The following is a 57671-nucleotide window of genomic DNA, read 5'->3' as shown; positions in this document are numbered from 1 at the left end:
CACCTACGATAGGCGTGATGATGGCCTCAACGCGGCGCGCAATGCTGTTTTGCATGCTTTCCACATACGCCATCTGCTCTGGGTCCAAACCGTTCTGCTTGATCTTATTGGCATTGTCAGACAGTAGATTGCCGTTCTGGTCTACCACGGTGACATGGTCGGCAGACAGATTAGGCACACTGCTGGCAACCAGGTGTACCACGGCGGCGACTTGCTGTGCATCCAGGCGGCGGGCATTATGCAAGTTAAGCAAGACTGAAGCGGTTGGGTATTGTTGTTCACGCACAAATACACTAGGTTTGGGAATCGCCAGGTGGATGCGCGCAGCCTGTACAGCTGAAATAGACTGGATACTGCGCTCCAGTTCACCTTCGAGGCCACGCTGGAAGTTCACCTGCTCGACGAACTGCGAGACCCCAAACTTTTGGTTTTCAAGCAATTCAAAACCGATATTGCCGCCTTTGGGCAATCCTTGAGCAGCCAACTTCAGGCGCGCCTGATGTACTTGGTCGGCAGGGACCAGAATGGCGTTGCCGCCTTCAGCAAACTGGTAGGGAATATTCAGCTTCTCGAGTTCAGCGACAATGGCTCCGCCATCTTTATCGGCAAAATTCGAAAACAATACGCGGTAATCCGGTTTCTGGCTCCACAACCAGAAGACGATCATGACGGCCACGATCGCAGCAATCCCTGCGACCAGCAACAGCTTCTGCCCCAGTTGACCGAACATATTCGGTGTACTGTTGGACTCATCATTTGTCGTAAGTAAGGCAGCATCAGCAGCCATCTAAACCTCCATGTTTACTACTATTGGTATTCTGGCCTTCATCCACTGCGGGATTGCCAGGCCAGAAACACTTTCCGGAACTTGAGCACCTGTTAAGGACAACTCACATGGATCACATTATGCGCTGACTCACTATTTTCAAATTGCCAAATAAGACGGATTAATGTTGCCTATTTTTCAGAGCAGTCCCGATAGTGGAATGCTAAAGTGTATACCATGATGATTAAGGGCCATGTCTGGCCTGATAATGAAAGGAGACCACCATGAACGCAGGCGGTATTGATGCACAACGCATCACGTCCATGCTGGCACAATTACGTGCAGCAGCACAAAAACCTGAAGGCCTGGGTAACAGCGCAATTGCCACCCCTGTCCAGAAAACCAATGTAGCCAGCCCGACCAGTCAGGTCAGCTTCAGTGATGCCCTCAAGGCCTCACTGGACCAGGTCAACAATATGCAACTGCAATCCGAAAAACTGGGCAAAGATTTTGCCATGGGTGATGACAGCGTCAGCCTGTCTGATGTCATGATTTCAGGCCAGAAAGCCAATATTGCTTTTCAGGCAACCGTTCAGGTGCGTAATAAACTGGTTTCAGCCTATCAAGACATGATGAATATGCAGGTGTAAACCTACTTCACTTATGCTTCATCTATGCAATTGGATCCAGATCTCAATTTGGCTCACTCAAACCGCAGGTGGCTCCCGCATTTCTCCTTGTTCCAGTTGATACAACCAGGCCAGTATTTCAGCGATTGCCTGGTATAACTGTGGCGGGATATGGGTATCCAGTTCCACCTGCATCAACAGGCTTAACAAGGCTTGCGACTCATGCACATAAACCTCATGCTCTTTGGCAATGGCAATAATCCGTTCAGCCAGTAAACCGTTCCCTTTTGCCACCACACGTGGCGCCAGGTCACCAGCTTCATAAGCCAGGGCCACTGCAGACTGGGTATAGGCTTTATCCCGCTGCATATCGCCGCCTTTGTGCTTTTGTCTCATCCCCAAGAATCTGCAATGCCTCCAGTTTTAAACCGGCAGACTGTAAATTCATGGCTAACTGGCTGCGACTGGCCTGCATGGTGCCAAGTGCCTGCGAATCACTAGGCTGCACACGTATATTGAAACGTCCGTTGACCATGGCAATATTAACAGTCACTTCTCCCAGGTTGGGCAAATGCAAGGTCAGGTCGCTTTGCAGGCTATTCAATACAGGCTCATCTGAAGATTGCGGAGAACTTTCCTGCTCGTTGACTTGCCATTTCATGGTTTGGCCAGGCCACACCTCTCCATGCCAGATCACGCGTTGCTGCTCGAGGACTTGCAGTTGCTGCGCCACCATTTCCGGTGGGGCGAAATGCGGTTTGTTTTGTGGCTCTTGCAGCAATTGGTGCCAGGGACGGCTACCTAAAGTCGCTTCTTTTAAATGGGACTCATAAAACAGGCCGGAATGATCCATGGCGTGCTTGAGATCCTGTGCCAACACCTGTGGCTTCTGCGGGCTATGACTAACCACGGTTTGCGCTTGCAGCGCTGAGGTTTGATGATCAAACGCCGACGAATTTAGCCAGCGCTGTAAATACTTGGCCGGACTGCTCAGCTCCACCAGACTGGCTTGCCCGGCAGCGTTTTTTGCCATGTCCTGCAAATGCTCGCCATGATCGGCCTGCGACATATCAGTTAACAGCGCTGTTTGACCCAGGTTTACTGGGCCGCTGTGGGGATGATTAGGCTGCAACCCCCACTTTACCTGTGGTAATGCCTCTTTACCTGCGTTTTGCTGTGCCAGGCCCAGAAACTGCATTTGCAAGGTCTGCTGTTGTACCAGATGTGCGGGCAACTGCATTTGCACCAGCGCAGGCGGTTGATTGGGAAGCTGGATTTGAACTTTGAATTGTGCCAGTTCAGCGGCCTTGCCTGCACCGGCCTCTTTTTGTACGATCAGTCCGGTAAATTGCATGCCGGGGCGCATGCGCTCCCACAAAGGCGCTTCGGATTGGGTACCTTCTACCGGCAGAATCGAAGAAACAGCACGCAAGTTCTCTGCTTCATTGGTAATGAAACGTTGAGTGATCACTTGCGGGATGGGTAGCATCTAGGTCACATCCGGTGGGATACGCGCGTGCAACTGCGCGTCAAAGATCATATCGGTAATCCGGTGCATCACTGGATACAGTAGATTGCGGATTTCTGCATCATCCGCCAGGATCTTCTGTACCAGCACTTGCTTACGGGCATGATATTCCGGTGCAAGACTTTCAGACGCCAGACGCATGTTCTGCTCCAGTGTCTTCACTACCTCAATCTTAAGCATGTAAGATTGTTCCAGTTCAGTCACCTTTTCCCAGGCATTTTGTCTGGCCGCAATGAGCATCTGCTCCATCAGTTTCGCAGCGGATTCATACGTATTAATCAGTGCCTGTGACATCTTAAGCTCCGGCAGTGGCCAGACGGCTGGCTTGCCCCATATGTTTTAATTCGTGTGTTTTCTGGGCAACCATCTGGCTTAACGCCATGTCTGCCTGGGCTGGTCTGGTAATGGCTGTTTTCTCCAGCGCTTCCCAGGCCCCTTTTAATTCCATGAGCAATTGCTGGATTTCCTGTACTTTTTTCACGTCCTGGCGCACGCTGGCTTCCATCAGGCTACGTGTCATATATTGGTAAAGCTCATCCAGTTTTTGAGCAATATCACCGCCTGCACGCTTGTCCAGGCAGGCACGTAAACCGCTGTCTACAATGGTTACCGCCTGGGTCAGGTATTGGCCTTTTTTCGCAATATCATGCTGCGCCATGGCTTGTTTAGCATGAATACAGGCAGTAATCGCGCCATCATATAACATCACAATCAACTTCAATGGGCTGGCATCCACCACACCGGTTTCCAACCCTACGCTGGCATAAGCATTGACACCTGATTTTTTCATCCCAAACATTTTTTACTCCGTATTCTGCTTAAAAGCGCATGGTTAATATCAATTGCCAATCGCTCCCTGCAGACAACTACCGAGCTGACTAACTGTTGGCGCCGATGGCAGCCAGTTGTGAAGTCAGGTTAGTACTTGTGGTTTGCAAACTACTGAGCAGGGCATCCAGCTTTGCATACTGGGCGCGGTAACGTGCTTCAATAGAAGGCAGCTTGGCATTAATATCATCGGCCTTTTTATTCAAATCTTTAATCGAAGAGTTCAATCCGTCTGTTTTTGTGGTCAATGGACCATCAGATTTCAGCCACTCTCCCAATACGCTGCTGAGCTCACCTGCCAGGCCTTTGCTGAACGTAATTGTGCCGCGGCTACCTGTCGCTGTGCCTGTCACACTGATTTGCAAGCCATAGCTGGCATTTCCGCCCGCGCCTGTCAGCACCGACCCAGTGGTATTCGCCGTCACACCATTAATGGTACCGATCGCGTTGACGCCATTTCCACCTAGCTGTGTGATGTTGACCGCATAGGTGCCTGACTGCGTAGCGGCTTTACTGCCCATAAACGTGACCTGTGGGTCAGTCGTCGTAGCAGACGGTGAAAACAGCTTGGCCACGTCACTCACATTATTGGTGATAGCTTTTTGTAATTTGGTACTGTCTAGCGATAATGAGCCATCCGAGCCCATACTCACCCCGATATCCGACAAGGTTTTATAAGTCGTCGCTGTGGGCGAGGAGGCAGATAGCATGGACTTAAGCTTCACCATCATATTGCGTGCGGTAGAGTCGCCGAGTAACACGCCATTGGCGCTCGAACCTGCCGACACAAACTTGGTGAGGTTACGCATGCTGGTATTCAGCGAATTATAGGCATCTACGAAACTCTGTACCGAACTCTGTATCGTCGTCGTATCTGTATCGACGCTCAGTGCATTAGCCGTGGATGTGACACCTTTCAAGGTCAGAGTCACGCCCTGGATGACATCAGAAATGGTATTGCTTGACTTGCTGATGTTCAAGCCGTCTACAGTAAGCAATGCATTCTTTGCCGCGACCAGCTGGGTCATGTTATTGCTGGTGGCAAGCGGATCATAGGCCAAAGCAGACAGGCCGTTGCTATCGGTATTATTACCATCATTATCCGTCACCGAAATCTTCAGGCTATTGACCTCCCCGGTATCCTTGGAGGTAATCACCAGGCGGTTGCCACTGCCATCATTGACGATGGAAGCGGTGACAGAAGCATTTTTGGCATTAATCGCATCGCGTATCCCTGCCAGCGTATTGTTGCTGGAAGTGATGTCAATCTCGATATCGGATTTGCTGCCATTGGCTGTGAATGAGGCTGGCGTACCGCCGTCTGCGGCGGTGTAGGTGCCAAAAGAGATCGTCAGCTTTCCTGTACCGATAATGTCTGTGGTGCTACTGTAAGCGGCAGATGCAAGCTTCTGCGAGGTCGCCAATTGCGTGACGCTCACATTATAGCTGCCCTTGACTGCAGTCCCATCAGCAGTCGCACTGATGGTATTGCTATCAGAGGCAGTCACTGTCTGGGCATTGAATTTAGCTGCTGTGGCTAACTTGTCTACCGCAGTCTGAAAAGTACTTAATCCGCTTTTAAGCGTACTGTAAGCGGAGAGTTTGGTGTTGTAAGAGGATATCTTGGTTTTAATAGCGGTGAGAGGCTGCTGCTCAATCTGCATTTGAGCTGTGACCAACGAATCAATCGGCAGGCCAGATGCGCCTGTAGAGGATACAATTGATGCCATTTTTAATCTCCCAACCTTTTATTTAAACGCGATATCAGGCTGTTTGTCTCACCACCAGCCCACGTAATTTATCCAGCGTTTTACTGATAGCCAACACTTCTTCATTGGGAATCTGGCGCAATACCTGTTGTGTTTCGGTATCCACCACTTTCACAATGATACGGTCGGTATCCTCATCGATAGAAAACTCTATCGTTTGTAACGCCGGGGCTACATACTCATTTAACTTCTTCACTGCACCACTCAGTGCAGCTTTATCATTCACATCTACGGCAGCGCCTTCAGAGGAAGCCTCAGCATATTTAACCAGCTTCAAACTGCTGGTTGCCCGGATTCCCTGTAAACCACCACCGACACCACTGACTGTTGAATCACTCATGATGCTGCTCCTTTTACCTAGGCCAAATCCACAGGAGCTAGGCCTGTGGATTTAGCATTACCATCGGATGAATTAACCTCTCAGTAATGACATCACGTTGTTAGGTAACTGGTTCGCTTGTGCCAACATCGCAGTACCAGCTTGTTGCAGAATCTGTGCACGTGTCATCTTGGCGGTTTCTGCAGCAAAGTCAGCGTCAGTGATACGGGACTTGGCAGCTGCCATGTTCTCACCAGCCACACCCAGGTTGTTCACTACGGAAGCGAAACGGTTCTGGTAAGCACCCAAAGTCGCACGGTTAGTGTTCAAAGTTGTCAACTGTGCGTCAATCGCAGTAATTGCGGCTGAAGCTGCTGATGCTGTAGACAAGGAACCACTGAGGGAAGCCGCTGCAACAGAAGCCACGCTGATGGTATCCCCGCTGTCAGCACCAATCTGGAAGCTATAACCTGTACCAAAGGCTGCCTGGCCGTTAAATTTGGTTGCTGTACCCAAACGAGTCAGTTCTGACTTCAGTTGTGAGAATTCTGTATTCAGGTTTGCACGGTCACCTGAACTGTAGGAACCGTTAGCAGCCTGTACAGCCAGTTCACGCATACGTTGCAATGCATCGGTTGCACTTGCCAAACCACCTTCTGCAGTTTGCAGGAAAGAAATCGCGTCGTTTGCGTTACGTGTTGCAACTTCCATACCGCGAACTTGTGAGTCCATACGGGTTGCAATCGCCATACCAGCCGCGTCGTCTTTAGCGCTGTTAATACGCAGACCAGAAGACAAGCGTTGAATAGAAGTATTCAGGCTTGACTGGTTAGCAGTCAGGTTACGTTGTGCGTTCAATGAAGCCAGGTTGGTGTTAATTACTGAAGCCATGTTAAATCTCCTTTAGAGTCGTATATCCAGTTAAGTGTCAAATCGTCATGTTACTTTCAACGTTGATCGCTATTTACCACTTAATGTTTGCTATCTAGCGTTGTTAGTTGTGTTATCGACCGCTTGCGAAATTTCTTTAATACTTGTTGCAAATTTCTTTTTCGATCAATCATGCACTTGAAACTATTTACGACCCCTCCACCAAAATCTTTAGCCTTTAATCAAAAACTGCACAAAATTGTTAATACCAATGCATTCTATAAAAAGAAACGCCATCACTATTAACCGAGCTAAACAGAGAATCAGTCTTAATTCGGCTTTTAAAGACACCCTTAGCCAACAAGCATTCATGCCACCCATCTCTCATAAGATTTAAGGCCCCTTTTCCGCGCTTATCTACAAATCATTCCACAACAAAGCCATCCATAATCAGGCTATCCATTTCGCATACCTTATATATGCCTTTATATTTAGGTAGCAAAGATTATGAAGGAGTTTTGCATGGCATCCGTTTATGTAGGTATGACCGTAGATATTCTGCACCATGGCCATATCAATATTATTGAGCAGGCGAGGAAGTATGGCGACGTGACCATTGGCCTATTGTCAGACGCAGCGGTGGCAGATCATAAACGCCTGCCCTACCTGACCTACGAACAGCGCAAACAGATCGTCAGCAATATCCGCGGTGTGGTGAATGTCGTGCCACAGGAAGAATGGGATTACGCCCCCAACCTGCTTAAATACAAACCTGACATCATGGTGCATGGCGACGACTGGCTGGAAGGGCCATTAGTCCCCTACCGTGACCGCGCCCGTGCAGCGCTGGCGGAATACGGCGGCCACCTGATTGAGATTCCTTATACACGCGGTGTGTCTTCCAATGAAATGCTGAGCCAGATCCAGGCCCTCGGTACCACACCGGATATCCGCCGCCGCACCTTGAAACGTTTGCTGACGGTTAAACCGCTTTCACGCTTTATTGAAGCGCATAACCCGATCTCGGCATTGATTGCCGAACACGTCACCGCACAACGCAATGGCAAAACCTGCCAGTTTGACGGGTTCTGGTCCAGTTCACTCACAGACTCTACCGCGCGTGGCAAACCTGATATTGAAGCGGTCGAGATCAATAGCCGCTTATCCAATATCAATGACATCTTTGATGTCACCACCAAACCTTTAATTATGGACGCCGATACCGGCGGCAAACTGGAGCATTTTGAACTCAATGTGCGCAGCATGGAACGCCTGGGTATTTCTGCCACCATCATCGAAGACAAGATCGGCCTCAAAAAGAATTCATTGTTTGGTAATGAAGTACCGCAATTGCAGGACGAGATCGAGCCTTTCTGCGAAAAAATCGCTGCTGGGCGCGCTGCACGCGTCAGCGATGATTTTATGGTGATTGCGCGTATCGAGAGCCTGATTCTGGAAAAAGGCATTGCCGATGCCGTGCAACGCGCACAAGCCTACGTCGGTGCGGGTGTAGACGGCATCATGATTCACAGCCGCCAGAAAACGCCAGACGAAGTCTTTGAATTCGCCAAGATTTTCAAATCAGAGTTCCCAACGACACCTTTAGTGTGTGTGCCCACCAGTTACAACACCGTGACGGAAGAAGAACTGGCCTTGCGCGGTTTCAATCTGGTCATTTATGCCAACCACATGATGCGTGCGGCCTATCCGGCCATGCAAAATGCGGCCATGGAAATCCTTAAAAACGGCAGGACCGCAGAAATTGAGTCCAGCCTGATGTCGATTAACGATGTACTGGAACTGATCCCAGGCACTAAATAGGCGTCACCAAATAAGCGGAGACCAACATGATACATGCCGAGGACTTTTTAAGCGCGTTGCAAGCCGAACAGGTGCAGTTCTTTGCAGGCGTCCCTGACTCGTTACTCAAAGAGCTATGCGCCTGCTTTTCAGACAAACTGGCCGCAGGCCAGCATGTGATCGCAGCCAATGAAGGTGGCGCCATCGGGTTAGCCATCGGTCAATACCTCGCAACCAGACAACCAGCCTTGGTCTATATGCAAAATTCCGGCCTCGGCAATATCGTTAATCCGATTGCGTCATTGGCAGATCCACAAGTCTACGGTATTCCTATGTTACTGGTCATCGGCTGGCGTGGCGAACTCGATGAGCATGGCCAGCAGATCCACGACGAACCCCAGCATGTCAAACAAGGCCAGATCACGCTGTCTCAGCTGGACGTCATGGATATTCCATACCAGGTCATGACCAGCGATATCCAGACTGCCCATGCACAAATTCAGGCATTATTGAATCAGGCGATTGAGCGTCAAGGCCCGGTTGCCCTGGTGGTACGCAAACAGAGCTTTGCGCCCTACAAAAAAGCAGAAACAAAACCTGAAACGGTCGCCACACTGGCTGACAAATTGCCTACACTGGAAAGCCGCGAACACATGATCCAGCAGATTGTGTCGGCATTACCAGCAGAGGCGGCAGTGGTAGCCACCACCGGCATGGCCTCACGTGAGCTATTTGAATACCGTAAATCCCAGCAGGCCGGACATAGCCGTGACTTCCTCACGGTAGGCGGCATGGGGCATGCTTCACAGATTGCCTGCGGCATTGCCCTGGCGCAGCCAGACCGACAAGTCATTTGTATTGATGGCGATGGCGCTATGCTCATGCATATGGGCAGCCTGACCATCAGTGCACAGCAATCTAATCTGCTGCATATCGTATTAAACAATGGTGCCCATGATTCCGTCGGTGGACAGCCTACCATCGCCGCACAATTACCATTGGCTGAGATTGCCAGTGCTGCGGGTTATGCACAGGTTTTCAGTGTTTCTAGGACAGAAGATCTAAAAACTGTCTTGCAACAGGCAGTGCACAGTGGAAAAAGCAGCTTTATAGAAGTGCTGTGCCGTAAAGGCGCACGTGCAGATTTGGGCCGTCCAACGCGCACCCCAACACAAAACAAACAAGACTTCATGCAGTTTTTAAACGAGGTGGAATATGCCTGAAGTCACCATTCATAGCCATGTCTATTCGCAAAATGCACGCAAAGCGCTGTTCACAGCGGGGCCAGCCAGTTTGCTGGAGGAAAACCTGCTCGGTCTGCGGCCCTGTTTTGGCCGTGGTGACCAGGATTACAGCCAGGTAGATGAGGCTGTGCTCTCAGCATTGAAAACCATGACCGGCCACGCCCAAATTGCGCGTTTGCAAGGTTCTGCCAGCCTGGCGCTTGAAATTGCCAGCCTTAACTTTCTGTATGGCAAGGTATTGGTTGTAGACAGCGGCTATTACGCACAGCGCCTGGTCAGCTTTGCACAAATGGCACAGCGTCATGTCGGCCAGGTGTCATCTGTAACGGTCTGTGACTGGCAAGAAATCACCACCATCAGTGGCAACTACGACTGGGTAGTGGCTTGCTATACAGAAACCAGTGCCGGATTATTGTTACCCATAGGCGATTTGCGCGCCCTGGCAGACCGTGTGAGGGCCCAGTTAATGCTGGACGCGACTGCCTCTATCGGTCTGGAATCTGATCACGGGTTGGCAGAGGTCATTGCCTACAGTTCTTGCAAAGGGCTATTTGGCCTGACAGGCGCCTCATTTATTGCTTTTAACCAATTACCTAAAAACGAAATCGATTCGTTTTACCTCAGCCTGGCCACACACCTCGATCGGCGCATGACGGGTCCCTACCACGCCATCGCCTCTTTATATGAGGTGCTACCTAAACATGCTGATTTACGCGAGGCTGTGTTTATCAACAAGGCCAGGATGCTGAAAAAGATTGTATCTTATGCCACGCATCCAATGCACTACCAACCCACCTTATGTACCTGGGTCGATGCCAAGGTAACCAGCCAGGATGCACGTGCAGTGCTATACCAACCTCGCGGCATCAGCCGTGGTAGCGTGGTCTGTCATTTGGGAGAGGCACACCTGGGCAGCCAGGCACGCGGCGAAATTCTTGATTTACTGGAGTTACAGCCATGACGTCACCACAAAAACGCATTATGGTCGATATGTCAGCCACACTGATCCACCATGGCCATGTGCGCCTCTTAAAAGCCGCCAAGAAATTGGGTCATGTGGTGGTCGCCCTGACCACCGATGAAGAGATTCGTAGTAAAAAGGGATACGAGCCCGAACTCAATTATGCTGCGCGCGCAGAAGTACTGTTGGCCATGCGTGATGTGGACGAAGTGGTGCCCAGCCCATGGCTGCTAGACGATGCTTTTTTAGCGTTGCACCAGATTGATTTACTGGTACACGGTCACGATAACAGCAACCCGATTGCAGCCGACAAATTACATATCCTGCCGAGAACCGAGGGCATCAGCAGCACGCAGCTGCGTGCCCGCGTGCTCAAGGCAGTCAGTCAAAAAATGGAAGCGAACTCATGAGTAACCTTTGGCAAAACATTTGGGAAAAACGCAGCTTGCAACCGCAACATGCCATCACGCTGGATACGCTGATTGCACTGGACGGCTTTGATAGCGGTGCAGGCAAAATCGCCCTGCCTGACTGGCAGGAATACACCCGCCGCATCAGCGAAAAACTGGGCATGCAGTCCGGTGATTCTGTCTTTGAGGTCGGTTGCGGTGCCGGTGCATTTTTATATGCTTTGCGTCAGCAATATCCCCTTAAAGTAGGCGGGCTGGATTATGCAGCCGGATTGATTGAAGCGGCTCAACAAGCCATGCCGGATGGCGACTTCAGTGCACAATCGGCACAAACCATGGCCATCGATCCTAAATACGATTTTGTCATCGCCAATAGCGTATTTCATTATTTTGACGAAGCGATGGCCGCCGAAGTGTTCCATGCCATGTGGCAAAAAGCCAAGGTTGGCGTTGCCATACTGGATATCCCACATGCCGCGACTAAAGAAGAATGTGAACGTGCCCGCCGCGATGCACTGAGCGAGGCGGAATATGAAGAAAAATACCGCGGCTTGCACCATACCTATTACAGCCCTGACTGGTTTGCCAATCAATTGCCTGGCAAACCTCACCAAGTATTTGAAAGCTGCGTGCCTAATTATGCACAAAGCCAATATCGTTTCAGTGTCATTTTCTCAAAACGCTTGCATGGATAAACCATCATGACGAATACAAATTCACGTCGTCCCGTGTTCACCTTCTTTTATACCGACAATTGTGAGCGCCAGGCATTAGCGCCTGTGGCCGATGAAATAGCCAACCGCGGTTACCCGGTACAATGGAGCATGGACTCCAAGCAATATGCCGAAGTCGGTGTGTATTGCGAGCACGCCTGTAAACCCAACGCCGGTTTCTCAGTCGTGTTACTGCATGACCTGGCGCAGCGTCACGATATCTGGCCACACTTCTGGCATTACGAACCCTGGACCGCCTTTGACATGGGTATCTTGCCAGGACCAGCCTGGGTAGAGCGTTGGCAAACACAAGCCAACTTCAACCAAGCACGTCCCAAGCTGGGGATGTTTGATCTGGGCTGGCCCAAAGCAGACCTGGTGTACCGTAACCAGGAGACATTCAAGCAGGAAGCACAGAAATTGCGCGAACAACTGGGGCTCAAATACGAGCATTCCATCCTCTATGCCCCTTCATGGGAAAACCACGGCAAGCAGGACGAGTTTGTGCAAAGCCTGAAGGACCTACCGGTCAACCTATTGCTAAAACAGGCCCCCTGGTCAGAAAAATACCGCTGGGTATTAAACAATATTGACGAGATGGATGCCTTGCACAGAAACTGCGCAGACAACGTGTATGTGATAGACCGTGAAATCAGCATCATGTACTGCTTGGGCCTGGCCGATGTGATGGTCTCGGATGAGTCCAGCGTACTGACCGAAGCCTTGCTACTGGATGTGCCGGGCATTGCCGTGACCGACTGGCTGATCCCGGATACCAACCCACCGCGCCACGCCAGTGTGCCCTATGATTACGTGATTAAAACAGTGAGAGCAGACTTGCGCAAAACCGTAGAACACGTGCTGCAGCACTCTGCGGAGTACCAGCAGCAAATCGCCTTCAATAAACAGCACCAGTTTGCCCATTTAGGACAAAGTGCCACCTTGATTGCAGATAATATCGAAGCAGCCTTGTCTGGTGAAACTGAATTACCGACGCCAGCTATCAAGGCGCAAGTCGATATCGACCGCATCACCTACCAGCATGCCGAAAAATTGGCTGCAGAAGGTGATTTGAAGTTATCGACCCAGTTGATGCTGGAATTGATCAAGAAAGATAGCTGCTGCTGGGAACCATATAACGACCTGGGCACCCTGCTGGTAAATCAAGGGCAACTGGAAGATGCTGAACTGCTACTCGAAAAAGCGGTATTACTGGCACAAGAGAATCCTGCTATTCCCTTAAGCAACCTGACCGAAGTCTACTGCCTGCAACAAAAGGCAGACAAAGCATTAGCTACCCTGGCCAAGCTCAGTAAATATACGCCTAATCCGGGCGGCTCTATCCCGCATATCCGCCGTTGCATGGAAACCATGTTTTAGGCTGACATCACTCATTAAAAAATCCGGCCTCGTGCCGGATTTTTTATGGTCTTGCGTTCTGATTTCTATACAAAAAAAGCATGCACATCACTGCGCATGCTTTTTATCAATGTTGGTCAGGATTAAGTAAACAATTGACGTACAGGCAACTCTGCACGCGTAAACTCGGCGGTTAAACCATTCACCTGATGCTCAGGGGCACCTTGCGTCATATTTTGCAGGCGGTTAAACACGCTGATAAAGGCCTGCAACTGGTCATCCCTATAGTGGTAGCCATTGAGTTCCAGCACCGCCAGCGTCAGGCTGCCAATATTGCTTGGCGTGCTGGCATGTGGTTTGGCACAACTGCGAACGCGATGCAAGGTGAGGAACAAACCACGCAATGCCACAAATGCCACAGGCAAAGGAATCGCAAAATCCCACTCCAGGTCAAAGAAATGTCCCTGCCCGCTCTTGTCCATGACAAAGTTAGTCGGTGTGGCATCAAAATACTGCGAAGGCAATAACGCTGAATACCCCGCAAACTCAGGCAAGGTTTTGCCAGCAGTGAGGGTGGCAGCTTCCAGGCCTTTCAGCCAAGGCGAAGCCCAAGCGGCCAGGTCTTCTACACGCCAGCCAGGACGATTCATGAGCTGTGTCAATTTATCCATCCACAGCTGTCCACCATGATAAGGCGCCTGCTCCCAGGCGGCCTGCAACAGTTGTGCAGTGTCGCCGGTATTACGTGTGCGTGTCACCACACCCTGCCCATCATGCACAAACTGGGTTTCCTTGCTAAACACTGCCTGGCGCTGGCTGCCGTAATGGGCTGCCAAAATATCAGGGTGTAATTTGCCACTCTGGCGTTGCGGGTAAGCCACAAACATAAATGAGTTGGCCACATCTTCCACCAGATTATTTCGCGCAATCACCTGCCAGGCATTTTCCAGTGAAAACGTAGGATGGCGTGGGGATTGCCTGTCATGCACCACAGAGCCTGCTGCCAAAGCACCGACATCCCAGCCAGCCTCACGGTGTGCCTGGTTAAAACCTTCAGGGTAAATCACGCTGACCGGGGTTTTGTAGTCAGGCAACGGCACATACAATTCAGTGGTTTCAAAACCGGCACTGCGGATCAATGCATCCAGCTCCACGCGGCCAAAGGTAATCGGGCTGGTGGTGCTGTAAGAATCATTGATACCATACATGGCCTGCCCCATATGGTCTTCTGGTGCGCCGCAGAAATACTTCAGGCCCAGCTGGTTCTCAATCGCGACAATCAGCATGCCGTCTTCCTTCAGGAAAGACTTTGCTGTTTGAAGCAGGAAGCGCAAAGGATCTGCCTCTTTGACATACACCTGGGCATATTCAAGCACGCCGATCAACGTCACCACATCAAATTTCTCGTCGGTTTCAAATGACTGGATCAGGTCAGAATAAATGGTCACATTGTTGAGATCTGCACAACGCTGACCAATGACACGGGCACGATTCGGGCTTCCTTCCAGCGCAACCACCTCTCCACCCAGCTCCCCCAGGAAGCGCGTAATCGCACCGCAACCGGCACCCAGTTCGAGCACCTTTCCGTTGGCAATCTTGTCAGCAAACGGGCGTAACAGGTTGGCACGCTGTGACGTCAAATGATAGTAACTCGGCCAATCCGTCGCTTTGGCTGACAATTCAGTAGAGAATACGCTCTTGTCGCGAGACTGGCGGATCATGTCATACAGGCGCTGTTCGGCATTGCCTACATCCTGGTAACCAAACGACTCTGTCTGCGCACGTTGGTAGAAATTATCTTCTGCACGGTAAATATAAGGGCCTTTGCGGACCGCCGTTGCCGCTTCAGCTTGCTGGCTATACTGTTGTTGCAAGGCATCAGCTTCGGCGGCAGCCAGGCCATTCTGGCGGGCAAAAGTGATCACATCCAGCACTTCATTGTTAGGGGCGGTCAGCGATAACACTTCAACATAAGCACGCCAGTAAGCAGGCTGTTGTGGCGCCAGGATCACGGCCTGTTCAAGCAAAGGCAGGGTTTCCTCTGCCTTGCCTGACTGCTGCGCCAGCAGGCCCAGCTGGAAATAGGTCGCCGCATGCTTGGCATCAATGCGCAAAATTTCCTGATACAAGCCCATCGCCTGTGCAAACTCGCCTTTCTCCTGCATTTGAACTGCCAGTGTAAATACCTCTGCAATAGAATCCTGTAGTGCGTTTGCTGGAGGCGCTTGGTTGAGTGTTGTGTTCATAGAATGACCTTTATCAGGGGTTTCAGTCACTGTTGTGACAGGAGAGTTCAAAGAAATTGCAAATGGGGTAGCCGCTTGGCCTTGGCACCAGGCTTGCCACATATGGCGTAGCGCTTGTGATAATGCGCGCGCCAACGGGCCAGGTTTTGCCACCGGCGAATCGGCAAAGCGTGTGCGTAGCGCTGCACGCAAGGCTGCCAACGCCTGTAAATCAGAAAGTACATGGTGTGCTTGTTGCAGCAGTTGCTGCGGCTGGTCGGCCACCCAGTCCTTTAAACCCAGATGCTGCATCAGGGCCATGGCACCCCGGCTGGCCAGACGGTCACCCGCCACGCATAGGGTTGGTACGCCCATCCATAAGGCATGCGCGGTTGTAGTCACGCCATTGGAAGGGAATGTATCCAGGCAGACATCCACAAGGTGGTATTGCTGCAGATAACTCACCATGTCTGTGCGTGGGTAAAACGACAAGCGGTCTGACGTAATCCCTGCCTGCGCAAACCAGTCTTGCAGATGTAGATAACTGTCCGCTTCCCCCATGCCGCCCAGCACCATGCGGCTACCAGGATAAGCTTGCATCAATGTGGCCCAATGCTGAACCGCGCTGCGGGTAATTTTGTTCGGACGGTTAAAGCAACCAAAGGTTAAATATCCATTAGTTAATGCAGGCAAGTCATTCACTGCCGGTGCTTGCGGATGCGGCTCAAAGGGCGCATTCACTGGCAGCTGTACCAGCTTCTCGCTGAACTGCTGATCAAACTGACCAGGCGGCAACAAGGCGCTATCGGCCAGGTAATAATCGATAGCGGTCAGGCCTGTACTATTGAGGTAACCCAGCCAGCTGGCCTGTACAGGTGCCGGTTTTCTGGCAAAAGTAAGTAAACGGTTGCCTGACGTATGGCCAGACAAATCAATCAGGATATCAATGCCATCTGCACGGATGCAGTCTGCCAGCGCTTCATCAGATAAATCTGCAACGACGCGCCACTGTTTAAAATAAGGCCGCATCTCGGCTGTGAATTCATCTTCGAGCGTGTAATTGGCGTAAGCAAACAATACCAGTGTGTTATCTTGTGCCAGTGTCGGCAGTAAAGGCAGCAGGAAATGCGCCACTGAGTGTGCCCGTAAATCTGCAGAGACAAATCCTACACGCAATGGACGTTGCGCATCCCGCGAATTGGCGTGTGGCTGCCAATGTGCTTTCAAAGGGGCTTCGTATAACTCGGCATAGGCGGCATGTGCTTGCTGCAAGGCGGCAATATCTACGCTTTCAGCATGGGTCATGCAAAATAGCAGGTTACTGAAACAGTCCGCATACTCAGGCTTCATCAACAAAGCCTGCTTGAATTGCCGCATCGCTTGTTCGACTTCACCAAGATCTTTGAGCACAATACCCAAATTGTTATAGGCCGCTGCATAGTCAGGCTTAAGCTGGATGGCATTTCTGAAAGCTTCAGCTGCAGCTGCAAGATCATTCTGCGCTTTGAGCACCAGGCCATAATAGCAATGCTCCTCTGCATCCCCGGCATTCAGCAACAGTGCTTGTGCCGCGGCGTCACGCGCATCCTTTTTCTGGATCATCAGCACATCAGCCAGCATTTTCCAGCCACCAAGCCATGCAGGATACTCTTGCAGCAAAGCCTGCAAGACTTGCTCCATCTGTGCGTAATCCTGTTGTTCAAACAGCTTGAGCACCGCCTCTTGTTGCTGGTTTGAAGGTTGTGTGTTTGTTGCAGCTTCCGGCAGAGCGATCTGCCACTCCTGCATCAGGGCTTGCAATGCTTGCACATGCTGGCCATTCCGCATGGCTTGTACCACGACTTGCTGCAGCGCATGCTGTTCATGAGTAGCGTGTAAGGCTGTGAGATAGCTGCTCAACAATTGCCATTGTGCAGGCGCCAGAGCATATGCTTGGGCAAAGTGTGCAATAGCTTGTGTCTGCTGGCCTGTATGCCATTCAATCAGGCCCAGGTTATGCATCGCTAGCGCATGCTGGGCATCCACCGCCAGAATTTCCTGGTAAAGCTGTCTGGCTGTATTTAAATCCCCCTGTTGCTGTGCGGCTGAGGCCAAGTCGAACACTTCTGCCATGGAGTCTTGCAAGGCGCTAGAAGCCGGTTGCTCAACCTGTACAGGCTCCCATTTTTGACGATAGCTCAGGTAAGTTTCACGCCAGCGTGCGCTACCAAACGCGCCGCCACTTTGGTGGGTCATACGCACAGGCCACACACCGAGCTTCAAACCGGCACGGGTAGCCGTACGGCAAAAATCCAGATCATAGAAATGAAATTCGAATTGGGGATCAAACCGTACGCCACTTTCTAATAGTGTTTTCTTGTGCGCCGCAAGGAACACACCGTCCATGAGCTGACATTCCCCAGCAGCATCGCCATAACTGGAAGACGGCCCAAACGCGTGCATGCCATGGCTGACTGCACCGCGCAGGTATTTGGCATCGTCCCAGGTAAACTGCAAATCAATAAAGCACCAGCCAGGCTGGCCAGGTTGTATGCGTGCGTTACCAGCCACACCGATCACATCATAGTGTGTGAGCCCACGTTGTATGGTGTGTACAAAAGTATTTTCATCAAGCCAGACATCGTCGTGGATCAAGACCAGCAGTGCATTCTCTGGCGCAGCTGCGATGGCTTCATTAAACACTTCGGATAAGCCGCGGGTATTTTCATAGGCAACCACTGGCACCAGGCGCTTATCCTGCTGCATATGGCGCTTGAGTGAACGGCCCAAGGCAGAATCACACCAGAAATCGGCTTCTGTCATGCGTGTGGCACTGACCACCCAGACGAGCTCACTGCCGGAAAAAGCTTCATGCACTGGTGCCTTTGCCAACAATTGCTGTGGCTTTAAGGTAGGCAGCACCTGTTGCCACAGGTCAAACAGTAATTGCTCAAAATCCTGCGCAAACTGTTGTGCATTCATTAATGGTGAGGCCAACACCTGTGCGCGCAACTGTGCCCGTAGTAAGGACAAGGCATCCAGATCACTGGCGAAAGTAATCGCCTTGTGCACATATTCTTCACGTGTGTTGGCAATCCAATCCGGCAAACCGGCACAATGCATGAAACTGGCGCCTTGGCGGGCAATCAAGGTATCACCTGATAAAGTCACGGTAGGCACACCCATCCACAACGCTTCGCAGGTGGTCGTACCGCCCGTAAACGGGAATGTATCCAGGATCACATCAATTTGGTGATGATTACGCAAGTATTCTTCCCTTGCCACCATCCCGTACAAGGTGCAGCGTGTGGCTGCAATGCCATATTTTGCCAATCTTGCCAGGGCCTGTTCGCAGATCAATTGATCGCTGAAAGCCTTGGTTTGCCAAAACAATCGGGCGTTGGGCAGTGCTTGCAGGATTTCGCCCCAGCAGGCCAATACCTCATCGCTGACTTTGCTGTAGTTCTGAAAACAACCAAAGCTGACGGCACCGGTACTCAGTGCTGGTAAGGGACTCACTTCAATCTCAAACGGCGGCGCAGTGAAACACATGCGTGTGTGTGGCAGGTGCACCACCTGCTCGGTAAATTGTTTGGCTACCTCGGCATTGATACTGACTGGATCGGCAATCACATAGTCCATGACCGGCAAACCAGTTGTCCCCCAGTATCCCAGCCATGTCGCCTGTACCGGGGCAGGTTTATAGGCAAAAATAGGCAACCGTGTACCACCAGATAAACCAGACAAATCCAGCAGGATATGGATACCGTCTTCACGGATGTGCTTGGCTGCCTGGACATCGGTCAGGCCAGCCAGCGAACGCCACTGGTTACATAAGTCTTTGAGTTCGTGCGAGAACGCATCTTCACGACCATCTGTGGAATATCCATAAATCTCCAGTCGGCTGGCATCAAATGTCTGCAACCACTGGTGCAGGAAATAGCCAACAGGGTGTTTACGTAAATCGGCAGAAACCAGGCCAATACGGATGCGTTGCTCCTGGGCATGGACGTGCCAGCTATCATAAGGCGTCACTTCCTTCATCATGGCCGCGCCGAGTCTATGGGCGTAATCCAGGCTCTCATTGAGCGGCAAGGTATTGCTGTAACTGTTGGCAAACAGCAGGTTTCTAAGTGCCATCATATGGCCAGGTTCGATGAGGAGTGCTTTTTGCAGGGTACGGATGGTGGTCTCAATCTGCCCCATATCCAGGTAAACATTGGCCAGGTTGATGTAACCCGCCATAAATTCAGGATGAATCTGCAAGGCTTGTTCTAGTTTAGCAATCGCTTCTGTGTAGCGGCCCAGCATACGCAGGCTGATGCCATAATTACTCAATACACTCTCAGAGTCCGGCAACTGCTCCAGGGCTTTTTCAAAGTACTGGCAAGCTTTGTCGAAGGCATTCCTGGCATTCTCAATCAGGCCCAGGTTGGCTTGTACATAAGGGTTATCTGGATCAGCTTGCAACGCTTTGTGGCAATAAGCTTCAGCCTCAGCATATAAATGCTGGTTGAACATTTCAGTGGCCAGGTTATTGAGTGCCTCAGCACTGAAATCCTGTTTCAGCATGATCTGGTCAATATAAGCCTGGTATTCCCGCATGCGGTGGGTTGCGCGATAAAGTTTGGCCAGGTTTTTCAATAATGATAACTCGGCAGGATCCAATGCCAGGCCAGCCAATAACCACTGTTCAGCTTCTTCTGTATCACCATGTTGCAAATACAGCGCACCCAGATGGCTATAAGCCTGTACATAGTCGCGTTGGAGAGCTATTGTCTGCTGAAAAGCATCAATCGCTTCTGTGGTATTGCCCAATTGCTCCAGGGCCACCGCCATATTGAAAAAGATGACGGCATTATCGGGTTCAATCTCCACCGCTTCACGATAATATTGAATTGCTTCCAATGGCTTTTCTGCTTCATGCAGCAAGGTCGCCAGTTCAAAATTGACACGGCCATCCTGCTGATGAATATTCAGGCCGCGGCGCAACACTTTTTCTGCCTCTTTCAACTTCCCGGTCTGTTTCAGCACGCTAGCCCAGTTAGCATAGGCCTGGCTGAAAGCGGGGTTTAACTTGAGTGTCTGGCGATAATATTTGATGGCTTGTGCATCGTCTTGCAGTTGTGCATAGACATTGGCCAGGTTATAAAGGACTTCGGCATCCTTTTTCAGGTACTTGCTTGCCTGCAAAAAAGCCTCAGCGGCTGCCGTTAAATGATCTTGTTGTTGATACAGGCTGCCCAGTAACTTCCAGGCCAGGCCTTCTTCAGGAAACTCACGCGTAATCTTTTGCGCCAGCGTCAGGCACTGCACCCACTCGCCCTCTTTCCAGGCTTGCATCAGCGCTTGCATCCAATGGCTGCAATCCTGCGCAGTTGCGGCAGCGGCGGATTGCAAATGGCCTGGCGAGTGTTTCATATAAAGAGAATTCCAAAAATTTTCTCTTATTATTCAAAACTCTGAGGCAGATGCATCGCTTAAAAAAAGCGGAAAAAACCAGTTATCTTCACTGTTCGCCTGATGCGTACTTGAGTGGTATTGCCCGCTAAGCCATATGGATAGTGGCCCCATGGGCAAAAAAGGAAGTTAGGCTGTGATTGATGCAAAAAAAGATTATTCAAGAAAAGATGGAATCCACCGTAAATATTGGCCAGCATAAAAAAACCTCCGAAGACATCGGAGGTTTTATAGGACCTAGGCGACCTGCTCTTGCGGCACTGGAATATCAGGCTCCCAGCGCACCAATGTATACAGATCACATTGCAAATAAGCACACAGCTTATTCAAATGGTCGGTGCTGGCATTGTAGGTCTGGTCTTTTAACATTCGATGTAATGTCATGCGGCTGATCCCGCTGGCATCTGCAATTTCGGTAATGGTGATGGTTCTGCCCCACTCCAATTGTTTTTTTAAAATAACGGTCTTTAACTCTACGTAAATCACACAACTTCCTGACAACTTTTGATTGTTCGCGTTTTACTATCGCTTTGCTAAACTTGGGTAAAGTTTAGCTGACGTATAGATGCTGGAGATTGACCAATATCAATCCCTCCTCAAAAACGCAATGACCTGAGGATGACCTACATTATACAATTTTATAAAGTGTTGGTGATGAGTGAAATGACGCATGTCCTGCTGATTTGGTTCATCCTATAGAGAATGACTTTAGGATTTGAGGAATAAGTGTCTGCGCGAGCAAATTGCTTCGTTGCGCGGTTTTTTGGTTTCGGCATCACCTAAAAGTTAGCCTACACCGCAACACTTCGTTAGTTGTCGCAACCTCGTATATCACATACTATCTCGGTTTCTGCGTTCCGTGCGGCTTGCACTTCATCTCGCTCAACGACTTATTCCGTGAATCCTTTACACGCTTTAATCGGATGCATTTTTAAAGGCTAAAATTAACGTTTGCCCGTACCCAATACTTGCGAATAGGCACGCGTCAGTTCCGCGCCCATCAAGAATATCTGCGCTGAGTAATAGACCCAGATCAATAGCACTAAAATAGATCCAGCCGCCCCGTAAGCACTAGAGAAGGCACTGTTACCGATGTAGATGCCGATCAACCACTTGCCGATGGTAAACAAGACCGCCGTCATCACAGCGCCTATCCACACTTCTTCCCATGCAATGTGGGCGCGTGGCATGGTTTTGTAAATCATGGCAAACATGCCGGTGGTCAACGCAAAACTGAATAAGGTATTTAGCACGCCCGCAATCAACATCCAGCCCGTAAACAGGGGCGACCACCATTTGCTAATGGCGGCCAGCCCGGCACTAAATACCAATGACACCATTAGTAAAAACCCTATCCCCAGAATCATGCCAAACGATAGCAGTCGCGCACGCAATAAGTGCCACAAGCCACTCCCTTCGCGCACAGGCGCTTTCCAGATACGGTCCAGCGAATCCTGCAATTCGCCAAACACAGAAGTCGCCCCCACCAGTAACAAGACCACACCAATCACCGTTGCAGCGATCCCTTCGGTGGGATGACTCACGCTCTCCAGCAGGGTTTGTATCGCCATCGCCCCGCGTTGCCCCATCAGGCTATGCAATTGGCCGATAATCTCGCCACGTGCCGCGTCCTGGCCAAACACCAGGCCTGCAATTGAAATCACAATCAATAACAGCGGCGCAATGGAAAATAGCGTGTAATAAGCCAGCGCAGCACCCATGCTTTGCGCGTAATCGTCACGCCATGCACTAAAGGCCGTTTTAAAAAGAAGCCAGATTTGTTTAATCGACATGCCAGAAACGTTTTTCATTACCTTGTCCATCTTGAGTGGCTAATGCTTTGCAAATAGCTCAAGGATAGTAAATTCTGAGGATGATGTGCATCAGTTCATACCGCGCTGACATGTCAGAAAGGGCTGACGAGAGGTCTAATTTTTTAAACTGGCAGGCTGGGAAAAGAAAAAAGGACTTAGAAAAACTCTAAGTCCTTTTTGATACTGGTGCCCGGAGCCGGAATCGAACCGGCACAGCCGTTAAGCCGAGGGATTTTAAGTCCCTTGTGTCTACCAGTTTCACCATCCGGGCGAAGTCTGACAAGTTTTGTATTCTAACACCTGATCAGCTTTGCATAGCATTGGTGTTTAAAGAGGAATATGGAGCGGGAAACGAGTCTCGAACTCGCGACCTCAACCTTGGCAAGGTTGCGCTCTACCAACTGAGCTATTCCCGCATATCTGGAGGCGCGAGCCGGAGTCGAACCGGCCTAAACGGCTTTGCAGGCCGCGGCATAACCGCTTTGCTATCGCGCCAGAACCAACAACATAAAAACAACTTATGTTAAAAAGGGAAAGCTGCGCTTTCCCCAGAATTTGGAGCGGGAAACGAGTCTCGAACTCGCGACCTCAACCTTGGCAAGGTTGCGCTCTACCAACTGAGCTATTCCCGCGTATTTCCTTGCGTCATGCGTCGTAAGGAAGCTGGCATTTTAATGATTTTAAGACCGGTGTCAAGGAAGATTTTGAAAATAATGTTTCTTTTTATACTTGCTTTTTAAGCGCTTCTAACAATTCAAGTTACCCATCTTTTTTACTCGTGTGCCAGGCAAGGCGCGATTAAAAAATTTTGCGCGCACGGGATACAGGCATTGCCTGCTTACCCCATGATATGGGCAACGCCGTATTGCGGCAAAAATTGAATTGATAGAAGTGCTGTTTAGATGGTTTCGCGTATTGCCGGCCACGCTGCACGCAGGTAATACCCCATAGAAACCAGGGTCAGCAAAGCGGCAATCACGATCAACCATTCGCCCAGCCATTGTATATTCACCCCAAACAGCGGGTCGTACCAGAGCAGCAAAATAATGGCAACCATTTGTGCGGCGGTTTTGATTTTACCGACCATAGCCACGGCGACATTGGCACTTTTACCTATGCTGGCCATCCATTCGCGTAAGGCACTGATGGCAATTTCACGGCCAATAATAATCAGCGCCACCACTGCGCCCACCCGATGCAATTCAACCAGTACAATCAGGGCGGCGGCCACCATTAGTTTGTCTGCGACCGGGTCAAGAAAGGCGCCAAACTTGGACATCTGGTGATACTTGCGCGCCCAGTATCCATCCAACCAGTCAGTCAGTGCCGCCAGGATAAACACGCTGGCAGCAGTTAAATTCACCCAATGTGCGGGCATTGCATCAGGCGTCACAGCATTCGCTGGCAGGTAAAAGATGCCAACAAACACCGGAATCATGGCAATGCGCAACAGGGTAAGTATATTCGGGATATTCCACATGTTATTTTTGATGGCTGAATACTAAGGACTTAATGCAATCGCTCGTAAATGGTTTGTGCCAGGGCCAGGCTAATGCCTTCCACTTGTGCAATCTCGTCTATGCTAGCACTTTTTATTGCATCCAGGCCACCAAATCGCGTCAACAAAGCTTTGCGGCGCTTGGCCCCTACCCCTTCAATCTCTTCCAGGCTAGAGGTGATGCGGGCTTTGGCACGTTTGGCGCGGTGACCGGTAATGGCAAACCGGTGTGCCTCATCGCGGATTTGTTGTAGCAGGTGCAAGCCTGGGTTGTCCACGGGTAAATTCAGCATTTCGCCGGTATCCGAGAAAATCATGGTTTCCAGGCCAGGCTTGCGCTCTTCGCCCTTTGCAATACCAATCAGCAAAATATCGTCAAGACCAACTTCCTGCATGACTTCCATCGCCACGCCCAACTGGCCTTTGCCACCGTCAATAAAAATCAGGTCTGGGCGCTTGCCCTCACCTGCCGCGACTTTTTTATAACGCCGCGTCAGCACATCGCGCATGGCCGCATAATCATCGCCTGGGGTGATGCCGGTGACGTTATAGCGGCGGTATTCACTGTTTTGCATATCACCACGATCAAACACCACGCAACTGCCAACCGTAGCCTCGCCCATGGTATGGCTGATATCAAAGCATTCAATGCGTTCGGTGTTCTCGGCCAGGTTAAGCGCCTCACGCAAAGAGAGCAAACGCGCCTGCTGGTTGGCTGAAGTCGCCAGCCGTTGTTGTAGCGCCAACTCGGCATTCGTCTGCGCCATTTTGAGCCAGACTTTTTTATCGCCAATCGCATTGGTCAGCACGCGGATTTTGCGCTCGGCCTGCTCACTGAGCATGGTTTCGAACTCGGTTTTGTCAATCTCCGCCCCACACACCAGCAAAGGCGGCGTGTTTTGCGCCACATAATACTGGGTAATAAACGCCTCTACCGTTTCTACCAGCTCGGCATCCTGCGCGTTTTTGGGGAAAAAGCTCTTATCGCCTAAATGGCGCCCACCACGGATCATCACCAAATTAATGCAGTGCTGGCCTTCAATCTCGGCGCAGGCAATCACATCCGCATCACTCACGCTAAAGTCACTCACAAACTGCTTGGCCTGCACCTGACGCAAGGCTTGAATACGGTCACGCAACACCGCCGCCTGCTCATACTCCATGGCCTCGGCTGCGGCATTCATCCCATCAGCCAAAGAATCCATCACCTCACTGGTTTTGCCCAGCAAAAATAGCGCCGCGTGGCGCACATCACTCGCATAATCTTCTTGGGAAATCAGGTTCACGCACGGCGCCGTACACCGCGCAATCTGATACTGCAAACAAGGTCGTGATCGGTTGGCAAATACCGTATTTTCACAGGTGCGTAGCTTAAACACCTTTTGTAGCAACTGGATGCTCTCGCGCACCGCTGGCGAGCTAGGGAATGGCCCAAAATACTGATGCCCCTTGCGCTGAGTGCCGCGGTGAAACGCCAGCCGCGGAAACGCATCGCCCGTCAGGCTAATATAGGGATAAGACTTATCATCGCGAAACAACACATTGTAACGCGGCATCAAGCCCTTGATCAGATTGTTTTCCAGCAATAACGCTTCAGCCTCAGAACGCGTCACCGTCGTCTCAATATTGTTAATCTGAGACACCATCATTTTGGTGCGCGGACTGGCCAGATTCTTGTTAAAGTAACTGGAAACCCGCTTTTTTAAATCTTTGGCCTTACCGACATAGATCACAGTATTTTCCGCATTGAGCATACGGTAAACACCAGGCAGATTAGGCAGGTTTTTAAGGATGAGCTTAGGGTCAAACATGACGGCATTTTAGCAGGAACTACTGCTTAGCTTTACTATTTGAGTCCAGCCAGGTAAACAAGCTCTTGCACCACAACGCGCAAATCAGAAGATATTTTATCTATGTCATTGCGCACTGCATTAAACCTTCGACTATGAGCGGATTTATCTCCGATATCTTTGAGCCATTTACCATTGTTTTCCCCTTTAACTTAGTCAGCGGCTAAAACCTAATGCATGCAGATTAAATTGATTTTCACTTACTTGAACACAATTATTACACTTAGCTTTTTAAATTCGTTTTGGTAACTACTTAACATTTGCGAGACTAAAATAGTCCCTAAATAAAACAAAACTAGAAATACTCATCCCAATAACTCACCACCAATCGCCCAATCCTCATACTCCACCTCTTCAAACACGATATAGGTGTAGTTAGCAGGTTTATGCGCGTGCTTTTGCAGCGTTTCAGTGATCTCTTTGGCAATTTGTTTTTTCTGCTCTTTGGTGACAGAGCCTGCTAGTTTCACATTGACATAAGGCATATTGACGCTCCTTCTGTGGGTAGTTAAATGATCTTTAAACTAGTGGTGATGACCTGCGCCACCGCGGAGAATATCGCGGATAAGATTGAGCGTGACCACCAGCAGCAATACTGAAATAAGGATAGACAAAATGGGGTCTATGCTCATCCAGCCGGTAAAGTAGATGACTACCCCGGCGACCACGGCGGTGACTGAACCGAGCAAGTCACCCAGCACATGCAAAAAAGCGGCGCGGTGATTTAAGTTTGCATCGCCACCATGATGTTCATGTTGATGGTGCATGTGTTTGGCAACAACAAGGTTAACCAGTAAGCCTACCAGCGCAATAATGCTGACATAGCCGCCTGCGACTGGCCGCGGATTTTGCAGGCGCTCAATCGCTTCGTAGACAATCCAGCCAGTGACCAGCAGCATGGAGAGGGCGTTAATCATGGAAACGCGACGCTCAGTTTTATTGGAGGCCGGATGCCCGCTGCGCGCCTGATGGGCTGCCCACATGGCAAGGCCAAGGGCCAGCACATCAAACAGCATATGCCAGGCGTCGCTGAGCAAGGCTAGCGATTGTGTCCACCAGCCGCCAACAAACTCGACCATGGTAAAGATGGAAATCGCTAGAAATGGCAGCGAGAAAGGGTTGCCGTGCTCGTGATCATCGTGGCTATGTGCGTGTTCATGATTGTGATCATGACCGTGATTATCTGCGTGATCGTGACCATAAGGGCAGCGGCCAGTTGAGTGAGAATGTTCGTGAGGTGTATGGCTAGGTTTCATGATGGCATGCTAATGCAAATTAGCTGCTTTTCACAATAGGGCACTTCTATAAATTCAATTTACGTCGCGATACGGCGTTGCTCATATAGTGGGTTAAGCAGGCAATTCGCAAAACGAATGCTCGCAAAAACTCTTCCTTACATATTACTTATATGCTGCGTCAGATTTTTTTAATCGCGCCTTGTCTAGCTTAATAACTTGATTTTATAAAAGCACCCTATCGACTTTCTGACATAAAACAGTCTCTAATGAAAAATCTGGGATAATGCTGGCTTGTAGAGAAAATCACCATGTTAAGTTACAGACACGCCTTTCATGCTGGCAACCATGCCGACGTTTTAAAACACTGGATTTTCAGCCTGGTGCTGGATTATTTTAACCAGAAGGATAAGCCCTACTGGGTGGTTGATACCCATGCGGGGGCCGGGTTGTATCGCCTGGATAGCAGCGTGGCGAATAAAACGGCGGAATACGTGGATGGCATTTTGCGTTTGCAGCAAAGCCAGGCGCCTGAGCCGTTTCAGGTCTATCTGGAGGCTGTGGCGGCGGCAAATCAAGACCATACCAAGCTCTACCCGGGTTCTCCCTGGCTGGCTAGTCATTTGATTAACCCGGTGGATAAATTACGCTTATTTGAGTTGCATCCGGCCGATGCGGCTTTGCTAGAACAGCAATTTGCAGCGCAAAAGCGGCAAATCGCTATTCAGCAGAAAGATGGCTTTGATGGCATCAAAGCCTGCTTACCACCGCCGACTAAACGCGGTATTGTATTGATTGACCCGCCATATGAGGTCAAAGACGATTACTCACGCGTGGTCAACTGTATTAAGGACAGCCTGAAGCGCTTTGCTACCGGAACTTACCTGATATGGTACCCTCGCCTGCAAAGGCCTGAGCCGCAACAAATGATAGACAGACTGCGTAGCCTGGATACCGATTACTTGCATGTCACGCTGGATGTTCAGAAACCCGCCGCCGATGGTTTTGGCATGCACGGCAGCGGCATGTGGGTGATTAACCCGCCGTGGACACTGCGTCAATCCATAGAGCCGCATCTGGACTGGCTGGCCAAGACTCTTGCGCAAGATGCAACAGCCCGTGCACATTGCGAGGGTCGCCAGCGTTAATAGCGGATTCTGGCCCTATGCTGCAAATCCAGCTCAGTGCCTAAAGAAACCGTGAAGGCGTGGACAGCGATGGTTTGCCGGGTCGAAGTTTGTATACGCACGCGCCATTCGCCAGCTGTCACGTTGCTCTTATAGGTGTATCCCCTGTAGCCGCTATCCCGCCCGCCTGTCAATGAAAACCCTGGCGTAGAAACACTAACCCACTCCTCGCCGATTTTCTTCTGCCAGTCATGTAACAATTTGGTCTGCAAGCCCTGTGGAGCAAACACCGCCGAGAAGCACACCAGTTTTTGGCCTGGTTGCAGATAAAAATGATCGCTATCGACACGCCAGAATTGCCACCAGGGAGATTTTTCAACCGTCATCCAGTAGCCTTCCGGTGTTTTTTCCAGCTCATAAGCAATGACCACTGCCTGTTTCACCAGCGGCACGGGGGGGATCATGTCGGCACGATAAGCAAGCATGAGCATCCCTGCGATCAGCCATACTGGCCAGATACGCCCGACATGACGCGGTGCACGCTGGTATAACACATAGGTGACCATCGCGCCGAGCAAGGTACTCAAATAAAACCAGATGGCATGTACGCTGCCAAATACAAACGGAAAGGCAAAATTGCACCAAAGGATTGAGCACAGACCAAACATGCTCCAGCATAGGCTGAACCGGCGGTATTCGCCTTCCATGAATTCATTGGCAACCAGCAATACCCCTAATACCAATGTAACGACCCAGGCCAGGCCATAACTTGAACTCTTGAAATAAAGAATAAACAAGGCGCTCAACAGGCTGCCAAACAAAAACTGTAATATCCAGTATGGCCAATCCTGGACTGGCCAGCCGGAAACACGGTTTTGCAGCCACTGCCAGTTTAATAGCCGCTCTCCCAACCGCCTGACTGAAGAATAGGGTTCAGCCAGCTGGTGCATGAGCAGTGCAGCCACCAACAAATACAAGGCAAAGATCACCATATCAGACATGGCTACCTTTTTGCCGATGGTAATGGCATCCCAGACAAAGCCACCCACAAAAAATGAGATGGGCAATATCATCCGGCTACGCGCCAGCAAACGTGACAGCCTGCCTGGGGATGAATTATCAGAAATGGTCATGCAGATAGATCGCTATGGAATACAGGACGTCGGCATTTTTATCATAGATAACGCCAACTACAATAGTATTTTGCACCCTAAAAAGTAAACTTTCTTTGATAATCAAATTTAGCCTGTTAAACTTTAAATTATCTTAAGAAAAGTCCGTTAACTATCAATATAGGTTAGATTTCGCTTTGCGAAACGCTAGCTAGCGGCAACCCCTCATCGATTATCAAGCATGCGAGATTTAATCAGACAGTTAAAACAGAAAGTCACAGAGATAAAGTCTGTCAGTAATGAAACTGAACAGGCTTTAATCCGTGTTGTTTTCGTCAGTTTTATCACGCTCTACCTTTTCTTCAATCACAGCAGTTATGAACCGATATTGCTGTGCCTGATTTATTTATGCTTTGGCTTCCTGATGTTATACAACATCTTGAAGGATCCGCAGAAAAATGAAAAGCGCCAATGGACAGCCATGATTATGGATATCACGGCCACGTCATTGGAACAAATGATTTCAGGCGCCATGGCAGGCGTGTTTATTGGCGTTTACCTGTGGCTGATTATTGGTTATGGCTTGCGCTATGGCACCAAGTTTTTTAAAGGCTGCTATTTGTTTAGCCTGATTGGTTTTGGCGTTACGCTTTACCTCAACCCTTATTGGATGGAGCACCAGCATTTGGCGTATGGCTTCTTCCTCACCCTGCTGCTGATCCCACCACATACCTTGCGTCTGCAAATCAGCCTGGAAAAAGCTACCAAGGAAGCTGGTCAGGCTAATGAAGCCAAGACCAACTTCGTTTCCAACATCAGCCATGAAATGCGCACGCCGCTAAACGGGATTATTGGTGCCAGCGAGTTACTAGCGCAAACCAAACTGGATGGCAAGCAATCCGAACTGTTAAAAATGGTAGGCACCTCAGCCTCCAGCCTCAAAAAGCTGATTAACGATGTGCTGGATATCAGCAAGATAGAAAAAGGCAAAGTAGAGCTGGAAGATATCACTTTCTTTCTGCCAGACCTGGTTCAGCGATTACAGCTGATGTTCCAGCTTGAGGTGGAGCGAAAACAGTTATGGCTAAGATTTGATCTTGGCCCCGAAACAGAACGCCACTATGTAGGTAGCCTGCACCATATCGAGCAAGTACTGGTCAACCTGATTGCCAATGCCATCAAGTTTACACAGCATGGCGGTATTGATGTGACGGTCAGTGATACCAACCAGCTGACTTTCCGCATTCGTGATACTGGCATAGGCATTAAAGCAGAAGTATTGCCGATGATCTTTGACAGCTTCACCCAGGCAGATAGCAGCATCACCCGACGTTACGGTGGGACTGGTTTAGGCACTTCGATTGCCAAACAGCTGGTTGAGGTGATGGGTGGCAATATCGAGGTTTCCAGCCAGGTCAATGTGGGGACGACTTTTGTGGTCAGTTTGCCGCTCATGCACGCAGCAGCACCGGCACAGCCTGTCAAAGACGAAATCAATCTGGATAGCCAGTCAAATGTGGTGCCGCTGAGTAGCCATAACAAGTTTCGCAAGAAAATTCGCGTACTGATTGCAGATGACAATGTAGTCAACCGGTTGATCCTGAATGAAACCTTGCAAAAAATGCACTGTATCGTCAAGGCCGTTGAGAATGGCGATGATGCCCTGGATGCGTTGGAGCATCACCAGTTTGACCTGATGATACTCGATTACAACATGCCGGAAATGAACGGCCTGGAAGTGTTTAACATTTACCATGCGCTACCGGGCAGCAAACCGTTGAGAACAGTGATTCTCACCGCAGACGCCACAAAAACGACGCAAGAGCGCTGTTTGCGTGCAGGCGTATACCAGGTGCTGACCAAACCAGTCGTCTCGCGGCAAATCCAGACCTTGATAGAAGCGATTGCCAGCACGATAGACACTGAGCAATCCGCACAAACCACGCCCGTCCGCCGCAAAAAATCCAAACCGGCAGAAACGCGGGCTGCGTCCGCTATCGCAGATCAAAATTTTGTGGACGCCAGATCTCCTGACTCACCCATGAGGTCTTTAAAGCCTAAATCTGCTCCCCACATTGCCAGCCTTACCCCCACTGTTGAACCATTGCTGGACGATGAGCGCATGGCTCATTTGCTCAAGCTGGGTGGCAGTGAAGCTTTTCTCCACAAATTGATTACAGAGTTTTTAGAGACTACCGATGAATTGATGCGTTCACTGGGCACGCATTGCATGGACCTTAACTTTGAACAAGTGCATAAGCTGGCACACATATTGGCAGGCGAATCTGCCAATATGGGCCTGATTCCTTTGAGTAAACACAGTCGTCGCCTGCTGGGGTTAAGCATGGAAGATGCCCAGACCATTTCCGTCCTATATCAAGCCGTGGCAGATTGCTATGATGAGACACGCGTACAGTTGCAACTACATCGTAGCAAGCTCTCACCCAAACGCTCCAACAAATAAGCCGGGCACCTTCACCATTTTCACTCACTATTGATTCACTACCTGGGGCTGCGGCGCATTTGGCATGGGCTCAGCTTCACTGGTACTAGCAATTGTACTTTCTTGATTGACAGGGAAAAGGCGTGACTGGGCGCGGTAGAACCTGTCCATTACCTTCAGATCGCGCTCGGTCAACCGCAAGGCATTCTCAACCCACACCTCCACGATATCCTTGAGTTCGTCATAGCTTAAAGGACTGATCCTGGCCTTGGCTTTTTGCGCAGATAAAAAGCCTTCTGCGCGCTTGTTATTCTTATGGATAAACTCATGCACAGCCTGCTCGCCCTCACCATCCTCGACAACGATATCAATCAACCCCATTTCCAGGCACTCTTCTGCAGTATAGCGCTCGCATCCCAGAATCATCTTGTCTGCGACAGCCATACCAGCCTTGCGTGCAATAAAGCTATATGCCCCCATACCCGGAATCATGTTAAAGAACAACTCAGGAAAGCAAAATACCGCTTGTTTTTCGGCAATCAGCACGTCACTGGTGAGGGCTGCTTCTATGCCAGCGCCTAACACTTCGCCTTGCAGCAGGGAGATTTTTGTCACATGATCCAGCTGGAAACGAAATGCGCGTTGTGCCACCACATCAATACTGAGTTTGGCATAGGCTTGTAATTGCGCCCTGTCTTGCTGGCGGATAGCCGCAGCCATTTTTTGCAAATCGCCGCCCATATTGAAATAGCCTGGGGTCGCCGATGCAAAAACAGAATAGCGGATTGGCAATATCGTCTCCGCATCCGTCTGCACATAGCCGCCGCTGCGCTGGATATCGGCATGGTGCTCATGCAGATTCATCAATAAATCATGATTAATGCAGGGAATACGCTGAGGTTGATGCAAATAACTCCACAGTGCTTGGCGTTCAGCATCAAAACGGCAAAAGACCTGACCGTAATCATGCGACTGTAAACGTTGTTGATAATTAACCAGGCCTTGTTCGAACGGTTTCATGAGTTTCTCCTTGGGCATTGACAATGTTGAGTTTCATCAGAGGTATTGACGTATATGCATCATAGACGTCAGCCAATACATCATAATCAAAACAGAACTGTGCCGTCAGGAGAGTTCTCAGGATTTACAGTTGCAAGGATATTTCCCGCCGTAAAAACAACAAAGGGAGCTCACGCTCCCTTTGATCATGCCTTCAATACAAACAGCTACGCCGTTTCTTTAATTGGAATGATTTTCTTCACATTTTCTAGCGAGCCCGCATATTGGGTCATCTGGTTAAAGTTGAGGTATTTGTAAATCTCTGCCGTGTTGGTCAGCTTGCTGCCCAAGGTATCCAGGTACTCTTGCATGGTTGGGATACGTCCCAGTTTGGCACAAACCGCTGCCAGTTCAGCAGAGCCCAGGTAAACGCGGGCATCTTTACCCATACGGTTATCAAAGTTACGCGTAGAGGTCGAGAACACGGTCGCCTTATCAGCCACACGCGCCTGGTTACCCATACACAGCGAGCAGCCTGGCACCTCAGTACGCGCGCCAGCGACGCCAAATGTGGAATACACGCCTTCGGCCCGCAATTGTGCTTCATCCATACGGGTCGGCGGTGCAATCCACAAGCGGGTCGGGATACCGCCCGCGCCCTCCAGCACTTTCCCGGCCGCGCGGTAGTGACCAATATTGGTCATGCAGCTGCCAATAAACACTTCGTCAATCTTGTCACCAACAACTGCAGACAAGGGCTTGATATCGTCAGGATCATTCGGGCAAGCCACCAGTGGTTCTTTAATCTCACTGAGGTCAATTTCAATCACATGTGCATATTCGGCATCAGCATCTGGTTGCAGCAGTTCCGGTTTTTCCAACCATGCTTTCATGCTGGCAATGCGGCGCTCCAGCGTGCGTGCATCCTGGTAGCCATTTTCTATCATGTTCTGCATGAGCACGATATTGGAATTGAGGAATTCAATCACCGGCTCTTTATTCAACAGCACAGTACAACCGTTGGCAGAACGCTCAGCCGAAGCATCAGCCAGCTCAAACGCTTGCTCCACCTTCAGGTCGGGCAATCCTTCGATTTCCAGCACGCGGCCGTTGAATACGTTTTTCTTGCCCTGCTTGCCAACGGTCAATGTGCCTTCCTGGATGGCTGCGTAAGGAATCGCATTCACCAAGTCACGCAAGGTGATGCCTGGCTGCATTTCGCCTTTAAAGCGTACCAGCACTGACTCAGGCATATCGAGTGGCATGGCGCCGGTTGCAGCGGCAAAGGCCACCAGGCCAGAACCCGCCGGAAAGCTGATGCCAATCGGGAACCGGGTATGCGAGTCACCGCCAGTACCCACGGTATCCGGCAGGATCAAGCGGTTGAGCCAGGAGTGGATCACGCCATCACCCGCGCGCAAGCTGACGCCGCCACGGCTGGACATAAATTCTGGCAGCTCATGCTGCAATTTGATATCGACTGGTTTCGGGTAAGCCGCAGTATGGCAGAAACTCTGCATGACCAGGTCGGCACTAAAACCCAGGCAAGCCAACTCTTTTAGCTCATCACGTGTCATACCACCCGTGGTGTCTTGTGAACCCACAGTGGTTGCTTTAGGTTCGCAATAGGTGCCTGGGCGCACGCCCATGCCTTCTGGCAAACCACAGGCACGACCCACCATTTTTTGCGCCAAGGTGTAGCCTTTACCAGTATCTTTGGCAGGGATGGATTTAATAAAGGTATCCGTGTCACCCAAGCCCAGTGCTTTACGTGCATTGGCAGTCAGGCCACGGCCAATAATCAATGGAATACGGCCACCTGCACGCACTTCATCCGGCAAGGTGATTGGGTTCATTTCAAATGTGGCCAATACTTCACCTGCCTCAGACAATACTTTGCCTTCAAATGGCTTGATCACAATCACGTCACCAGTGTTCAGTTTAGAAACATCACACTGGATAGGCAAAGCGCCTGAGTCTTCTGCCGTGTTAAAGAAAATCGGTGCAATCTTGCTACCAATCACCACCCCACCTGTGCGCTTGTTGGGGATATAGGGAATATCGTCACCCATCCACCATTGTACGGAGTTGATAGCAGATTTACGGGAAGAACCTGTCCCGACCACGTCGCCAACATAAGCCAGCGGCAAGCCTTTTTGCTTCAGCGCTTCGATAGTCGTCAGACCACCCGCCATGCGGTTAATCAACATGGCCTTGGCATGCAGAGGGATATCCGGACGGCTCCATGCATCTTGCGCCGGGCTCAGGTCATCAGTATTGGTTTCACCATCCAGCTTGAATACCACCAGTTTGATTTCTTCAGCCAAAGCCGGCTTGCTGGTAAACCATTCGGCATTGGCCCAAGCCGTCATCAAAGCCTTGGCATGCGGGTTACCTGCCTTCATTTTGGCGTCAACATCATGGAAAGCGTCAAACATGAGGATGGTTGTAGACAAGGCCTTGACAGCATTCGCGGCCATTGGGGTATCCAGCAAAGCAACCAGTGCCTGGACGTTGTAACCTCCCAGCATGGTACCTAACAGCTGTACGGCTCTTTCTGCACTGACTAAAGGTGAAATCGCAGTGCCATTTGCAACATCTGCCAGAAAAGCAGCTTTCACATAGGCCGCCTGGTCAACACCTGCAGGAATACGGTTTTCCAGCAGATTTAACAGCAAGGCTTCCTGCCCCGCGGGAGGAGATTTTAATAACTCGACCAAGGCAGCGACTTGTTCCGCATTGAGTGGTAAAGGAGGTAGATTTTGCGCGGCGCGTTCTTTTACGTGGGTTTCGTATGCTTGTAACATGATGTAGGCTCTATCAATAAAACAAAGTCGGGGGATGGGCCAGCGCTTATCTGTAACGACATGACCAGAGGCTGACCGCGAGGATTTCTTCTTGCTTGATTATAATCCAGTCCATAGGCCAGAATGTTAACTGCTTGTAACATTCCGGCAATTGATGCAAATGACAGCCGCCGACAGCAACAAAACAACACTACAGTCAGCGGGTACTGTCTCCATATAACTCTTTGGCAAATGGGGTACTACAGCTCTTGCCGTAGGCGGAAGATTCCCATTTATCCAGCAATTCTTTTTGATAGCCTTTGCCATGCTGTTTCTCAAGATAGGCACGCACCTCAAACACATCGGCAAAACCGTTGTGATCAGTGTCCATCATGGCCACCTGATCTTCCAGACTAGGGCCACTGTAACGGCCTGTACTATCGGTGAAGTATTCCAGCGCAGATTCGGCATGCACAGGCAAACTCAACCCTATGGCCAAGCCAACTGCAAATCCAATTACCCCAGTATTCATTTTTATCATACTCACTCCATGATGACGCTTAGTAGTATGACGTATCTTTCACCAATTCGTGCCTGGTCTCTGTGATTGCACTCACATTATCGGTAGCAACTTATACCGCTTGCAACGCGATAGTTTTTTTCCATTGTGCCGGGCCGGTCTGGTGTACGGACTCACCATCCGCACTCACTGCCACCGTCACTGGCATATCCACCACTTCAAATTCATAGATGGCTTCCATACCCAAGTCTGCAAAAGCCAACACGCGGGATTTTTTAATCGCCTTGCTGACCAGATAAGCGGCACCACCCACCGCCATCAAGTACACCGACTTGTGTTTGGCAATTTCGGCCAGGGCCTCTTTGCCACGTTCGGCTTTGCCAATCGAACCCAGCAATCCGGTATTCAGCATCATATCGGTATAGCTATCCATGCGCGTCGCCGTGGTCGGACCTGCAGGCCCCACGGCTTCGTCACGCACGGCATCGACCGGACCGACGTAATAAATAAACTTATTGGTAAAATCCACGGGTAGCGGCTCACCCTTGGCCAGCATTGTCTGGATGCGTTTATGCGCAGCATCACGCCCCGTCAGGATTTTACCGGTAAGCAACAAGGTATCCCCGGTTTTCCAGGTTTGTGTTTCCTCACGTGTCACCGTTTCCAGGTTCACGCGTTTCGCTTGCGGGCTGGGTGCCCAATGCACATCCGGGTAAACATCTGCACTCGGTGGCGTTAACTCAGCCACACCGGACCCATCCAGCGTAAAGTGCACATGACGTGTCGCTGCGCAATTAGGAATAATGGCCACGGGCAAACTAGCTGCATGGGTTGGATAATCCAGGATTTTCACATCCAATACCGTGGTCAAGCCACCCAGGCCTTGTGCGCCTATCCCTAGCTGATTAACCTTTTCATACAGCTCCAGGCGCAATTCTTCGATGCGATTTTGCGCACCACGGGCCTGCAACTCCTGGATATCAATCGGCGCCATCAATGACTCCTTGGCCAGCAGCATGGCTTTTTCAGCACTGCCGCCTATGCCTATGCCCAGCATACCTGGCGGGCACCAGCCTGCGCCCATCTTTGGCACCACTTCTAGCACCCAGTCGACAATGCTTTCGTTAGGGTTGAGCATGACCAGTTTGGATTTATTTTCCGAGCCGCCGCCTTTGGCTGCCACCTGCACCTCAACAATATCACCAGCCACCATTTCAATATGCGTAATCGCGGGCGTATTGTCTTTAGTGTTTTTACGTGTCCCGGCGGGGTCATTCACGATAGACGCACGCAGCGTATTGTCGGGATGCAGGTAAGCACGGCGAACGCCTTCATTGACCATTTGTTCGATGGTCATGTCGCCCTCAAATTGCGCCTGCATGCCTATTTTGACAAATGCCACCACAATGCCGGTATCCTGGCACAAGGGGCGCTTGCCTTCGGCGCACATACGGGAATTGGTCAAAATCTGCGCAATGGCGTCCCTGGCGGCAGGTGAGGCCTCTTTTTCATACGCCGCTGCCAACGCCCGGATATAGTCTTCCGGGTGGTAATAAGAGATGTATTGCAAGGCATCGGCAACACTCTCGATAAAATCTTGGGTTTTAATCAGGGCCATTTTCTGTGTCTTTCAGACGGGCATTTCAACGGGCATTGCTTTTCTGATAGGCAATGGCAGGACTCACATCTTTACGCAAGATTTTACCATTTTTGGTCCGTGGAAACTCCTTGGCCAGGTAAACCGTTTTAGGAGCTTTATAAGCCGCCAGGTGCTGTTTACCAAAGGACATCAGCTCCTCTGGTGCGATTTCAGTATCAGGTTTAGGGATCACATAAATCACCACCAGCAACTTGTCTTTTTCGATCTCTTCGCCCACCGCCGCACAATCAGCCACGGCAGGATGACCTTTGTATACACGTTCAATTTCATAGGGCGACACGCGGTAGCCGAAGCTCTTGATAATGTCATCCTTGCGGCCCAGGAACCACAGATAACCATCAGCGTCGTATTTTGCATAATCCCCGGTAAAGAAATAGCCATCGTGTTTGTATTTAGCGGTTTCTTCCGGCAGGTTCCAGTAACTCAGGAACAAGCCTGGGTCATTATCTGGCACGCAAATCATCCCCTCCTCACCTTCTGCCACAGGCTCGCGCGTTTCGGGATTCAGCAAGACAATCGCATGACCAGGCTGCGGGAATCCCGCCGAGCCAGCACGGATCGGCCGTAAAATACTTTGCGACAGGTAATAAGAAAACTCACTCATTCCCACCGCTTCATAAATATCTAGCCCAAAGCGTTCACGCCATTGCGTCAGCACTTCGTCGGACAAATGCTCACCTGCGCTCATAAAATGGCGCACACTGGGAATATCAGCCTGTGTGGCCGTGGTTTTCTGCAGCAACTGGCGGTAAATCGTCGGCACACCAATGAAAATGGTTGCACTATGTTTGGCAATCAGCTCCAGCCATTTTTGTGCGTCATTTTTACCCTCATGCACAATCACTGTTTTACCCAGGTAAAGCGGATCCATGAGGCCAGTACCCAAAACATAGGTCCAGTTAAACTTGCCGGAGTGCATGATACGGTCTTGTACAGTCTCACTATAATTAAACCAGTATTGCGCAGCTGGCTGCCGACCCAGCAAAGCACGGTGCGCATGCAAAACACCTTTAGGATAACCTGTTGTACCTGAGGTATAGACCAGATATGCTGGATCGTCACCACGCGTCGCATAAGCTGGTGCTAAGTGTTGTACGGCGGCCAGTGCGGCTTCAAGCGACAATACGTTGAACCCATCGACAGGCACAATTTCACCCGTTAACTGCGTGAGTAGAATGTGTTTGAGGTTAGGCGTCTGGCTAATATTCTGTTGCATTTTGGCCGACATCCCTGCCCAGGCAGCGGCATCGGTGACCATCACCACCGCACCCGAATCTTTTGCCAGATAAGCGACTTCTTCTGCGGTCAGCAACGTGGAAGTCGGCACAGAAATCGCACCGGTTTTCATGGTGCCTAAAAAGGCAGTCGGATAATCCAGGCTGTTAGGCAAGCGGATGAGAACACGGTCACCAGGCTTCACCCCCAAGTCACGCAACACCTGGGCAAACCGATCAGTTCTCTCCGCCAGCTCGGCAAAGGTGATGGTACTGGTGCCAAACGTATCATCCTCCACAATCATCGCAATTTCGTCGGCTTTTTGCGTGCCCAAATGACGGTCACTGCACGCCACCCCGATATTGAAAAATTCAGGGATTTCCCATTGCCATTGTGGATAAGGGGCTAACTGTGTCATGTTCAAACCTTTCCAATTACTCTATGCACGCATGGTTGATGCGATGCTGTTATATGCATTTCTTTTGAAAATGCTTTTTTCAAACCTATCAATACGCTTAAATTCAGAATTTAGCGATGAAGTGCTAGGCGCACAGCGCGCAGAAAGCGGAATGTACTTAAAGTACATGAGCATTTCGAGCACTGCGCAACAACGCAATTCGCGCTAAAAATGAATTTCTTAAAGCAGAATGCCGTAGGGCCAGTTTTGGCGAACTACCTGCGCCGGCATCAACTGCAATACATGCAGGGCAAACTCCATGTCGCTCACTTTGAGTGCGCGTAATGCGTGTGCCCGCAACAAAGTCTGCAACGCCTTACCAAACATAGGCGGATCGAGCATCTCGCCCTCAAACTTGATCGCCCCACCCAGCAGCGCGTCCGCTTCAATCGCTGCTTTCAGGATTGCCACTTTCTGGTTGATTTCAGTGGGTGACGGTGTATAAGCAGTTTTACACAGGTGAATATGCCCAGGGTGAATCACCTGCTTGCCGGTCAGGCCCATGGCCGCTTCCTGGCAAGCGTGCTTGTACACCACACGCGACTCATTATCACCATGCAAATCCAGCCAGCGGCGCACATCGTGCGGCTCAACAAATTTATCGGGCATGATATTGCTGCCTATCAGCGTTTCCACGCCGCCGATCACACCTTTACCGGCAATCCTCGCCTCAAAAATCAGCTGGTTGATAAAGTAGAATAACTCTTCAATCCAGTGCTCGGGCGTGATATGAATGCCCAAGGCTTTGGAAAAATCGTGGATACCAAACACCACATGCTTCACGGTGTCGTATTGCATTAAATCCGGCGCAATCTTGAGCGACTTCGGATGCTCAATGATCGGCTGTATGGTGATATGCGGATTGATACTGAGCAAAAAACTGGATAAATCACGCACCTCAGCTGCACCATACGATTCGCCCGCCTTGGCCAGCATGACCACATCGATATATTCGCCCATGTCACGCACCAGTTTCATGTCTTCTTCGTACTCATCGGTACGGAAAGAATTAGCCCGGATGGCAATGGTGACGCGTTCATTGACCTTGCGCAGCTTGGGTAGCTCCTGGCGCAGCAAGGTACGGCTCATTTCCTTCTGACGGCAGCCATCTTCCAGGTCAAAAATAAGCGTATGCGCATTGGTAAAATGCGCATGCTTGACCATGCGGTTGGCCGCCTGCTCCATGTCCTCATAAATGCCCAGGCTGGGCGCATATTTCACAGGGGGGTAATATAGCTGTATCCCTGGCCAGTAATCGCCCAATGCCCTGGCATCCAGAGCAATTGGTTCTTCTCCCATATGCTGACTCATGCGGTTTCCTGTTCTGCCGTTGGTCGGCTTGCTCTTAATTTTTCAAGGATGACACCAGACCGTGCCATCTCAGCTTGTGGATTCACTCCCTGAATCAAATCCCAGAACACATTGTCTGGCAGCTCCAGCAAGGCATCTAGCTGTTCCATTTCGGCCAGCGTCAGGCCGCTAAAGTGTTCGTTCACAAAGCGTTGCAACACAATGTCCAGTTCCAGCATGCCCCGGCGGCAACGCCATGCCAGGCGCCGCTGTTCTGCTTCACGTAAAATTTCAGCATTCAACATCGTCTGCTCCTATAACACCTTGATACCAAATATTTTCTTACCCGGTTTAGTTTCGCTATGCGCCTTGGCTTTTTCAATCTTAAGGTCTTTAATCGCCGCAATGGCTGCGTTTGGATTGAGTTTTTTTGGGCACACATCCGTACAGTTCATGATGTTGTGGCAACGATACAAACGGTAAGGGTCTTCCAGGTTTTCCAGGCGCGCGTCCTGCTCCTGGTCACGGCTGTCGGCAATAAACCGGTAGGCTTGCATGAGGCCTGCCGGGCCAACAAATTTGTCCGGGTTCCACCAGAAACTAGGGCAAGAGGTGGTACAAGCACCACATAAAATACATTCATACAAGCCATCAAGCTTCGCTCGGTCTTCTGGACTTTGCAGGCGCTCGGTTTCGGGCGGCGCATCGTGATTTTGCAAATAAGGCATGACCGAGTGGTAGTTATCAAAGAACTGCGTCATGTCGACCACCAGGTCGCGGATCACCGGCAAACCGGGCATGGGCCGCAATACTACCGGCTCTTGCAAATCACTGAGTTTGGTAATGCAGGCCAGGCCATTCTTGCCATTGATATTCATGGCATCGCTGCCACACACCCCTTCACGGCAAGACTTACGCATACTCAGCGTTTCGTCCAACTCTTTAATGCGCATTAGCGCATCCAGCAACATCTGGTCACTGTCTTCCAGCTGGACATCGTAGTCCTGCATATAGGGCTTTTTGTCTACGTCGGGGTTGAACCTGTAAATGGAGAAACGCATATCAATACACCCTTTTCTTCAACTCAAATGGTTCTACAGTCAATGGCTTCAGGCGCACAGGCTTGTAAGCCAGCTTTTGACCGTTGGCAAAATATAGTGAATGGCTGAGCCACTTTGAATCGTCCCGCTCGGGATAATCTTCACGGGCATGCGCGCCGCGGCTCTCCTGCCGGGCATGTGCAGCCTGCATGGTCGCCAATGCGACTTGCATAAGGTTATCCAGCTCCAGCGCTTCGACACGGGCGGTATTAAACACTTTGCTTTTATCGGTAATTCTTAAGTGCTGGGCGCGCTGGGCGACTTGTGTAATGGCATCGACGCCATCTTCCAGCAAGTCAGGGAAACGGAACACGCCACAATGCTTTTGCATGGTTTGACGCATCGCCAGGCCAACTTCCGCCACCTTCTCGCCATCACTGGGGCTTTCTAGACGGTCAACACGTGCCAGCGTGGCATCCGCCACATTGGCAGGTAACGGTTTGTGTGCTTTATTGGCTGCAATGTCTGCCGCCATTTTGTCACCTGCGGCCTTGCCAAATACCACCAGGTCCAGCAGGGAGTTGGAACCCAGACGATTAGCTCCGTGTACGGAAACACAAGCACACTCGCCTACCGCATACAACCCGTTTACGACACGTTCAGATTGACCATCGTGGACAACCACCTGGCCATCAAGATTGGTCGGGATGCCGCCCATCATGTAATGCGCTGTCGGTACCACAGGAATCGGGTCATTAATCGGGTCCACACCGGCAAAGGTTTTGGCGATTTCCCGGATGCCAGGCAGACGTTTGCTGATAATGTCTTCACCCAAATGGTCCAGCTTGAGGTAGACCGCGTCTTTGTGTTTGCCTATGCCTCGGCCTTCTTTAATTTCAGTCGCCATCGCACGCGAGACCACATCGCGGCTGGCTAAATCTTTTGCGCTCGGGGCATAGCGTTCCATAAAACGCTCACCATCGCTGTTGACGAGATATCCGCCTTCACCACGCACGCCTTCGGTAATCAACACCCCGGCATTCAATACGCCAGTGGGGTGAAACTGCCAGAACTCCATGTCTTGCAAAGGCAAGCCCGCGCGTGCTGCCATGCCCAGGCCATCACCAGTATTGATATAGGCATTGGTACTGGCCTGAAAAATACGGCCACCACCGCCAGTCGCCAGCATGGTGGCTTTGGCGTGTATCACGTGGATATCGCCGGTTTCAATTTCGAGCGCAATCACGCCCAAAACATCGCCATCAGCATCACGAATCAAATCGAGTGCGAACCATTCAATCAGAAACTGGGTATTGGCTTTTACATTGCGCTGATACAGCGTATGCAACATGGCATGCCCGGTACGGTCGGCCACGGCACAGGTACGGGAGATCGGGGTTTCACCAAAATTGCGGGTCATGCCGCCAAAGGGGCGCTGGAAAATACGGCCATTTTCCAGGCGGTCAAACGGCATGCCAAAATGCTCCAGCTCGATAATCGCCTTGGCGGCATTGCGGCACATAAACTCAATGGCATCCTGGTCACCCAGGTAGTCCGACCCTTTAATGGTGTCATACATATGCCATAACCAGTTGTCATCCGACACATTCCCCAGCGCTGCGGCGATACCGCCTTGTGCCGCGACGGTATGTGAGCGGGTTGGGAACACCTTGGACAGCACAGCCACATCTGCACCGGATTCAGCCAGTTGCAGCGCGGCACGCAAACCTGCGCCACCACCACCGACGATGACGGCATCTACCTGATGATGCTGAATATTGGTTGCACCTGTCATTTGAGAATCAGCCATGCCACTCACCTTAAAAATCCATTCCAAATAAAATCCAGACCACAGCCAATGCATTCCCCCAGACGGCAAGATTCACCAGCCATTGCAACCCTGCCCTCACTCCCAGCTGCGGCACGTAATCACGCAGCACATCGCGCACTCCCAACCAGGCATGCAGCAGCATGCAAACAAAAAACCACACCATGAGCAGGCGCCACCAGAGTGGTGCAAACACTGCCAGCCAATCGTTATACCCCTGCGGTGACAGCCAAACCACCCTGATCCAAAACAGCACCAACACCAAAGCCATGGACACGGCACACAGGCGCTGTGTCAACCAGCGACGCATTCCAGGATATTTGGCCGTGAGTAACTCAAGCAACATAACGGCCTTTCTACCAAATCACCCGGATCACAAACAGCATGGTGACCGCGACCAGCCACAACACTACCCGGCTGGAGAAGCGTGCTTTCTGCAAGGTGGTCATCCAGTGCACATCCATGGCCAAATGACGTATTCCGGCGTAAAAATGATGCAAAAATGCCGCAGCCAGGCCGGTAATGAGCAATTTGGCAGGCCATTGATCAACCATGGTGGCAACGGTTGTATAACCTTGCTCACCCGACAGCGACAGGTACAATACCCAAAGCAATACGGGCTGGATGAGGAATAGCACGACGCCGCTGGCACGGTGCATGATCGACACCACAGCGTTGACCGGCAACCTGATCGTGAACAAATTCAGGTTTTTTGGGCGCTGCTTTTTTTGTTTTTTTAGAATCATGCTAAATGCTCTTACTCACCAGCTTTGGCCGCACGTGCCACTGCACCTGCCACGTATTCCATCAACCGTGGATCAAATGGCTTGGGAATAATGTAGTTTTTACCAAACGACAAAGACGGTAGCTGATAGGCCTCTAGCACTTGCGGCGGCACAGGCTCGCGCGCCAGTTGGCTCAGGGCCTTGGCGGCAGCTACTTTCATCTGCTCGGTAATCTGTTTGGCCTGGGCATCCAATGCACCACGGAACAAATAAGGGAAACACAAAGCATTATTCACCTGGTTAGGGAAATCACTGCGGCCGGTGGCCATAATCACGTCATCACGCAAGGCAAACACCTGGTCGGGCAAAATTTCAGGATCAGGATTGGCCAGGGCAAAAATCACCGGCTTAGCTGCCATGGTGGTCACCAGTTCTGGCGCCAGGCCATTTTTTGCAGACACCCCAATAAATACATCGGCACCCTGCATGGCCTCCGCGAGTGTGCTGACTTTGCCAGGTGCAATGGCAAGCTCACGGTTGTTGTCATGTAAATCATCACGGCTCGTATCGACCACGCCTTTACGATCAACCATGGTGATATCGGTTGCACCCATTAATTTAAGCAGCTTGGCACAAGAGCAACCTGCCGCTCCCGCGCCTAAAAACACGATTTTTGCACGAGGCAATGTTTTGCCCTGGAGCTCAAGCGCATTCAACAAGGCTGCTGCCACAATCACAGCCGTGCCATGCTGGTCGTCATGGAACACCGGGATATCCAGGCGTTTTTTCAGTTCGCTTTCAATATAAAAACAGTGCGGCGCGGCAATATCTTCCAGGTTAATGCCGCCAAATGTCGGCGCTATGTTCACTACGGTCTGGATAAACTCATCCGGCGTAGCTGCATTGACTTCAATATCAAACACATCAATGTCGGCAAAGCGTTTAAACAATACGCCCTTGCCCTCCATGACGGGTTTGCCTGCCAAGGCACCTACATTCCCCAAGCCCAGCACCGCAGTACCGTCAGTGATCACCGCCACCAGGTTACCTTTATTGGTGTATTTATAGGCATTTGCCGGGTCGACCTCAATTTCACGTACCGGCTCCGCTACGCCAGGCGTATAGGCCAGCGATAAATCCTGCTGTGTCGCACAAGGCTTGGACGACTCCACGCTCAGTTTGCCTGGCTTGGGAAACTGGTGGTAATCCAGCGCGCGTTGCTTTAAATCGTCCATGACTTCTCCTTGGGTTTTCTATTTTTTTGAATAATTCAAAAACTTCAGCAGCAAGGCGGACAAGCGCAGACAGTGCAGATGGCACGGCAAGCGAAGTCCAACGCTGCTGATGAAGCGTTTTCGATCATTCCAATTCGCTCATGTAGTGGTGATCGTCCGTAAGACACAAGCCCAAACGCCACTCCATGGGCTTATCGCCATAAGTAAACGACACACGCTCTATACTCAGCAGCGGGTAGCCTTCTTTCAAACCCAGCGCCTTGGCGACTTCAGCGTCGGCAGCCACCGCCTTGATACGTTCTTCCGCGCGTATCATGCGGATACCAAACTGTGACTCATACATGCTGTACATGGAGCCATTGCTCTCCTCCACCTTGGCTCTATTCAAGCCCTTAAAGGGAGCAGCTGGCACGATGATATGGTCATAAATCAGGGGACGGCCGGAAAAAGTTAGCAAGCGCTTTACGTCTATCGTCGTCGCGCCCGCTTTCATTTCCAGTACCTTGCCAATATGCACACTGGCCTTGCTTTTAACGCAGGAAAGAAATTCGTTCTGCAACATTTCTTTCTGGCCATTTTCTGCGGTCAGGCGCAAAAAGCGCAGCTTGACATCGTCCTGGTTGTGCGTCGCAACAAAAGTACCCTTGCCCTGGCGGCGGATCAGGATATTTTCTGTGGCAAGGCTATCAATCGCCTTGCGTACTGTGCCCTGGCTGACCTTATATCTTTGCGCAAGATCAATCTCACTCGGAATCATGTCTCCGGGACGCCATTCCCCGCCGATCAGGCTTTGCGTAATCAGCACTTTGATCTGGTCATACAGCGGCCGGTAACTCGGTGATCCTAACTGTTTATCCATTGATTCGACTCCGTTCATGAATGACACCATTTATTTCGCATCTGAGTAAGTTTTTTAATTTATATCATAGCGCTTTTCTGTTGTCCACTATTTTATATCTTATATAAGACATAAGATATTTGTTGACAGAGTTTTTTTATTCATGAATAATGAATCTAATTTCTTGCCGTAACAAAGGAAACCCTATGTCATATGCACTCAGACCAAGGCGCTCGATGCTATATGTTCCCGGTTGCAATCAGCACTACCTGGAACGTGCACGCACGCTTGCAGCGGACTCCGTCATCCTTGACCTGGGCGACCCTATTTTGGTCGACGCCAAGATTCAGTCACGCCACAATGTAGTCAATGCAGTGAAACAAGGCGGTTACGGAAAAAGAGAAGTGGTCATACGTGTAAATGACCTGCATTCCATCTGGGGCCATGACGATATTCAGGCCGTGGCGAACATTGGTGCAGATGCCATTCTTTTCCCTAATATAGAATCGCGCGAAGATGTGTTGCAGGCGCAACAGTTACTGGATGAGGCCGGCGGCAAAAACGTCCCCATGATGGTCATGATAGAAAGTCCGCTCGCGGTATTGAATGCCAAGGAAATTGCCGCTGCATCCGAGCGCGTGATCTGTATGGTGATGGCGACCTCTGACCTGATTTCGCAATTGCATGCCCGCGTCACACATGAGCGTTCCGCCATCCTGACTTCTTTATCACTGGTGATCCTGGCGGCACGCGCTTATGGCAAAGGCGTGATTGATGGCATCACCTCCGACTTCAAGAATATGCATTCGTTTGAATATGCCTGCCGTCTGGGGCGTGATATTGGCATGGATGGCAAATCACTGGTGCATCCGGCTCAAATTGCTTATTGCAATGATGCCTACACGCCTCAACGTGCTGAGGTTGAGCATGCCAGATTGATCATCAAGGCCCTGAAAGAGGCAAATGAGGCCGGTCGTGGCACGGTCGTTGTCAATGACAAGCTGGTAGAGCATCACCACATCAAAGCAGCACAACGGTTGATACAGCTGGCAGAAGCCATCAGCGAACTGGAAGAAGAATTTATATAAACCATCATGACACTATTGAGACGCCACACAGGAGGACACCATGCAGACTAAGATTCATGCAGGACGTTTCTTCGAGGACTTCAAACTACACGAAGTGATCCAGCATGCCACGCCGCGAACAATCACCGCGGGCGATTGTTCGCTCTATATCGCATTGACTGGCGCACGCAATCCGTTGCACTGTAGCGAGCCACTGGCGCAGGCTTTAGGCTATCACACAACCCCGGTGGATGACCTGCTGGCGTTTCATATTGCCTTTGGCAAAACCGTGCCAGATATTTCGGTCAATGCGGTGGCCAACCTGGGTTATGCGGATGTCCGGTTTATCCAGCCCGTATACGTGGGCGACACGCTCACCACGTCCAGCGAAGTTATTGGCCTTAAACAGAACTCTAGCGGCAAAAGTGGCGTCGTCTGGGTACGCTCAACCACGGTCAACCAGCAACAGCAACCTGTGCTGAGCTGGGTTCGTTGGGTCATGGTGCACAAGAAAAATCTGGATACACCAGCGCCAGAAACCGTCATTCCCGAGTTACCCGAGTTTGTGAGCACTGAATCATTAGCCATCCCTCCCCACTTCAAGCTGGATAGCAGCCTGGCTAAGGCTACAGGTGGCCAATACTGGTGGGAGGACTACGAAGTGGGTGAATGCATGCGCCACCCGTCTGGCCTGACGATTAATGAAAGTGACCACACCATGGCCACACATTTATACCAGAATAATGCGCGCCTGCATTTTGATGCCCATCTGATGCAAAGTACACCCCAAGGTCAATGCTTAGTATACGGCGGCGTAGTCATCTCGGCTTGCCGTGCGCTGAGCTATGAAGGCCTGGAAAATGCGATTGCAATTGTGGCCATTAATGGTGGCACCCATGCCAACCCGAGTTACTCAGGTGACACTATTTATTGCATGACCAAGGTACTGGACAAATGGTCCCTGCCCCACCCGGACCTGGGCGCACTACGTTTACGTATGGTGGGCGTCAAGAATATGCCGCCTGCCACCCTTGAAAACATCAAAACCACGCAGGGTTACCACCCGCATGTGGTACTTGATCTCGACTATACCGTTCTTATTCCACGCAAAGGAAAATAAACATGGCTGTTCATCCAAATCAGGCCCTTTTTGGCGGAGAAAAACCGTTTCCGGTGATTCCGGCATGCGAGCATTTTGCCGGCAGCGAAAAGCTGATCCTGAAAGCCTTGTCATTGCAAGACGCGGCCACACCTAATGGTGTAGGCCCGGTATTCGACATTACCTGTGATTGCGAAGACGGTGCGGCCAGCGGACAGGAACAGGCGCATGCCGAAATGATTGTGCGGGTGCTGAATTCTGAAGCCAACAAATACCGGATGGCCGGAGCGCGTATTCACGACTATACCCACCCACACTGGAAAAAGGATATTGATATCCTGGTCGGTGGCGCTGGCGAGGTGCTGAGCTATCTCACGATTCCCAAATGTACGGATATCGCGCAAGCGCGCGAGATGATTGCCTATATTCAGCAAGTCGCCAAACAACATGGTATCAGCCGCGAAATTCCGGTGCATATCCTGATTGAAACCCACGGGGCACTAAGACAAGTGCACGAAATCGCACAATTGCCCTGGTTACAAGTGCTCGATTTTGGCCTGATGGACTTTGTCAGTGCCCACCATGGCGCCATCCCCGCTACCGCCATGCGTAGCCCTGGGCAGTTTGACCACCGCTTGCTGGCACGCGCCAAAGCCGAGGTTGTCTCTGCCGCGCTGGCCAACGGCGTAGTCCCCGCGCACAACGTCACCCTGGACCTGAAAAACGTGGAAGTGACCTACAGTGATGCCTCACGCGCACGCAATGAGTTTGGTTTTATGCGCATGTGGAGTATCTACCCAACCCAGATTCAGGCCATCGTCGATGCCATGAAACCCAACTATGACGAAGTGACAGACGCCGCCAATATTTTGCTGGCAGCCCAAACAGCCGATTGGGGCCCGATTCAGTATGCGGGTGAACTGCATGACCGTGCTACTTACCGTTACTTCTGGGAAGTGTTGCAAAAAGCCAAGCAAACCGGTGTAGCCATGCCAGAAGACGCTGAACACGCTTTCTTTTGAGGTGATTGACTGACCGATAAACGCAAATTAACGCCGATACTAAAGATTGTTAGCCAATTGCACTTTTAAAGCTTATCGGCATGCATCTGCATTTATCGACAGTTAAATAGAATTTAATTTTACAAAGGTTCATCATGCAGCAATCCAATACCCCTGGCGGACGTTTCCGCGCTGCGCTGGCAGCAGAAAAACCGCTACAAATTATCGGTGCGATTAATGCCTATCACGCCATGCTGGCCACTCAATCCGGGTTTAAAGCCATCTACCTGTCTGGTGGCGGTGTGGCTGCGGGCTCCTTAGGCCTGCCTGACCTCGGCATTTCTGGCCTGGAAGATGTGCTTGTAGACGTCCGCCGCATTACTGATGCCGTGGACACCCCATTGCTGGTCGATATTGATACCGGTTTTGGTGGCGCATTCAATATTGCGCGCACCATTAAAAGTGTCGCCAAGGCAGGTGCAGCGGCCGTACATATTGAAGACCAGGTCAGTGCCAAGCGCTGTGGTCACCGCCCCAACAAGGCAATTGTCAGCCTGGACGAAATGGTAGACCGCGTCAAAGCGGCGGTGGATGCCAAGCCCTATGATGATTTTGTCGTGATGGCTCGCACCGATGCACTGGCGGTAGAAGGTTTGCAATCCGCCATCGACCGCGCCTGTGCCTGTGTGGAAGCCGGGGCCGACATGATTTTCCCGGAAGCGATGACGGAATTAGGCATGTATCAGCAGTTTGTGGATGCAGTTAAAGTCCCCGTACTGGCCAATATCACAGAGTTCGGCTCCACGCCTTTATTCACGGTAGACGAACTCGCCACCGCTGGCGTAGGCATGGTGCTGTATCCATTGTCTGCATTCCGTGCCATGAACCAGGCCGCACTCAAAGTCTACCAGGGCGTGCGCAAGGATGGCACCCAGAAGAATGTATTAGACCTGATGCAGACACGTGCCGATTTGTATGAGCACCTGGGCTATCACGCCTTTGAACAGAAACTAGACGCGCTTTATAAGAAATAGATCCGTACTACAAGATTGAGTGATTTAAGGAGGTTTTTATGAATACCACCACTGATCCCACTATTCCTGCCACCGACGCCCCCAAACGCAAAAAAGGCGTGGCGCTGGCAGGCGTGGCTGCCGGCACCACGGCCATCTGTACTGTGGGCCATAGCGGTAATGACCTGCATTACCGTGGTTACGATATCATCGAGCTGGCTAAACATGCCACATTCGAAGAAGTCGCTTATTTGCTGATACACGGCGAGTTGCCCACCCAACCACAACTCACCGCTTATCATCAAAAGCTCAAAAAGCTGCGCGGCCTGCCCAGTGCACTTAAAGCCGTACTGGAACAGATTCCTGCCAATGCGCATCCTATGGATGTGATGCGCACGGGTTGTTCAATGTTGGGGACACTGGAACCAGAAGCCGTTGACCGTAATACCGCGGGCGCACAGGCATTGGGTGATCGCCTGATTGCCTGCTTTGGGTCCATCCTCATTTATTGGTACCACTTTAGCCACCGTGGTGTACGCATTGAAGTCGAAACCGACGACGACTCGATTGCGGCGCACTTCCTGCATATTCTGCATGGCAAAAAGCCTTCAGAATTGCATATCAAGGCCATGAACACCTCGCTAGTGTTATATGCCGAGCATGAGTTTAATGCCTCGACCTTTACCTCACGCGTGATTGCGGGCACCTTGTCGGACCTGTATTCCTGCATCACCGGCGCGATTGGTGCCTTGCGTGGCCCCAAACACGGTGGCGCCAATGAAGCAGCGATGGAAATTATCGAACGCTACCAGAATCCGGATGAAGCTGAAGCCGATATCAAGGCCCGCATGGCACGCAAGGAAATCATTATAGGTTTTGGTCATCCGGTGTACACGATTGCCGACCCGCGTAATGAATCGATTAAAGCTGTCAGCAAGTCACTGTGTGAAGATGCAGGCAATATGAAGCTGTTTAATATCTCCGCCCGTATTGAAGAAATCATGTGGAACGAGAAAAAGATGTTCCCTAACCTGGATTGGTACAGTGCATCAAGCTATCACATGATGGGCATTCCAACTGGTATGTTCACGCCGATTTTTGTGATTTCCCGCACCACCGGTTGGGTCGCGCATGCCATTGAGCAGCGTATAGACAACAAGATCATCCGGCCTAACGCAGAATATAATGGCCCGGACAACAGAGCGTTTGTGCCCATCACTCAGCGCTAACCTACTGAATTTAATCGTACCACACTTGCTCAACCATGCTTTGCAATGGCAAATATCAAGAGCAAGGTGCGCCTAAATTCAGCAATGAATGAGTTTTGAAAACACAGTAATTACTTTTTAACCTATTGATAAAGGTAACAACCATGTCAGCCCATATTTCTAACGTCCGCCCTGATCCCGATCAGGTGATTGTGGATATTGCCAATTACGTAGCAGATTTTGAAATCAAGTCCGATGAGGCTTATGACACGGCCCGCAACTGCCTGATGGATACCTTGGGCTGTGGTTTCGAGGCCTTGGATTATCCAGCCTGCACCAAATTACTGGGGCCAGTCATTGCCGGTACCATCGTGCCCAATGGCGCCAAAGTACCTGGCACCTCTTACCAGCTGGACCCAATACTCGCGGCCTTTAACATCGGCGCCATGATTCGCTGGCTGGACTTTAATGACACCTGGCTGGCAGCAGAATGGGGACATCCTTCTGACAACCTCGGTGGCATCCTGGCCTCGGCCGACTATATTTCGCGCAAAAATGTGGCTGAAGGCAAGGCCCCGCTGACCATGAAAGATGTGCTGACCGCCATGATCAAGGCACATGAAATTCAGGGCGTGCTTGCACTGGAGAATAGCTTTAACCGTGTGGGCCTGGACCACGTGATTCTGGTGAAGATCGCCTCAACTGCGGTCGTCACCAAATTACTGGGTGGCAATAAGCAAGATATTATCAACGCCGTGTCTAACGCATTTGTCGATGGCCAAAGCCTCCGCACTTATCGCCATAGCCCCAATACAGGTTCGCGTAAATCCTGGGCAGCAGGTGATGCAACTTCACGTGCTGTCCGCTTGGCCTGGATGACCTTGCAAGGTGAAATGGGTTATCCCAGTGCACTGACAGCCAAAACTTGGGGTTTTTATGATGTCCTGTTCAAGGGCAATGCTTTCAAGTTCCAGCGCCCTTACGGCAGCTATGTGATGGAACAGGTGTTGTTTAAAATTTCTTTCCCGGCCGAGTTTCATGCGCAGACCGCGGTAGAGTGTGCATTTCAGCTCAATAAAGAAGTGGGCAACCGTCTGCAATCACTCGACGACATCGCTAATATTGAGAAGATTGTCATCACTACTCACGAATCAGCGATCCGCATTATTGATAAAACCGGTCCAATGAATAACCCGGCGGACCGCGATCACTGTATTCAATATATGGCTGCTGTCGGCCTGCTCAAAGGCAATCTGACCGCACTGGATTACGAGGATGAAGCGGCCGCAGACCCACGCATTGATGCCTTGCGCGAAAAAATGACCTGTGTCGAAAAAGCTGAATACACGCGGGATTACCTGGATCCGGAAAAACGCTCCATTGCTAATGCCATCCAGATCTTCTTTAAAGATGGTACGCAATCTAGCAATATTGCTGTGGAATACCCAATTGGCCATCGCCGCCGCCGTGGTGAAGGCATCCCGGAGCTGGTCAAAAAATTCAAAGTCAATTTGGCCCGCCGCTTTGATACAACCAAGCAAGCAGAGATTCTGGCTTTATGCCAGGATCAGACCAAACTTGAAGCCACCGCAGTCAACCAGTTTGTCGATATGCTCACCGTCTAAAATCATCCAGCTAGACGTCATCCGAAGGGGCGCATTCAAGCGCCCTTTTGATTGGGTTGAATCTTGACCAGCCCATTTATGAGCATAAAAAAAGCGACCCGAAGGTCGCTTTTTTCAAATCAACATATTGATTATTGATCAACAATCAGTTTTTGTTGTGACAACAGATTATTGATGATTGCGGCATCAGTGCTCTGACCAGAAGTCAGATCCACACCGCTCAACACGATCTGCTGGGTTGTGTTTCCACTACTAAAGCTACCAGACACATTGTGGGCATCATTCGCAAAGCCACCATTGGAACTGATATGAATGATAGTATCGCTACCAGATTTCTCAAAGTGCATGTAGTTTTGCAGATTGTTTGGATTTTCGCCTTGTAGCAAATCACGAATATCCAGTACATCACCACCCTGTGCGACTGTCGCCTTGTTAAAGTCGGTAATCGTGTCACGCGCAGGATTGCCAGCAACACCTTCATCACCGCTATCCCATTTGAAGACATCTACACCGGCACCCCCGGTCAGCGTATCGTTACCTTTACCACCAATCAGGATGTCGTTACCTTTACCACCAATCAGGATGTCGTTGCCATTACCACCGTTCAGTCTATCATCACCAGCACCGCCACGAAGGATGTCGTTACCATCATTGCCATTCAAAGTATCATTTCCGGCATAGCCGTAAATGATGTCATTACCTGAAGTGCCATTGACTGTATCATCACCAGAGCCTTGACCCAGTATTGGTGTCGTATTATTAACACTCAAAAGATCAATGTTAATCAGGTTGCTTGCCGTAGCACTGTCTTGAAGACCAGTACTATCGGTGGCAGTAATCTTGAAGCTTTCCAGTACATTCACGCCCAGTAATTGCTGATTCACTTTCACAGTTGAGAGGAACTCGTTTAGAGCAAGGTTATCAATGGTGCCACCATCGGCAGCTGTGATTACCATCTTACCATTTGCGCCTATCAAGCCCAGGAAACCACTGCTTTCAGTGTAATTAACTCTCAGACCCAACTCACTGGCAACCGCTTGCGAATATGTCATCAATGCAGAGCCAATCACAATACCAATCCCCGCATTAAATGCGATATTGACGTTAGTGATATTGTTGTTTGCATCACTGGCGGTGAAGCTTTGCCGGCTGGAGAAGTTCAGCAAATCAACGTTCAACAATCCTGGCAAGGTGATCAAACCAGCCGCGCCAACCGCTGTTGAAACATCTGGAGCTACTTGCGGAGTTGGTACATAAGTGTTGTTTTTCGCAACATTCAATGTCAAATCAGCGATGCTGGTATCGCCATCATTGTCACTTAACGTATAAGTCACTTTGGTGCTGTCTACAGGCTGTGTAGTGCTGGAAGTTGTAATCTTGATGTTATCTAACAACCCACCAGTACTGTTTGTATCTACAGACTTGAATTCAATACGCATCTGGTTACCTGTACCTGTGAAGGTGTATGAGAAATTACTCATCGTCAGGTTTTTAGTGTTGACTGTGTCAATCACTTTACCGTCTACAAGCACCTGGATCGCAGAGTCAGTACCTGAAGTGTAGCCTGAGCGTGCTGCGTAATCAAAACTCAAGATAACAGTTTCATTTTTTCCAGGATTAATCAGCGTATAGATATTGCTATCACCTCTGAAATTCTCAAGCTCAAGCACGTTGCCGTAGCTGCTTGACAAGCCATAAGTAGTACTTGGGTTAACTTCAATCTTGCCGCTTGGGTTATTCGTAAACCAGCCTGCAGGCAGGTCAGTATATTGCCCGTTGCCATTCGCATTAAATGTTGTGTCAACCAAGGTGATTTTGGTCTGACCTGGCGTAAATGTGTACTTACCATTGTCCATATCAACCACAAAGTTACCTGAAGCAGTTTTCACAGTCAGCTCATGTGTGCTGGAGTTGTAAGTACTGTTATTCGTGCCTGTCACTGTAACCGTACCTGTTTTCGCATCAAAGGTATAAGTCGTACCTTCAATAACAAGCGATTTCACATAACCGCCATCAGCACCGAAACCGCCGCCATCAGCACCGAAACCGCCGCCATCAGTCAGTGAACCTGAAACTGGGGTTGCCACAGTCTGACTCAGAACGGCATCCAGTTGCGCAAAGTTAGTGACTTGGATTGCATTAGTATCCACTTCAGTTGCACCATTGTAAGCAATCTGGTTCATGCTGTTAGCAACTTGTGTCGCTGAAACACTGTTACCTACAGCAATTGCATACTCGTTAATATCATTCGCTTTTAGGAACGCTTCCCAAGCTTGTTTATCTGCATCGCCAATTTCACGGCCAGTATTAGGTTCCCCATCAGAGAAGAAGTAACCTACATTCTGTGCACCAGCAATTTTGCCAGCAGAATTGAAGGCGATCTTGCTACCATCCAATGCTGCATCGTAGTTGGTACCTGATAGGGTCTGCAGCGATGCCAGAACAGTTTTAGCCTCCGCAATAGTTACCCAAGTAGGAGTTTTCTGATAGTAGCCGTCAGAGAAGGTAACAATCATGACACGTACATCACCTCCCAAAGCGGCATATTGGTTAAGCAGTGTATTGATCGATGCAACTTGGCTTTCTAACCGTGAAGTGCCATTGACACCGTCACGGGTTGCCATACTCCCTGAGACATCAAGCGTCAACATAATGTTGGCACCTTTGTCACCGGTTGCTGTAATTGACTTGTTAGTAGCCACTGGCGCGTCATCAGATACGTTTACTGTGATAGAACCGCTCGTTGTGGTATCAGCATCTTTTGCGTTAACAGTAAACTTCAGTGCCAGTGAATCTTCACCTGGCGCAGGATGATCAATCGGGCCTGACAGACGAACTGCATAGTCACCTTTACTATCAATCGTGACGCGAATTACTTCCTGGCCGTTTGCAGAACCAATCAATGTGCCTGTATTGTTACCAGACCATGTAATAGTCACGCCGCCTGAAGTGTAGTTTGTCGTTGGTGCAGCCAGGGTTACGCTCTGCAGATCACCATTAGGATCGGAGATACCCATAGAGCCGGTAGCAATTACATTCTGATCACCACTATCAATCAGGCCATTTGGCAGACCATCTTCCGATACACTTGCTGTCGCATTCAAAGTTACAAATACAGGCGACTGATTCAATGTATAAGCATAATTATCGCTAGGAACACTGATGTTACCGGCATTGTCCGTAGCAGTCACAGTATAGTTATGCAAGCCCTTGCTGATATCTGAAGTGGGCGTGAATGTCCATTTACCGTCTTTATCAGTGACTGTCGTACCAATTTTGGTAGAGCCATCGTAGAGAGTCACTGTGCTGCCGGCTTCTGCCCTACCCGTTAAAGTTGGTGTCGCATCATCAGCCACGCCACCATTTGCCACATCGCCTTTTTGTGTACCGAAGTCATCATAAATGTTATCGATAGTTGGTTTGTTAGGTGCAATCACATCAACAGTGTAAGTTAACTGCGTAGTAGCGACACCGACGTTGCCAGCCAGATCAGTTGTTGACACTTTCGCGTCAATCGTTTTATCTGAGTCCGCAACCAACTCTGAACCAGGCACACTGACAGTGAAGCCAAGCTTGCCATCAGTACGCGTAATCACTACCGTGTTGTAGTCTTTACCGTTGATCGTCACTACCACTGGATCACCCAGTTTAGCCTCTCCACCAACGGTACCGGTGATAGGCTGGTTAACGCCAGGTTGAGATTCCGCAATATTGATAATACCGTCGCCACCAAAATTGGCATCAAGCGCAATCGTTGCCACTGGCGGGGTCAAGTCAACCGTGTAAGTGAGTTGTGTTGACTGGCTAGCGGTGTTGCCTGCCAGGTCAGTCACAGTTACACGTGCATCAATTGTTTTATCTGCATCTGCAACCAGTTCCGAACCAGGCACGCTGACAGTGAAGCCAAGCTTGCCATCAGTACGGGTGATCACTACGGTGTTGTAGTCTTTACCGTTGATCGTCACCACCACAGGATCACCCAACTTGGCATCTCCACCTACAGTACCGGTCACTGGCTGATTTACACCTGGACGTGATTCAGCTATGTTGATGATACCATCACCACCAAAGTTAGCATCCAAAGCAATCTCCGCTTTCGGTGGGGTCAGGTCCAGGCTGTAAGTCA

Annotated in this window: 45 protein-coding genes and 4 tRNA genes (1 of these 49 running past the window's edge); 15 read left to right on the top strand and 34 right to left on the bottom strand. The window is 50.4% G+C overall.

Features of this window, described 5'->3' with window-relative positions; translation table 11 throughout:
• On the bottom strand, nucleotides 1-787 hold the 5' end (the start) of the coding sequence (gene fliF / locus F463_RS0100255) for a flagellar basal-body MS-ring/collar protein FliF (protein WP_018985022.1). Its footprint begins 923 nt before the window's first position; only the first 787 of its 1710 coding nucleotides appear in the window; the start codon lies at nucleotides 785-787; its stop codon lies beyond the left edge, outside the window.
• 263 nt (nucleotides 788-1050) lie between these two features.
• Between fliF and fliE the strand changes: the two genes are divergently transcribed.
• Nucleotides 1051-1416, top strand: coding sequence for a flagellar hook-basal body complex protein FliE (gene fliE / locus F463_RS0100250; RefSeq protein ID WP_018985021.1), 366 nt, complete (start codon nucleotides 1051-1053; stop codon nucleotides 1414-1416).
• A 57-nt stretch (nucleotides 1417-1473) separates the two neighbouring features.
• Here the strand turns inward: fliE and F463_RS0100245 are convergent, their stop codons facing one another.
• The 7 genes from F463_RS0100245 to F463_RS13905 all read right to left on the bottom strand — a co-directional run bounded on the left by F463_RS0100245 (nucleotide 1474) and on the right by F463_RS13905 (nucleotide 6730).
• Nucleotides 1474-1764 (bottom strand): EscU/YscU/HrcU family type III secretion system export apparatus switch protein, encoded by a 291-nt coding sequence (locus F463_RS0100245; RefSeq protein ID WP_018985020.1) that lies wholly within the window; start codon nucleotides 1762-1764, stop codon nucleotides 1474-1476.
• Entirely contained in the window at nucleotides 1751-2884 is a 1134-nt protein-coding gene (gene fliK / locus F463_RS0100240; RefSeq protein ID WP_018985019.1) for a flagellar hook-length control protein FliK, read from the bottom strand. The genes F463_RS0100245 and fliK overlap by 14 nt, the downstream gene beginning before the upstream one ends.
• Entirely contained in the window at nucleotides 2885-3217 is a 333-nt protein-coding gene (locus tag F463_RS0100235; protein WP_018985018.1) for a flagellar protein FliT, read from the bottom strand. It abuts the gene before it with no gap.
• Between the two features lies 1 nt (nucleotide 3218).
• Nucleotides 3219-3722, bottom strand: coding sequence for a flagellar export chaperone FliS (gene fliS / locus F463_RS0100230; RefSeq protein WP_018985017.1), 504 nt, complete (start codon nucleotides 3720-3722; stop codon nucleotides 3219-3221).
• A gap of 79 nt (nucleotides 3723-3801) precedes the next feature.
• Nucleotides 3802-5481, bottom strand: a complete 1680-nt coding sequence (fliD, locus tag F463_RS0100225; RefSeq protein ID WP_018985016.1) for a flagellar filament capping protein FliD — start codon at nucleotides 5479-5481, stop codon at nucleotides 3802-3804.
• Nucleotides 5482-5515: 34 nt separating this feature from the next.
• The gene (locus F463_RS0100220; RefSeq protein WP_018985015.1) at nucleotides 5516-5860 is read right to left on the bottom strand and encodes a flagellar protein FlaG; all 345 of its coding nucleotides are present in this window, start codon (nucleotides 5858-5860) and stop codon (nucleotides 5516-5518) included.
• Nucleotides 5861-5932: 72 nt separating this feature from the next.
• Entirely contained in the window at nucleotides 5933-6730 is a 798-nt protein-coding gene (locus F463_RS13905) for a flagellin N-terminal helical domain-containing protein (protein ID WP_018985014.1), read from the bottom strand.
• Nucleotides 6731-7231: 501 nt separating this feature from the next.
• On the opposite strand from F463_RS13905, the gene aepX reads away from it, so the two are divergent.
• The 6 genes from aepX to F463_RS0100185 are packed head-to-tail and all read left to right on the top strand — an operon-like array spanning nucleotide 7232 to nucleotide 13217.
• Entirely contained in the window at nucleotides 7232-8530 is a 1299-nt protein-coding gene (gene aepX, locus F463_RS0100210) for a phosphoenolpyruvate mutase (RefSeq protein ID WP_018985013.1), read from the top strand.
• Between the two features lie 26 nt (nucleotides 8531-8556).
• Nucleotides 8557-9732, top strand: a complete 1176-nt coding sequence (gene aepY / locus F463_RS0100205) for a phosphonopyruvate decarboxylase (RefSeq protein WP_018985012.1) — start codon at nucleotides 8557-8559, stop codon at nucleotides 9730-9732.
• Nucleotides 9725-10714, top strand: coding sequence for a pyridoxal-phosphate-dependent aminotransferase family protein (locus F463_RS0100200; protein ID WP_018985011.1), 990 nt, complete (start codon nucleotides 9725-9727; stop codon nucleotides 10712-10714). Before aepY ends, F463_RS0100200 begins: the two co-directional genes overlap by 8 nt.
• A complete protein-coding gene (locus F463_RS0100195; protein ID WP_018985010.1) occupies nucleotides 10711-11124 on the top strand; it encodes an adenylyltransferase/cytidyltransferase family protein in 414 nt (137 codons plus the stop codon). The genes F463_RS0100200 and F463_RS0100195 overlap by 4 nt, the downstream gene beginning before the upstream one ends.
• Nucleotides 11121-11819: a class I SAM-dependent methyltransferase gene (locus F463_RS0100190; RefSeq protein ID WP_018985009.1), complete on the top strand. Its 699-nt coding sequence runs from the start codon at nucleotides 11121-11123 to the stop codon at nucleotides 11817-11819. Before F463_RS0100195 ends, F463_RS0100190 begins: the two co-directional genes overlap by 4 nt.
• A 6-nt stretch (nucleotides 11820-11825) precedes the next feature.
• The gene (locus F463_RS0100185) at nucleotides 11826-13217 is read left to right on the top strand and encodes a CDP-glycerol glycerophosphotransferase family protein (RefSeq protein ID WP_018985008.1); all 1392 of its coding nucleotides are present in this window, start codon (nucleotides 11826-11828) and stop codon (nucleotides 13215-13217) included.
• A gap of 122 nt (nucleotides 13218-13339) precedes the next feature.
• Here F463_RS0100185 and F463_RS0100180 read toward each other — a convergent pair whose 3' ends face one another.
• The 11 genes from F463_RS0100180 to F463_RS0100125 all read right to left on the bottom strand — a co-directional run bounded on the left by F463_RS0100180 (nucleotide 13340) and on the right by F463_RS0100125 (nucleotide 27278).
• Nucleotides 13340-20821, bottom strand: a complete 7482-nt coding sequence (locus F463_RS0100180; protein WP_018985007.1) for an O-linked N-acetylglucosamine transferase family protein — start codon at nucleotides 20819-20821, stop codon at nucleotides 13340-13342.
• Nucleotides 20822-21097: 276 nt separating this feature from the next.
• Complete coding sequence (locus F463_RS0100175; RefSeq protein WP_018985006.1) at nucleotides 21098-21346, bottom strand: helix-turn-helix domain-containing protein; 249 nt, start codon at nucleotides 21344-21346, stop codon at nucleotides 21098-21100.
• A gap of 458 nt (nucleotides 21347-21804) precedes the next feature.
• Nucleotides 21805-22671 (bottom strand): YihY/virulence factor BrkB family protein, encoded by an 867-nt coding sequence (locus F463_RS0100165; RefSeq protein WP_018985005.1) that lies wholly within the window; start codon nucleotides 22669-22671, stop codon nucleotides 21805-21807.
• A 187-nt stretch (nucleotides 22672-22858) separates the two neighbouring features.
• A tRNA-Leu gene (locus F463_RS0100160) sits at nucleotides 22859-22945 on the bottom strand.
• Between the two features lie 69 nt (nucleotides 22946-23014).
• A tRNA-Gly gene (locus F463_RS0100155) sits at nucleotides 23015-23090 on the bottom strand.
• A 5-nt stretch (nucleotides 23091-23095) separates the two neighbouring features.
• Nucleotides 23096-23169 (bottom strand) — tRNA-Cys (locus F463_RS0100150).
• Nucleotides 23170-23230: 61 nt separating this feature from the next.
• Nucleotides 23231-23306: transfer RNA gene (locus tag F463_RS0100145), tRNA-Gly, on the bottom strand.
• A 266-nt stretch (nucleotides 23307-23572) separates the two neighbouring features.
• Nucleotides 23573-24154: a CDP-diacylglycerol--glycerol-3-phosphate 3-phosphatidyltransferase gene (gene pgsA / locus F463_RS0100140; RefSeq protein ID WP_018985004.1), complete on the bottom strand. Its 582-nt coding sequence runs from the start codon at nucleotides 24152-24154 to the stop codon at nucleotides 23573-23575.
• 29 nt (nucleotides 24155-24183) lie between these two features.
• Entirely contained in the window at nucleotides 24184-25983 is a 1800-nt protein-coding gene (gene uvrC, locus F463_RS0100135) for an excinuclease ABC subunit UvrC (protein WP_018985003.1), read from the bottom strand.
• 344 nt (nucleotides 25984-26327) lie between these two features.
• Complete coding sequence (locus F463_RS0100130) at nucleotides 26328-26507, bottom strand: tautomerase family protein (RefSeq protein ID WP_018985002.1); 180 nt, start codon at nucleotides 26505-26507, stop codon at nucleotides 26328-26330.
• A 39-nt stretch (nucleotides 26508-26546) separates the two neighbouring features.
• Nucleotides 26547-27278: a cation diffusion facilitator family transporter gene (locus F463_RS0100125; RefSeq protein ID WP_026295163.1), complete on the bottom strand. Its 732-nt coding sequence runs from the start codon at nucleotides 27276-27278 to the stop codon at nucleotides 26547-26549.
• A gap of 290 nt (nucleotides 27279-27568) precedes the next feature.
• Between F463_RS0100125 and F463_RS0100120 the strand changes: the two genes are divergently transcribed.
• Nucleotides 27569-28405 (top strand): 23S rRNA (adenine(2030)-N(6))-methyltransferase RlmJ, encoded by an 837-nt coding sequence (locus F463_RS0100120; protein WP_018984999.1) that lies wholly within the window; start codon nucleotides 27569-27571, stop codon nucleotides 28403-28405.
• On the opposite strand, the gene F463_RS0100115 is transcribed toward F463_RS0100120, so the two are convergent.
• On the bottom strand, nucleotides 28402-29517 hold the full coding sequence (locus F463_RS0100115; RefSeq protein WP_026295162.1) for a DUF2914 domain-containing protein: 1116 nt from the start codon (nucleotides 29515-29517) through the stop codon (nucleotides 28402-28404). The genes F463_RS0100120 and F463_RS0100115 overlap by 4 nt on opposite strands.
• Nucleotides 29518-29737: 220 nt before the next feature.
• On the opposite strand from F463_RS0100115, the gene F463_RS0100110 reads away from it, so the two are divergent.
• The gene (locus tag F463_RS0100110; RefSeq protein WP_018984996.1) at nucleotides 29738-31960 is read left to right on the top strand and encodes an ATP-binding protein; all 2223 of its coding nucleotides are present in this window, start codon (nucleotides 29738-29740) and stop codon (nucleotides 31958-31960) included.
• A gap of 27 nt (nucleotides 31961-31987) precedes the next feature.
• On the opposite strand, the gene F463_RS0100105 is transcribed toward F463_RS0100110, so the two are convergent.
• From F463_RS0100105 to F463_RS0100040, 13 genes are all read right to left on the bottom strand, one after another.
• Entirely contained in the window at nucleotides 31988-32959 is a 972-nt protein-coding gene (locus F463_RS0100105; protein ID WP_018984995.1) for a crotonase/enoyl-CoA hydratase family protein, read from the bottom strand.
• Nucleotides 32960-33165: 206 nt separating this feature from the next.
• The gene (gene acnB, locus F463_RS0100100; protein WP_018984994.1) at nucleotides 33166-35745 is read right to left on the bottom strand and encodes a bifunctional aconitate hydratase 2/2-methylisocitrate dehydratase; all 2580 of its coding nucleotides are present in this window, start codon (nucleotides 35743-35745) and stop codon (nucleotides 33166-33168) included.
• A gap of 196 nt (nucleotides 35746-35941) precedes the next feature.
• Complete coding sequence (locus F463_RS0100095) at nucleotides 35942-36265, bottom strand: hypothetical protein (RefSeq protein WP_018984993.1); 324 nt, start codon at nucleotides 36263-36265, stop codon at nucleotides 35942-35944.
• A gap of 91 nt (nucleotides 36266-36356) precedes the next feature.
• Nucleotides 36357-37862, bottom strand: coding sequence for a fumarate hydratase (locus F463_RS0100090; RefSeq protein ID WP_018984992.1), 1506 nt, complete (start codon nucleotides 37860-37862; stop codon nucleotides 36357-36359).
• 25 nt (nucleotides 37863-37887) lie between these two features.
• Entirely contained in the window at nucleotides 37888-39537 is a 1650-nt protein-coding gene (locus F463_RS0100085; RefSeq protein ID WP_018984991.1) for an acetate--CoA ligase, read from the bottom strand.
• Between the two features lie 219 nt (nucleotides 39538-39756).
• On the bottom strand, nucleotides 39757-40887 hold the full coding sequence (locus tag F463_RS0100075) for an HpcH/HpaI aldolase/citrate lyase family protein (protein ID WP_018984989.1): 1131 nt from the start codon (nucleotides 40885-40887) through the stop codon (nucleotides 39757-39759).
• On the bottom strand, nucleotides 40884-41171 hold the full coding sequence (locus F463_RS0100070) for an FAD assembly factor SdhE (RefSeq protein ID WP_018984988.1): 288 nt from the start codon (nucleotides 41169-41171) through the stop codon (nucleotides 40884-40886). The genes F463_RS0100075 and F463_RS0100070 overlap by 4 nt, the downstream gene beginning before the upstream one ends.
• Nucleotides 41172-41180: 9 nt before the next feature.
• The gene (locus F463_RS0100065; RefSeq protein ID WP_018984987.1) at nucleotides 41181-41927 is read right to left on the bottom strand and encodes a succinate dehydrogenase iron-sulfur subunit; all 747 of its coding nucleotides are present in this window, start codon (nucleotides 41925-41927) and stop codon (nucleotides 41181-41183) included.
• A 1-nt stretch (nucleotide 41928) separates the two neighbouring features.
• Entirely contained in the window at nucleotides 41929-43716 is a 1788-nt protein-coding gene (gene sdhA / locus F463_RS0100060; RefSeq protein WP_051082026.1) for a succinate dehydrogenase flavoprotein subunit, read from the bottom strand.
• A gap of 10 nt (nucleotides 43717-43726) precedes the next feature.
• Nucleotides 43727-44080 (bottom strand): succinate dehydrogenase, hydrophobic membrane anchor protein, encoded by a 354-nt coding sequence (sdhD, locus tag F463_RS0100055; RefSeq protein WP_018984985.1) that lies wholly within the window; start codon nucleotides 44078-44080, stop codon nucleotides 43727-43729.
• A 10-nt stretch (nucleotides 44081-44090) separates the two neighbouring features.
• On the bottom strand, nucleotides 44091-44480 hold the full coding sequence (sdhC, locus tag F463_RS0100050) for a succinate dehydrogenase, cytochrome b556 subunit (RefSeq protein WP_018984984.1): 390 nt from the start codon (nucleotides 44478-44480) through the stop codon (nucleotides 44091-44093).
• Between the two features lie 11 nt (nucleotides 44481-44491).
• Nucleotides 44492-45694, bottom strand: coding sequence for a malic enzyme-like NAD(P)-binding protein (locus F463_RS0100045; protein WP_018984983.1), 1203 nt, complete (start codon nucleotides 45692-45694; stop codon nucleotides 44492-44494).
• Between the two features lie 124 nt (nucleotides 45695-45818).
• The gene (locus F463_RS0100040) at nucleotides 45819-46553 is read right to left on the bottom strand and encodes a GntR family transcriptional regulator (RefSeq protein ID WP_018984982.1); all 735 of its coding nucleotides are present in this window, start codon (nucleotides 46551-46553) and stop codon (nucleotides 45819-45821) included.
• A 185-nt stretch (nucleotides 46554-46738) separates the two neighbouring features.
• Between F463_RS0100040 and F463_RS0100035 the strand changes: the two genes are divergently transcribed.
• The 6 genes from F463_RS0100035 to F463_RS0100010 all read left to right on the top strand — a co-directional run bounded on the left by F463_RS0100035 (nucleotide 46739) and on the right by F463_RS0100010 (nucleotide 53545).
• Entirely contained in the window at nucleotides 46739-47620 is an 882-nt protein-coding gene (locus F463_RS0100035; protein WP_026295160.1) for an HpcH/HpaI aldolase/citrate lyase family protein, read from the top strand.
• A gap of 40 nt (nucleotides 47621-47660) precedes the next feature.
• Complete coding sequence (locus tag F463_RS0100030; RefSeq protein WP_018984980.1) at nucleotides 47661-48719, top strand: MaoC family dehydratase; 1059 nt, start codon at nucleotides 47661-47663, stop codon at nucleotides 48717-48719.
• A gap of 2 nt (nucleotides 48720-48721) precedes the next feature.
• On the top strand, nucleotides 48722-49720 hold the full coding sequence (locus F463_RS0100025) for an HpcH/HpaI aldolase/citrate lyase family protein (RefSeq protein WP_018984979.1): 999 nt from the start codon (nucleotides 48722-48724) through the stop codon (nucleotides 49718-49720).
• Nucleotides 49721-49854: 134 nt separating this feature from the next.
• Entirely contained in the window at nucleotides 49855-50733 is an 879-nt protein-coding gene (gene prpB, locus F463_RS0100020; RefSeq protein WP_018984978.1) for a methylisocitrate lyase, read from the top strand.
• A 38-nt stretch (nucleotides 50734-50771) separates the two neighbouring features.
• Nucleotides 50772-51941 (top strand): bifunctional 2-methylcitrate synthase/citrate synthase, encoded by a 1170-nt coding sequence (prpC, locus tag F463_RS0100015; protein ID WP_018984977.1) that lies wholly within the window; start codon nucleotides 50772-50774, stop codon nucleotides 51939-51941.
• 143 nt (nucleotides 51942-52084) lie between these two features.
• Entirely contained in the window at nucleotides 52085-53545 is a 1461-nt protein-coding gene (locus tag F463_RS0100010) for a bifunctional 2-methylcitrate dehydratase/aconitate hydratase (protein WP_018984976.1), read from the top strand.
• Between the two features lie 131 nt (nucleotides 53546-53676).
• Here F463_RS0100010 and F463_RS0100005 read toward each other — a convergent pair.
• On the bottom strand, nucleotides 53677-57671 hold a 3995-nt coding region (locus F463_RS0100005; protein WP_018984975.1), incomplete at its 5' end, for an Ig-like domain-containing protein.

Source organism: Methylophilus methylotrophus DSM 46235 = ATCC 53528, from assembly GCF_000378225.1.
GTDB lineage: Bacteria > Pseudomonadota > Gammaproteobacteria > Burkholderiales > Methylophilaceae > Methylophilus > Methylophilus methylotrophus.
Note: the sequence above shows the minus strand (reverse complement) of the source record. Positions and strands in the feature narration are given on the sequence as shown.

What these genes read in the sequence shown, in the direction of transcription:
- F463_RS0100235 (WP_018985018.1), bottom strand. Translation starts at nt 3,217, where the DNA reads ATGTCACAGGCACTGATTAATACGTATGAATCCGCTGCGAAACTGATG.
- F463_RS0100030 (WP_018984980.1), top strand. Translation starts at nt 47,661, where the DNA reads ATGCAGACTAAGATTCATGCAGGACGTTTCTTCGAGGACTTCAAACTA.
- sdhA (WP_051082026.1), bottom strand. Translation starts at nt 43,716, where the DNA reads ATGGCTGATTCTCAAATGACAGGTGCAACCAATATTCAGCATCATCAG.
- F463_RS0100085 (WP_018984991.1), bottom strand. Translation starts at nt 39,537, where the DNA reads ATGACACAGTTAGCCCCTTATCCACAATGGCAATGGGAAATCCCTGAA.
- F463_RS0100125 (WP_026295163.1), bottom strand. Translation starts at nt 27,278, where the DNA reads ATGAAACCTAGCCATACACCTCACGAACATTCTCACTCAACTGGCCGC.
- prpB (WP_018984978.1), top strand. Translation starts at nt 49,855, where the DNA reads ATGCAGCAATCCAATACCCCTGGCGGACGTTTCCGCGCTGCGCTGGCA.
- F463_RS0100130 (WP_018985002.1), bottom strand. Translation starts at nt 26,507, where the DNA reads ATGCCTTATGTCAATGTGAAACTAGCAGGCTCTGTCACCAAAGAGCAG.
- F463_RS0100165 (WP_018985005.1), bottom strand. Translation starts at nt 22,671, where the DNA reads ATGAAAAACGTTTCTGGCATGTCGATTAAACAAATCTGGCTTCTTTTT.
- F463_RS0100040 (WP_018984982.1), bottom strand. Translation starts at nt 46,553, where the DNA reads ATGGATAAACAGTTAGGATCACCGAGTTACCGGCCGCTGTATGACCAG.
- F463_RS0100025 (WP_018984979.1), top strand. Translation starts at nt 48,722, where the DNA reads ATGGCTGTTCATCCAAATCAGGCCCTTTTTGGCGGAGAAAAACCGTTT.
- acnB (WP_018984994.1), bottom strand. Translation starts at nt 35,745, where the DNA reads ATGTTACAAGCATACGAAACCCACGTAAAAGAACGCGCCGCGCAAAAT.
- sdhC (WP_018984984.1), bottom strand. Translation starts at nt 44,480, where the DNA reads ATGATTCTAAAAAAACAAAAAAAGCAGCGCCCAAAAAACCTGAATTTG.
- F463_RS0100065 (WP_018984987.1), bottom strand. Translation starts at nt 41,927, where the DNA reads ATGCGTTTCTCCATTTACAGGTTCAACCCCGACGTAGACAAAAAGCCC.
- F463_RS0100190 (WP_018985009.1), top strand. Translation starts at nt 11,121, where the DNA reads ATGAGTAACCTTTGGCAAAACATTTGGGAAAAACGCAGCTTGCAACCG.
- uvrC (WP_018985003.1), bottom strand. Translation starts at nt 25,983, where the DNA reads ATGTTTGACCCTAAGCTCATCCTTAAAAACCTGCCTAATCTGCCTGGT.
- F463_RS0100245 (WP_018985020.1), bottom strand. Translation starts at nt 1,764, where the DNA reads ATGCAGCGGGATAAAGCCTATACCCAGTCTGCAGTGGCCCTGGCTTAT.
- fliS (WP_018985017.1), bottom strand. Translation starts at nt 3,722, where the DNA reads ATGTTTGGGATGAAAAAATCAGGTGTCAATGCTTATGCCAGCGTAGGG.
- F463_RS0100010 (WP_018984976.1), top strand. Translation starts at nt 52,085, where the DNA reads ATGTCAGCCCATATTTCTAACGTCCGCCCTGATCCCGATCAGGTGATT.
- fliE (WP_018985021.1), top strand. Translation starts at nt 1,051, where the DNA reads ATGAACGCAGGCGGTATTGATGCACAACGCATCACGTCCATGCTGGCA.
- F463_RS0100035 (WP_026295160.1), top strand. Translation starts at nt 46,739, where the DNA reads ATGTCATATGCACTCAGACCAAGGCGCTCGATGCTATATGTTCCCGGT.
- fliD (WP_018985016.1), bottom strand. Translation starts at nt 5,481, where the DNA reads ATGGCATCAATTGTATCCTCTACAGGCGCATCTGGCCTGCCGATTGAT.
- F463_RS0100195 (WP_018985010.1), top strand. Translation starts at nt 10,711, where the DNA reads ATGACGTCACCACAAAAACGCATTATGGTCGATATGTCAGCCACACTG.
- F463_RS0100220 (WP_018985015.1), bottom strand. Translation starts at nt 5,860, where the DNA reads ATGAGTGATTCAACAGTCAGTGGTGTCGGTGGTGGTTTACAGGGAATC.
- F463_RS0100095 (WP_018984993.1), bottom strand. Translation starts at nt 36,265, where the DNA reads ATGATAAAAATGAATACTGGGGTAATTGGATTTGCAGTTGGCTTGGCC.
- aepY (WP_018985012.1), top strand. Translation starts at nt 8,557, where the DNA reads ATGATACATGCCGAGGACTTTTTAAGCGCGTTGCAAGCCGAACAGGTG.
- F463_RS0100115 (WP_026295162.1), bottom strand. Translation starts at nt 29,517, where the DNA reads ATGACCATTTCTGATAATTCATCCCCAGGCAGGCTGTCACGTTTGCTG.
- aepX (WP_018985013.1), top strand. Translation starts at nt 7,232, where the DNA reads ATGGCATCCGTTTATGTAGGTATGACCGTAGATATTCTGCACCATGGC.
- F463_RS0100180 (WP_018985007.1), bottom strand. Translation starts at nt 20,821, where the DNA reads ATGAAACACTCGCCAGGCCATTTGCAATCCGCCGCTGCCGCAACTGCG.
- F463_RS0100075 (WP_018984989.1), bottom strand. Translation starts at nt 40,887, where the DNA reads ATGAGTCAGCATATGGGAGAAGAACCAATTGCTCTGGATGCCAGGGCA.
- F463_RS0100120 (WP_018984999.1), top strand. Translation starts at nt 27,569, where the DNA reads ATGTTAAGTTACAGACACGCCTTTCATGCTGGCAACCATGCCGACGTT.
- F463_RS0100200 (WP_018985011.1), top strand. Translation starts at nt 9,725, where the DNA reads ATGCCTGAAGTCACCATTCATAGCCATGTCTATTCGCAAAATGCACGC.
- F463_RS13905 (WP_018985014.1), bottom strand. Translation starts at nt 6,730, where the DNA reads ATGGCTTCAGTAATTAACACCAACCTGGCTTCATTGAACGCACAACGT.
- pgsA (WP_018985004.1), bottom strand. Translation starts at nt 24,154, where the DNA reads ATGTGGAATATCCCGAATATACTTACCCTGTTGCGCATTGCCATGATT.
- F463_RS0100070 (WP_018984988.1), bottom strand. Translation starts at nt 41,171, where the DNA reads ATGTTGAATGCTGAAATTTTACGTGAAGCAGAACAGCGGCGCCTGGCA.
- fliK (WP_018985019.1), bottom strand. Translation starts at nt 2,884, where the DNA reads ATGCTACCCATCCCGCAAGTGATCACTCAACGTTTCATTACCAATGAA.
- sdhD (WP_018984985.1), bottom strand. Translation starts at nt 44,080, where the DNA reads ATGTTGCTTGAGTTACTCACGGCCAAATATCCTGGAATGCGTCGCTGG.
- F463_RS0100105 (WP_018984995.1), bottom strand. Translation starts at nt 32,959, where the DNA reads ATGAAACCGTTCGAACAAGGCCTGGTTAATTATCAACAACGTTTACAG.
- F463_RS0100185 (WP_018985008.1), top strand. Translation starts at nt 11,826, where the DNA reads ATGACGAATACAAATTCACGTCGTCCCGTGTTCACCTTCTTTTATACC.
- F463_RS0100090 (WP_018984992.1), bottom strand. Translation starts at nt 37,862, where the DNA reads ATGGCCCTGATTAAAACCCAAGATTTTATCGAGAGTGTTGCCGATGCC.
- prpC (WP_018984977.1), top strand. Translation starts at nt 50,772, where the DNA reads ATGAATACCACCACTGATCCCACTATTCCTGCCACCGACGCCCCCAAA.
- F463_RS0100110 (WP_018984996.1), top strand. Translation starts at nt 29,738, where the DNA reads ATGCGAGATTTAATCAGACAGTTAAAACAGAAAGTCACAGAGATAAAG.
- F463_RS0100045 (WP_018984983.1), bottom strand. Translation starts at nt 45,694, where the DNA reads ATGGACGATTTAAAGCAACGCGCGCTGGATTACCACCAGTTTCCCAAG.